The sequence below is a fragment of the Sphingobacterium sp. HMA12 genome (assembly GCF_002933815.1).
Taxonomy (GTDB): domain Bacteria; phylum Bacteroidota; class Bacteroidia; order Sphingobacteriales; family Sphingobacteriaceae; genus Sphingobacterium.
This window is the reverse complement of sequence record NZ_BEYR01000006.1, coordinates 57,672-114,292: the sequence shown is the minus strand read 5'-3', so window position 1 is coordinate 114,292 and position 56,621 is coordinate 57,672. Positions and strand designations below refer to the sequence as shown.

Sequence of the window (56,621 nt, the reverse complement as noted above, 5' to 3'; positions counted from 1 at the left end):
TCCCAGTAATTTTCAAGTGGGATATTATCAGTAACCAATTGACCATTTAACCAAACTGAGACATTCTCGCCCTGCATTTTTATTTTGAACGTATTCCATTCTCCCGTGGCATTGTCAGCCACTTTTAACGGTTTGCTTTCATTTTTTTGATTGTTGTACAATCCTCCTGAACCGACTTGTGCTCCGACTCTGGTGTTGGCAATATCCCAGATCTGAACTTGTGGTGTACCTCTCAAATAGATACCAGCATCACCTTCTATGCCACCATAGTTCTCCAATTTCCAGTCAACTAACATCTCGAAATCTCCGTATTGTTTTATTGTCGCCAGGTTATCTCCTTTACCGCTAAAAACAATTTCGCCATTTGACGCTGACCAGCCCTTACGCATGATGTCGTCGGCTTTAGCTTGTTCTGCTGCTAAAGTTTTCTCGTTCATCTTACTGCGTTTGATCGGATCGGCGACCAATCCTTTCCAGCCACTTAGGTCCTTGCCATTGAACATCGAAACGTAACCCTCTTTTATTGGCATTTCAGCGAGATAGCGAACAACAGCTTCTTTAAGGTATCCACTTTCACTACCCGACAATTTACCGATTACCTGTTCAAGAACCTCTCTAACCTTTTTGCCATAGAACTTGTTGTCCATTGCAATGTTCATCGCTACATTGGCCGCAGTTCCGCCAAGTTGAGCGTCGTTCATCAAATCAGCTGCAAAAACTAAAGACTGGTATGTTCCTGTAGGTTGTAACGCCGATAATGCTGCTTTTTTCTGATCTACTGTTTTGGCAACGCTGAATGCATCTCTTAATAACAAAGTTTTCTGTTCAGGCGTATTCGAAGAAGAGGAAATTGATTTAATTAATCCTCTGTATACCGTATTGAAAAGATTATCGTCTTTTTCTGTTCGGGAAAGAGATACTAATTCTGGCAGTGCGTTGGAGGTAGACCAGCCAGCCAAAGACTCAATTGCTGCGGACCGTAGACTTGTATTATTGTTGTTAAGGTATGCAGTTACAGCTTTCAATGACTGGGCGTCACCAAGCCCAGCAAAAATAGGAAAATATTTAGCTGTATTAGGCGCTGCAGACTTCGATATATTTGCTGCTAGTTTTTCTGTTAATCCTTTTGAATTTGTGCTTGACTGAACCACATTGACAATGGCACGTTGCAATAGTACGGCAGATTTATTATCTGTCGTATTGTTTAACCTACTGAATAGTTCTTCTAAGTCCGATTCCTGAGCTACATTTGGGAGTGCTTTGTTGATCGCTTCTTCGACAGCAGGGTTTGCACTCTTTATGGCTAATACAGCTTTGGATGATGCATTGTTGGAACGTTTACTTAAAATATCCAGCAATTGAATCTTTTTGTCGTCGTCTACAGTGGCAAGTGCATTGTTGACATCAGTAACGACATTTGCATCTTTCGATGAAAGGATCAATGCTTTTACCGAATTGTTGAATTGTTGATCAGCGTTGAAAGCTTGGATTAAGGTATTAGTTTCTTTACCCTGAGATAGTGTATTTAGTGCACTTAATCCAGCTAATTTAGTTACGGGAGACTGTGTTTTATTTACTAATGCCTGGATTAGTTTTAAGCTGCTTGCCGAACCATTGTGGGCTAAGTAGTTCAATACACTTTCTTGCACTTCAGGAGTACCCTTGCTTGCTAAAGCAAGCAAGCTTTTTGCGTCGGCGCCTTTTCCGTATTTTCCGAGTAATTGTAATGCAATGTTACGGTAAGCACCATTATCGCTCTTAACAGCTGCTAACAAGTTCTTTTGTTGTTTCGCTGGGTCGATGGTTGTCAATAATTTAAGCGATGCAATTTGGCCGTTGATCGATTTTACTTTTTGAGATTCCTGGAAAAACTTGTTCAGGAACTTAACCGCATCTTGGTCGTGTTTATTGTCGATCAATGCTTGAGCATAGTCAATACCAAGTCCTACTGCATCCAATTTGTCGTAGCTATAGCCGGCAGCATTTAGTTTTTCCTGGAATAGCGATTCTGAAGCTTTGCCCCCGATTTTGCTCAGCGCAATTAATGCTGTCCTTTGGAAGCCATCCGAATTATATTTTTGCGTTAATCCTAAAATGGCACTTTCACCATTTTTATCTTTTAGATCTCCGAGTGCTGTAACCAGGGCAATGGCAGTTTTCTCTGTTGTGGATGCTGCTAAAGCTTTTTCTAAGGCTGCTGTCGATTCAGAGGTACTAATAGATACTAGGGTTCTCGCTGCTGCATCGGCAAGATAATCGTTTGTCAAACAATTAGCGACAGCTGGTATAGCTGCATTATCGGCGCATTGACGTAACAAGCGTAGGGCAAAGACCTGATTTGTTGGTTCATTTAATTGCGATATGGATTTTGCCAATCCTTCAACAAACACTCTTTTCTGCTGATCTTTGCCTGGTTGGTTTACGTAAAACGAATAGCTGTTTGCTGCGAATTCTATCGAAGCATTGTTGCTACCTGGTGCTTTAAGTCCTTTGAGGAACGTAACGAAGTCATCAGAAGAAAAACCTTCCAGCTCATGCATGGCAAGTAAAAACTTTTCGTTTTCTTCGGCAGGCTGTTGTGCCAATACGTCTGCTATTTTAGTTGCAGTCGTTCTATTTTGTGGTTGCTGAGCGTAGGTTGCACTAGATATAAGAAGCAATACGGTCAGCGAATTGAATATTCTTTTCATTAGGATATCTTTTTAAATAGACCAAGGGCCTCTCATTGGTTGGTGAATTAATCTATTTGCGGCGTCGTCATTAATAAATAGCTCATTTTGGGAGTCATATTTTAGTGATCTGTTCAGTCGCAATGCTGCTAATCCCATGTTGACCAAGGTACAAGAACGGTGTCCATTGATTTCATTCAGTGCAAACTTTTCTCTTGTGCGAACGGATTCCAAGAAGTCAGTAATCTGTGGTGCAGGTTCAGGGTACTGTGCAAGTTTTCTTTCCAAATCTGGTATATCCGATTGAAACCCTCTATATAATTTACCTTTTGGACCTTCAATATAGGCTGCCTTTTCATCTTTCGCTTCACCGTCTAAAATGATCTGACAACCATCGGCATAGGTAAATGTAATTCGTCTCCATGTGCCCACGGCATCCGGATGTTGCTGCGGAGCATCAACGTCGACGGTAATCGGGCTTTCGTTGTCTTTACCTAAGAAGTATTGAACAGGATCCATATAATGTTGCCCCATATCTCCTAGACCGCCACCATCATAATCCCAATATCCTCTAAAAGTGGTATGCACGCGGTGTTTATTGTAAGGCTTGTATGGTGCCGGACCTAACCAAAAATCGTAGTCAAGTTCAGCCGGTACTTTCTCCTCTGGTAAATTTTCTTTTCCTACCCAATAGAACTTCCAGTCAAAGCCGGTATGTTTGCTTATCGTAACTTTCAAAGGCCAACCTAACATGCCAGTATCAACTAATTTTTTGATTTTGCTTACTGGAACATTCATTCCATAAAAGTCATCCTTGAAACGAAACCAGGTATTTAATCGGAAGATATTGCCATGTTGTGCAATGGCTTCTTTCACTTTTTTACCTTCACCGATAGTACGCGTCATTGGTTTTTCACACCAGATATCTTTTCCTGCTTTTGCCGCTTCAATGGACATCAGTCCATGCCAATGTGGCGGAGTAGCAATATGCACAATATCTACTTCTGGAGATTTAATCAACTCCCTAAAGTCATGGTATTCCTTCACACCACCGCCTAAGTCCGCTTGAGCTGCCGCTAGATGGGTTTTGTCCACATCACAAATGGCTACTGTTTTAGTTCCGGCGTAGCCAAAGTGTCCACGGCCCATATTGCCGACACCAATTACACCTTTGGTTAGATGGTCGCTCGGAGCAAGATAGCCCTGTCCTCCGAGTACAAAGCGTGGTACAATAGAAAATGCCGCAGCACCGACCACGGATTTTTTTATGAAATCACGCCTTGATGAATTCTGTTCTTTCATGTTGGTTGGATTAGTTGTTTTATAATTGATCCACTATTAGGCTGTTAAAAATAACGGCATTGGATATTTAATCTTAAAAATAGATAAAAAACTGATAAATGTAAACTGATAACTAAAATTTTACGTATTGTTTATTTGTGTTTTGTTAAAAAATAACAAAAGAAGCCTATGGAATTCATTTCTTTCATATATAGTGACTAGTTTGTAGCCTAAGGATCTCTATTTTATCAGCTAAATTGTTACATTTTGGTTTGATGTCTAGGCTATTGGATAGATAAGGGATGGACTGTGGATTGATTCTTCTCAATCGTTTTCGTAAAAGGTGCTTGATTTCAGCCGAATAATCCAGCATCTTTATGGTCGCTCTGATAGCATTAAATCCTAATGATGAATCTAAGAATACTGTTTTTTTTCATTTGCGCGACATTCCAGCCATTTTGGGGATCAGCACAATTCAGAATTCCCGCACTGGGTCATTCCATTTATGAAGGTGTATTTACCGGGAATGGTCTACTGGGGACTATGACTTATTTAGCTGGTAAGAATTCAATGCGCGTTGATATTGGAAGAACTGATGTTTATGATCATCGAGCGAATTCGGAAGATAAATTGTTTGATCAAGCGCGTATGTCGTTAGGTCATTTTGAAATGGAATTTGAAAGCCCGATTGTGCAGGCAAAAGGAGACATCTATCTCAAAGAGGCTTTTGCCGAGGCGAAAGTCAGCACTGGCAAAGGGATAATGAGAATCCGGACGACTACCTTATCGAATGACAACGTTATTCTGCTGGAGGTCTTTAAAAAAGATTTTAACGGTAATTACCATCTGACATGGAAACCCGACGAGGCCATCAGCCCAAGGATGGGATTTAGTTATACACAAAAGCCGAAAAATTATCCAGCAAACCCAAAAGGGCATTTTGGTGAACAGGGCGAAATAAAATATTTTGACCAACCTCTTTTAGCCGGGGGAGGATATGTGACGGCTTATTATGGCAAACCCGGCAAAGAAGTGGATACCTATTTAATTACTGTAGATTATAGCCAGCAGGGGACCGCTTATGTCAAAACGGCCATCAATTATGTTCAGAACTTTAGTAAGCAAAAGTTAACGAAAGGATTGGCATCCCATCGCAAGTGGTGGACCAACTATTTTAAGGCATCGACCCTGGAATTGCCAGATACGGTTTACCAGCAGTTTTATGATATGCAGTTGTATAAGCTTGCCAGTGCAACGAGGTCAGATAAACCCGCCATGGATTTACAGGGACCTTGGACCAGCCCAACTCCCTGGCCAGCGTATTGGCTTAACCTTAATATGCAGCTTGCTTATTCTCCGGTTTTCAAAGCGAATCAGCTCGGTATTGCAAATTCTCTAATCCAGATGATTGACCGGAATAAAGATCAGCTGAGACAAAATGTTCCGGAGCCTTATCGTTACAATAGTTTGGCCGTTGGCCGCTCCTCAGGGCCAACGCTGTGGAGTCCTGTTCTTCTAGCAAAAGATGTATCACCTGAAGGGGCCTCCGATGGTGAAAAAGAATTGGGAAATCTAGTCTGGCTCTTGCATAGTTATTATCAGTATTATCGAGCTACGATGTCGCAAGATGTATATGATCGTTTGTTCCCGCTGCTAAAGGAAGCGATAAATTATCATTTGCATCTATTGGAAAAGGATCAAGCAGGGAAATACCATATTGGCGTGAAAACCTATTCACCTGAATATCCCAAGGGCTATACTTATGATACAAATTATGACCTTTCCATTTTCAGATGGGGGCTCAAGACACTTATTGAGCTGGATCAGGAAAGAGGAGCTAAGGATAAACTTCATGCTGTCTGGAAAGGCGTATTGGCCAACTTGACCGATTATCCGCAGGATACGGATGGTTTTATGATCGCTAAAGACCTGCCTTATGGAGAATCTCATCGTCATTATTCACATTTAATGATGATTTATCCTTTTTACGATATAAACTGGGATCAAGAAGGAAATCAAGCGCTTATAGAACGTTCTATTGCGCATTGGCAAAGCAAAAAGCAATGGTTGCAGGGGTATTCTTTTACGGGAGCTGCCTCTATGTATGCCATGATGGGGAGAGGAGATTCGGCTTTGGCTTCGCTGGATGTTTTATTACAGAAATATATTAAAGCCAATACACTATATGCTGAAAGCGGTCCAGTGATAGAAACCCCGCTCGCAGCGATGGCAAGTATTCAGGAATTGTGTATGCAATATTGGAATGGCGTATTACGCGTGTTTCCAGCTATTCCGCATAAATGGGAGGATGTGTCCTTTGCCAATTTTTTGGCAGATGGAGGGAATCTTGTATCGGCACAGCGGAAAAATGGAAAAACGATTGGCATCCAGATCAAAAGTCAATATGGCGGTCGCATACGTTTAAAAGCTGGTATCAGAGCACCAGAGATAAAGATACAGGGAAAAGGTACATTTGATATAACGCAGGACGGAATGATTGATCTGAATCTCGATAAAGGCGCAGTTGCTTTGATCAATGCGCATCGATAACGCGAGATGAAAGAAAGTGGGACGGACAATTAAAATGAAGAAAAAGAGCTGAATATTTAGGTATAAGATTGAAGCGCTAATGCGCTGAACAAATAAAAATAAAAGAATAAAAAACAATGAAATTAAAACAACTTTCTGTGTTATTATTAGCCGTTTTGGGTACTTCGACTGTCGTTCAGGCCCAAACAGCAAAACCGAGTCTATCCAAAGCGTTTATTCAGCAGCAGCTAGATGCAGCCGCGAAGCAAATAAAAGTACTGGCGGATGAAACTCCGACCGAAAATTTTCCAAAAACTTTCGAAAATGGCAAAGAAGTATTTTCTTCGTCGAGCTGGTGGTGTTCGGGATTCTATCCGGGGACATTGTTGTATTTATATGAAGGCACCAAAGATGAAGGATTATTAAAGAAAGCAACCGAGAAATTGACATATCTGGAGAAAGAAAAGAACAACAAGGGTACGCATGATTTGGGGTTTATGTTATTCTGTAGTTTTGGCAACGCACTTCGTCTCACAGGCGATACGCAAAAGTATGAGCCAGTACTCAGTACAGGTGCCAATTCCCTAGCCTCTCGCTATAGTCCCGTGACCAAAACGATCCGTTCCTGGGATCACGGATCCTGGCAGTATCCCGTTATAATCGATAATATGATGAACTTGGAGTTTTTGACACAGGTGTCTAAAATGACTGGTGATAAAAAATTCTATGATATAGCGGTATCTCATGCTGAAACAACCCTAAAAAACCACTTCAGAAAAGATTATAGTTCCTACCACGTGATCGATTATGATAAGAATACAGGTAAGGCCATTGGAAAAAAGACACATCAGGGTGCATTTGATGAATCAGCATGGTCAAGAGGGCAGGGATGGGCATTATATGGTTATACCATGATGTATCGTGAAACCAAGAAAAAAGAATTTTTGAAGCAGGCACAGCAAATCGCAAAGTATATCTTAAGTAATCCAAATCTGCCAGCTGATCTGGTTCCTTACTGGGATTTTGATAAAGATAAAATTGCGAAGTCAGATAAAATGTATCCGAATAAGGATCTGCGGGATGTATCTGCAGCGGCATTATATGCCTCGGCATTATTGGAGCTCTCTCAATATACAAAGGGAAGTGAGTCTGTGAAGTACTTTGATAAAGCAGAAACACTTCTTAAAAATCTGTCGAAGGCACCTTACCTTGCTCCTTATGGGCAAAATGGAGGCTATATTTTACAACATAGTGTTGGAGCGTTGCCATTGAATTCCGAAATCGATGTACCGTTGACTTATGCAGATTATTACTATGTGGAAGCCTTGGTTCGTTATCAACGCCTATTGTCCGGAGAACCTATGATCAAAGAGATTGCTAAATAAGGCTGTCAGCAGTTAAAAGCTTATTTTAGTGGGATCAGATCGTTAAAAAAATGATTTGTTTTAAGTAAGACTCGAACTTGATTAAAAACGTAGTTAAAGCTAAAAAACAGAAGTGGCTATGCCACCTCTGTTTTTTTATTGGGTCTTACAGAGTTTATTGGGTATTGTAGAGACCACAATTCGATATAACAGGGTTTAACTATTCTGGTTAGGCGTCGCGGTCTGTTCCGATGGATTGTGTCCAAACTGTTTTTTGAATTCCTTACTAAAGTATTTTCTGTCGGAAAATCCTACAGCATAGGCGACTTCACTGATGTTCATGGCAGATGTCAGTAGTTCTTTCGCTTTGTTCAGCCGGTAAGTTTTGACATAGTTATTGAGCGATAAATTAGAGATGGCCTTCAGTTTACGATAGAGGATAGGCGCGCTCATACCCATTGTTCGAGAAATAAAATTGACGTCAAAGCCGTCCGATTGAAGATTATCTTCGATTAATTGATTTAGGGATGAGATGAATTGTGCATCAAGCTCATTATCAAATGAAGCTGTTTTAACCTGAAATTCTTTGCTTCTTTTCTGACTGATTGCTATGAGATTATGAGCAGAAAGGAAAAGCTGTTTATTGTCGAAAGGTTTTGTCAGGTAGATGTTTGCACCATGTTCCAAGGCTAAAGTTTGGGAATTGCTATCGGTTACGGCAGTCAGCAAGATGAATGGTATATGACTGGTCATCATATTTGTTTTAATGGCTTGGCATAGTTGAGCACCATCCATGTAAGGCATCATCAGATCCGAAATAATCAGATCAGGGATATATTCCAATGCTTTAGAAAGTGCCTCCTCACCATTGACAGCAGTAATAATACTGAAGCTCTCTTCAAATAGACTGACAACGGCTGCTAATAATTCGCTATTGTCCTCTACAATCAAGATGGTTTGCTTTAAGGAAATATCCAGCGTGTTTAAGTTCGTTATATTTGCTTCCTCTGTTTCTTTTGTTAATATTTCTACCGGTACAACGTCAGTTTTTTGGTTTGCTTGCTTCGGGAGACTGACAGTAAATACAGTCCATTCTCCTTTTTCATCCTTCATCGTAGAGCAGCGAATATCTCCTTCGTGCTGCTGCACAATTTGTTTGGTAAGTGCCAAACCAATACCTGTTCCGATTACGTCATTAGCTTGTTCTTCACGATAGTATTCTTCAAATATTTTAAATTGATTGTCCGTAGCGATACCGATACCATTATCGACGATGTGAATAGCTATTGTATAATCATTTTCGATAAGATCTAGATAAACGGTGCCATGTTCCCGTGTATACTTGATCGCATTTGACAAGAGGTTAAACATGACCTTATCAAATTGTACGGTATCTATGGATTGTAGCCCTACGGCATCCAGCTGCCGGATATAGTAATTGAGATGTTTTGCTTTGGCAAGGTCATTTAATAGGTAGAAGGTGTCTTCTATATATTCCCTGAAAGAGATGTCCGTTTTTTTCAGGACAAAGTGCTTGTCGTCGAACTTTTTAAAGTCGAGCAATTCGTTTATGACACCTAGGAGTTTGCTGGCATTCTTTTTTATCCGTTTTACTTTGTTCTGGGTAGAAGTCAGATTGGCTGTTTCGGAAATAATTTCATCCAATGGGGACGTTATCAAGGTCAGCGGCGTACGGATTTCGTGTGATATCTGTGTGAAAAATCTGATTTTCCTTTCCTGTTCTCGCTCTGAATTGATCAGCATCTCACGTTCGACAACAAATTTAATGACCAGATGTACACCCAAGGTAAACAAGCCGGCATACAACAGGTAGGCCCACCAGGTTCTCCAAAAGGGAGGTTTAATATCGATATTGATCCGTAGGGGTATACTGCTCCAGATGCCATCGTTGTTACTGGCAAATATAGTCAAGGTATGCATACCTGTGGGAATATTGGTATATCGTATTGATGGGGTGCTTGTTTCAACCCAGTCCTTGTCAAAACCTTCGAGCTTATAGCGGTATCTGTTCTTTTGCGGTTTGATGAAATTGGAACTGGAGAAATTGATCGTGACAAAGTTTTCATCGTGCCGGAGTTTGAGCTGGTAGCTGTTGGGGTCTGTCGTTTTCTGTATACGTCCGTAGTTTAATGGAGCGTCTTCGAGAAAGATATTTCGGAAAAGTACATTAGGGATGTGCTGATTGAAGGTTATTTTCCGGGTATCTACAGAAAAGACTCCGTTGAGTGTGGTGACAAACAGGGTTTCTGTTTTGCTCGCAAAAACTTTTGCACCAAGTAAATTTTTGACCGGTAAACCGTCATATTGATTCAGGAGGTAGCTATGTTTTGTTTTGGGATTATAGCATATGAGCCCATTTTTACTGGTAAACCATACCTGATTGTTCACAAAGATGGGCCAGCCTAGCGAATTGTTTGGAAAGCGAGAGACCTTGGTTAAGTGATCATGCTGATCAAAATGATATAAATTTTCTTTCGATGTCAGCCAGATGTCGCCATTCGGATGCACATAAAATCCACCGAGGACTAATGTGTCGAGCTGTTTTATTGGGCGTATGTTCGATTCATTGTTTTTTTTGCGAAAAAGCTCGCCTCCTCTCAGGAAATAAATGTACTGTCTATTATCGGCTTGTATATCATCGATTGTAGCTGTTTTCATAGCGGCACTATATTGGGGCTGTTTTCCTTGCTCCACCGTATAGAGCCCCTTATTGGTTCCGAGGTAAATGTGATGTGCAGGGTCGACGTAAATGCTGTAGATGTTATTTTTGAGATTTAAGAGATCTTTTTCGAGATAAAAATGTTGAGCATTTCCAGTTTGTGCATCGATAATGGAATAGCCACCACCATATTGTGCTGCGTAGACTTTGTTGTCTCGAACATATAAGTCCTTAATCAGATTTGACTGGGTTAGTTTAGATAAAGGGGAAGTTGCTCCCGTTGCCTTATCAATCCTGTTGATTCCCTCTTCCTCCGTTCCTATCCAATAGGCATTGTCTGATTCGGCGAAACTACCGGTGATATCACTATTTAGGCGAAGATTAGAAGGCGAACGGGTTGAATAGTGTTGTATGGGGATGAGATCGGGGTAAATAGCGTTTATTCCTCCAAAATAGGTGCCTATCCAGGTGATTTGTTGTCGATCAATAAAAATATCATAGATCGAATTTTGGCTCAATGAATTTTTAACGGAAGTATTGTGTTTATAGTTTAAGAACTGTGTCGATCCATTAAAGATCGAGAGCCCCTTTAATGTGCCAATCAGGAGTTCACCGTTTTTAGCCGGGACAATTTTCCGGATATTATTGCTCAGTAGATTACTATTGGTTTCGTTTAAATTATTCCATCTTTTGTCCCTGAGGTTATATTGGAATATTCCGTGCAATTTTGTTCCAACCCAGAGCACATCTTTATGGAGATATAGAGCGCTGAAAATGCGTTCTTTTAATGGCAGCGGAGGTAACATCAGATTCTGGATATTGAAAATCTTACTATTTTGCAATGAAAAAGATTCTATGCCATTGTAACTTGCTATGATATAGGTATTGGGATTTGTTTGAATGATGGATTGCGCCCCGGGGCGGTCAAGGATTTTCTTGAGATTGTAGGTGCCAGCTGTGGGGACAGCCTGATAGAGCCCTTTATCAGTGCAAAGAAATATCTGGTCTGAAAGAAACTGAATGTCGGTAACAACAATTTTTTCCTGAAAGGGTTTTCCCTGTTTAAATACAGCTTTACGTTTGTCGATGTCGAAAATAAATAATTGAGTTGCGGTAGCGATGAAAAGATGATTCTTTGCATTGACGGCAATCTTATTGATGTAATCAACCTTTTTAAAGACGGTATCCTGTACAAGAATATTGGTGATATTCTGAGAGTCGTAGACAAATAAGTTGGCACCACCACCAAACCAAAGCTTACCCTGTTTATCTTGGGCAATGGTTAACACGGCCTGCTTATCTAGTACATTCTCTTGGCTAAGTGACTCAAACTTTAGATCCTGGGCATGACAGAGCGAAATGATGGAGACCAACAGTAGAAAATGTCGCGATAAAATAGGTAGTATACTCATGGTTATGGGGTATTTGCATCAAATTTAAGATTTTACCCCCAAATATTTATGAATTTCACCCCCCTTAATTTGCTTATAGACCCATCTTTGGCTTATTAAACAACCAATTTTTATTATAAAACTAATTTCCTAAAGTATGGCAAAGTTTTACAAAGTTGGACTGTCTGCTATGATGATGTTTACTGTGGGTGCGACTATGGCACAGCAGAAAATTTCGATTACGGGGCGGATTACAGACAGTCAAGGAGCACCTTTAGCGGGTGTAACGATTCGAGAAAAGGGTGGAAGTATTTCTACTTCTACAAACGCTACTGGTACCTATTCATTGTCAGTGAGCTCCAATGCAACAATTGTCGTTTCCTATATCGGTTATCAAAACCAGGAAGTAGCTGTTAATGGGCGCAATGTCATTAATGTTACTCTGGATGGAATGAGTGCGGCCATTGATGAAGTTGTAGTCGTGGGGTATGGAACGCAAAAAAAGGAGAAATTGTTAGGATCTGTAAGTACGATTGATGCAAAGCAAATAGAGAATCGACCGGTGACGAATGTTTCTACTGCACTAAGTGGTGTTGCAGCTGGTGTACAGGTTAAACAAAGTACAGGTAGACCTGGCAGTGATGGTGCCACTATTCGCGTACGTGGGGTTGGTTCATTGAACAATTCGGAGGCACTTGTTGTGATTGACGGGATTGTGGGATCAATGGATGCTGTAAATCCTAACGATATTGAGACGATCTCAGTTTTAAAAGATGCATCATCGGCTTCAATCTATGGTACCCGTGCTGGTAATGGTGTTATTTTGATCACGACTAAGAAAGGAAAAGCAAACCAGAAAACACAATTAAACTATTCTGGTATCCTCTCTCGAACCAAACCTATGGGTACGCCGGAGTTTGTGTCTGATTATGTGCGTCACATGGAGTTAATGAACGAAGGAACGTTCAATTTAGGTAAACCGGCCAAATATGCCGAATCTACAATTGACCTTTGGCGAAAGGCCAATGCAGATCCAAATGGTGTATTGGCGGCGTCTGGATTACCAAATTATATTGCCTACCCAAATACCGATTGGACGGATTGGATTTATAATTCTGCCTGGATCCAAAGTCATAATGTTTCTGCAACTGGAGGTTCCGAATCGACAAATTACATGCTCTCGGGAAGGATGTTTGATAATCCCGGGATTATGAAAAATACAGGGGCAAAGAAATATGAATTGAGAACGAATATAAGTACCAAGATTGGAGATAGATTGACTGTTGGTACGAATATGTTTGCCTCAACAGAAGACCGGAAAAAAGCCAACGTCGATAATTTATATAATTTTTTAAGACAGTCTACACCGGGGGTATATCCAATGTATGACGGCCGATTTGGCGGAGCTGTGGCAGCGGAAGAATCGGTGCAATTGAACAATCTCATGCAATATTTGTATGAACCTCAAGGGATGGATAGAGTCTCAAATTTTAACTCAACGATTTTTGCGAATCTCAAAATCATCAAGGGACTGACTTTTGAAACCAAGTTTAACTATCAAATGCGCTCGCGCGAACAGACAGGTAGTTCAATCCCGGTCGATAAGTACAGTTTTGAGACCAATAAAATCGTTTATCCTGCGGGTGTAGCTAGTACATTAACATTATCTCAAGGATATGAGAATCTCCGTACACTCACATTTGATAATGTACTTCGCTATGAAACAAGTATTGGCAAGCATAATATTGGTGCATTGCTAGGGCATAATGAGTTCCAAACAAAATGGTACACATTTTCTGCCTCGAAAAGAGGTGTTATCGATCCAACAATTTCCAATATCGGTACTGCAAATGAGATGAACAGCATTGACGGTAATGAATATCAGACTGGCATGCGTTCTTTCTTTGGCCGCGTAAACTATGATTTTGATGGAAAATATCTGGTTGAATTGAATTTACGCCGAGATGCTTCCTCTAAATTCGGAAAGGATAAGCAAGTCGGTTATTTCCCATCCGTTGGTTTGGGCTGGTTGCTCTCCAAAGAGTCATTTATGAAAGGACTTGAACCTTATGTACAAAATGTCAAACTACGTGGATCTTGGGGTAAATTAGGGAATGATCGAAACAATGGTGATCCGAACAATGAAAACTATTTTCCGGCACTTGCTTTCTTTGGTAACGCGGGTTATTCTTTTGGTGGGTCACAGGTTGGAGGCCTAGAGCTTAGCAGATTTGGAAATAGGTTATTAGCCTGGGAGGAAAGTGAGAATAAGGAAGCAGGCCTGGAATTTTCGACATTCCAAAAAAAGGCCTATGTGGAGTTGAATTACTACAACAAATTGACTTCAGGAATCCTGGTTCCGGATCAGTTGCCGCTAGCCGCTGGTACAACGGCTCCTCCGATTGTCAACTCGGCCTCGATGCGCAATAGTGGTATAGAACTCAATTTGACATGGAAAGATAAAATTGGGGAAGTCAGCTATAATATCGGCGGTAATTTTGCCTACAATAAAAATAGAATAACGAAGCTTAAAGGTCAACTAAACAGGGGATGGAATGATATCAATGGTACAAGTGTCTATAGTACAAATATTGGACAGGTTTCCAATGCAGTGGGTACAAACCAGCGAAATTTGGAAGGGCATATGTATCAAGAATATTATGTCAGACAACGTTATAAAGGAGATGGTAGCTATTATTCAGGCGGGGGCGCAGTAAATCCGAATGGAGGACCTCGTGATGGTATGATTCGTACTGAAGCTGATTATAAATGGGTGCAAGATATGAAGGCTGCAGGTTATAGTTTTTCACCTGTAAATACATTGGGTAAAGAACAATTGTATTACGGAGATTTCCTATATGCAGATTTAAATGGTGACAAGATATATGGCAACGAGAATGATCTAGATTTTACTGGAACATCCAATATTCCCAAATATATTTATGGTCTTAATCTAGGGTTTGCATATAAAGGTTTTGACCTAAATATGTTATGGTCCGGTGAAGGGAATTTACAATATTATTGGAACGATGAGGGGTATAGCAACAATATTGTTCGTGATGGAAATGGTATTTCGAAACGTGTGGCAGATGATCATTATTTTTATGATCCAGCAAATCCAAGTGATCCTCGTACGAATATCAATGGATCTTATGCACGGCTGAAATATAACGGTGAATCCGTCAATAATGCGGCTAACGATTACTACCTCTACAAAGCAGATTTTATCAAATTGAGAAATCTACAAATAGGCTACACATTCAATAGTAAGCTGACGGAACGACTGCATGTACGTAATCTACGTGTTTACTTCTCCGGCGAGAACCTGTTGATGTTTACCAAATTCCCTGGTGCTGATCCAGAAATCGGGGCAGGAGCTAAGTATCCAACGATGAAACAATATGCATTTGGGTTGAATGTTGGATTTTAATACTAAAAAGACATGAAGAAAATATTAGAAAAAGAAATACAAAATCTATTTGCGTCTTGTAAAAGATATACTTGGCGTGTATCTGCGCTAGCGATTCTCCTGGGCACACTAGGATCTTGTAAAAAGGATTTATTGGATATCACATCTAATACACAGGTTCCAGAAGATAAGATGTGGACGACAGACAATTATACCGACCTGGGGGTAAATGGCGTGTATCAGGCGTTACGCTTTGGATATACTACGGGTGGTACAAATAATAGAGAGCTCTATCAATATGACCGTTTGTCCAATACGCTGATCCCTAGAGGAGGTGACGTATTATTAAATGCGACAGCCAATACTTCGACATCACTTTTTGCAGATGTCTGGAAAGAGCTCTATGAAAGTGTGCATCGCGCCAACGATGCTATTTACGGAATCAACAATATTTCACCTTCGGCCCCAGAGAAAAAAGCGCGTTTGCTTGCGGAAGTAAAGTTTTTACGTGCTTTTTACTATTATAGGCTGAACCAACTTTATCGTGGCGTACCTATCTATGATGCACCGATCAAATATAATGAGGCTACTAAGCCCAGAAATACGGAAAAGGAAGTTTGGGATTTTATTATTAAGGATCTGACAGATTGTATTGCTGAGGCCAATCTACCAACGAAATTCCCCGCGGGAGATAAAAATTTTGGTCGGATTTCGAAGTCTGCGGCCTATGCGCTCCGTGGAAAAGTTTATATGTATCTTCAAGATTGGGATAAAGCCATTTCGGATTTTCAGGCGGTAAAGGATGCAGGCCATCAACTGTTTCCTAATTACAAAGCCTTGTTTACGGCAGCGAATGAGAAGTCTGATGAAATGATTTTTTCTATTCAAAATATTGCTTTGGATAATTATGGTTCAACCATGCAGTTTTACTTCGGTAGCCGTTCGGCATTTGGTTCCAATTGGGATACCTACATGGTAAGCCCTGATTTTGTAGATCTGTATGAAAATAAGGATGGCAGTAAATTTAACTGGGATGATGTAATCCCTGGTTATAGCGCTATGGCACCCGAAAAGAGAGAAATCTATTTTGTAAGAAATAATGTAGAGAAAGTTGCAAATGATAATAAGAAGCCAGCTAAATACAATGATTTGGTTTCTAAGGGGCTCGATTTTGGATTGTATTTAAATAATGGTAATGAAGAACGCTTAAAAAAGGCTTATGATAATCGGGATCCGCGTTTAAACGCAAATGTTATTCTACCCTATTCAACTTTTGTGGGGATGAATGGTTCGGCAGATCAGACTTTCACCTCCAGATGGCCACATGTCGAACAGTTGGGCAATGTCTTTGATTTGAGAACAGATATGGAGAGCCAGTTCTTTTACATTCCACGTAAGTTTGTCTATGAAGGTGGAAAGCCACCTATTCCGAGTCGGGTAGCTGGTGATATAGATTATCCGGTGATACGGTATGCAGATGTTCTTTTATTGTGGGCTGAGGCACTAAATGAAAAGGGACAAACGGCTCCGGCTGTAGATAAGGTGAATGAAGTCCGTAGCAGAGCAGGAGTTGGATTATTGAACAGTTCGGTTGCTACGACTGTGAAGGATAAAGCTGATTTAACGAGCCGTATCCGTAATGAACGTAGAAGGGAGCTTTTCGGTGAGGGGGTTATCTATTTTGATGAATTGCGTTGGAAATCTTGGAAAGATCAAGTTTTTAATGGAAATGCAGGAAATAAGCAACCTTGGGGAGCAATTGTTGATAAATACACCTATTTGGGTGATCAATTGTTGACCTGGCCAATTCCTGAAGTAGAAAGACAACGAAATACAAGCTTGACACAAAATACGGGCTGGTAGGAGAGTTGGCATAACGCTTTCACGTAAAAAAGTTGTTATCAATCGCTTATGCAATCGTTTGCTAGAGCGATTGATTTCTTTTTGCTTGCTTTTTTAACGTAAAATAAAGATTTTTAATGTTTTGTGTAGTGTTATCATGCTCACATTAATTTATAAACCATTATCGATGAAGAGAAGATTCCTATTAAAATTGTTGGGCGGAGCTGGAGTTGGCGCGTTAACTGCGTCTTTACCAGTGGAAGCAAAGGCAAACAGTTTAGACGATAAAAGAAATTTTATCGAAAATGACCGGGCTTATTGGGTATCTATTTTACATAAGATGGCAGCTCCAATATTAAGCAATATTAGTAAACAACAATGGCGTAAAAATATGCCGATGGAGGTGAGCCCGACTTTTGATAGCAGAGACCCTGGAGTTGGATACCTGGAAGCCTTTGGGCGGTTGTTGGCTGGAATGGCACCTTGGCTGGCATTACCGGATGATGCAACTGAGGAAGGTAAATTACGTAAGCAATTACGGGATCAAGCGCTATTGGGGATAAAGTATGGGGTAGATCCAAAATCTCCTGATTATTTTACTTGGCGAGGACCTTCTTCTCAGACCCTTGTGGATGCAGCGCATCTTGCACTGGCTTTTTTGAGGGCTCCCCAAGCTTTATGGCAGCCTTTGGACCAAGCCACTAAGCAAAGAGTCGTCGAAGAGTTTAAACTGCTGCGGAAGATCAAGCCAAATGAAAGTAATTGGCTGCTGTTTGCGGCAATGACAGAAACATTTCTTTACAGCATAGGAGAGGAATGTGCAAGGGAAAAAATCGATTATGCGGTCAATAAATTTGATCAGGAATGGTATGTGGGAGATGGCTGGTATAGTGATGGTGCCCATTTTAGTTTTGATCACTACAACGGGTATGTAATCCATTGCATGCAGGTTGAGTCGCTGCGTCATAATATCCCAGCAGGAGGAAAATACAAAGAGATGTATGAGCGAGCCTACAAACGAATGCAGCGCTATGCGCATCATCTGGAACGCATGATCTCGCCGGAAGGTCATTATGTCGTTGTTGGCCGTTCATCAACTTATAAGAATGCTGCATTCCAACCGCTAGCAACAGTTGCTTTAGAAAATAGGCTGCCCGAAGATATCTCGAAAGGACAGGTTAGGGCTGCATTGACCACTATACTTCGGCATATTTATATTGACAAAACTTTTGCGCCGTCAGGATGGCTACGTATGGGCGTAGTGGGGGATAAACAATCCAATCTCGCAGATTACTATACAAATGCAGGTTCAATGTATGTGGCCTCCCTGTCATTCTTGCCTTTGGGATTACCAGCAGACGATGAGTTCTGGACCTGTGCCCCGCAACCATGGACTTCCCAAAAATGCTGGAATGCGGAGCAATTTCCCAAGGACTATTATGTAAGTTATTAAACGAAAAAAGAATAAAAAGCAAAAGATTAAGGATTGGATAAAATGAAGATACAACACTATATTACGGGAGCTTTAATGATCGGGCTAGGAATGCAGGGAATTTCCTGTTCCAGTCAGCGAAATCTAGGGACAGTGAAATTGGGGCTTGACAAGGAATTTGTCCGTACCAATTTAGAAGATGCACATAAACAAATTGCCTACCTCGCAGCATCGATCGGTGAATCGGATATGCCTACAACCTATAAAGATGGTAAATATGTGAATTGGGGTTCAAGTTGGTGGTGCTCTGGGTTTTATCCCGGTACAGTGTTATACTTATACGAGTATACTAAGGATGAAAAGCTTTTGACGGAAGCAAAAAGCAAATTAAAAGAACTCGAGAAGGAGAAGAACAACAAGGGAACACATGATTTGGGCTTTATGTTGTACTGCAGCTTTGGTAATGCATTGCGCTTGACGGGTGATTCGGCGTCCTATAAAGGAATTTTAAGTATTGGAGCAGCGTCGTTGGCGACACGTTTCCACGAAGCACCCAAAACTATCCGTTCATGGGACGGTGGCAAAAATTGGGATGGGCAGCCTTGGACCTATCCAGTGATCATCGACAATATGATGAACTTGGAGTTTTTGACGGAAGTTTCCAAGATGACAGGTGATAAGCGTTATCGTGATATTGCAGTGCAGCATGCCAATACAACGATGCTCAATCACTATCGAAAAGATTATAGTTCCTACCATGTCGTGGATTACAATCCGCAAGATGGAAGCATTATTTCGAGAAAGACGGCGCAAGGTGCTTTTGATGAATCCGCTTGGGCTAGGGGACAGTCTTGGGGATTGTATGGTTATACGATGATGTACCGCGAGACTGGTGACAAGAAATATTTGGAACAAGCTAGGCATATTGCACAGTTTTATCTGAATCATCCCAATCTTCCAAAGGATCTGATCCCTTATTGGGATATGGACCAGAACAAGCTTACTCCGGATAGTAAATATTATAGTCAGAAGGATCTCCGTGATGTATCAACAGCTTCGGTGACAGCTTCGGCTTTGCTGGAACTGGCACAATACACAACAGGTAGTGAAAGCCAGCTCTATATCTCAAAAGCTGAGCAGATGTTGCGGTCACTGTCTTCTAAACCTTATAAAGCAGATTTCAAAGAAGCGGGGGGATATATCTTAAAACATAGTGTCGGTTCGATCCCACATAAAACAGAGGTTGACGTGCCTTTAACGTATGCCGATTACTATTATGTAGAGGCCTTGGTGCGGTATGACCGATTGCTCCGTGGAGAAAAGGTAATCAAACCATAACGAGAGGATTCTGGAGTTTTCAACAAAGTTGTTAACATCCTGTGGAAAAAGTGAAGTATAGCGTGCTTCACTTTTTTTGTTTATCAGACTTATCCCGTACCTACATCTCCTTCGCTTAAAACGAGATTGGTTGTGTTGTATTTGATCGTTCACTGTTAAAAAATACCCTTCCTCGTCTAGTAAACAAATAAACACCTATTTAATACCAATTCCTATATTAACATGGTGATTACAGGGGAATAACTAGGGGTTAGCAGGGGGTTAACAGGGGTATTACCCCTGTTAACCCCCTGCTATATCCTTGTAATAATAGTGTTACTCCTCTGTTAATAGGGAATTTGATATTAACTTGGTAATAAGTTATATACCATCAATTATAAACAGAAGGAGAGAAACTTTATGGCAATTTTACAAAATGGTCCGAACGGCCCTATTGTTGGGAAATTTGGTTCGGTGAGTGCTTATCTATTGAATGGCCAAAATATCATACGTGGTGGCAAAAGAAAACGAACGTCTCCACCCAGTGAGGCCGAACTTTTAAATAGAGAAAAACAGAAAGTTGCAGGTAAGTTTGCCGCATGGAATAAAAGAATTCTTGAGTTTGGTTATCAATCGCTAGCGAAAAAAGGAAGTCGTGTAGGAGCTTTCCAATTGGCGCAGCGCCACATTTTTAAAGAGACTCTTGAACTGGATGCACAGAATAAACCTTTCGTTAACCCTGAAAAGCTATTGCTGTTTTCAGGTCCGCTTACCCCATTAGCCAACTGTCAAGTAAGCTTGGATGGCGATCGGATTGATCTTAGCTGGACTGTGGATGATCAATATAAAAGCAGTATATATAAAATCAATCTGGGACTCATAGGCTTGGATACCGAGTCGCATTTGAGAACCTCCATTGCAAAAGTAAATCAGGGCTCCTGTTCATTACAAGTTGAGGAGATAAGCAGAAAAACAGGTGATCTCCATGTTTATGTCAGCGTATGGGATACACTCGAAGGCGACTTTTCGAATTCTATTTATTGTGGGGTGATATAGGTGTAGATGCTGGATTCGTAATTGATTTAGGCTTTTTGTACCTTTATCCCGATGACGGATATCCAGAAAAGATTTGATCGTATACTCGCTATTTATATGCATTTACAGGCCAAGCCTGTTGTGACAGCGGCGGCATTGGCAGAACGCTATGAAGTGAGTCAACGTACAATTTACCGTGATATCCGTTCTTTGATGCAGGCCGGAATACCAATTTATGGTGAAGCTGGAAGTGGATACTCTTTAGTGGAGGGCTATAAAATGCCGCCCCTGCAATTTACAAGGGAAGAGGCGTTGAGTTTTGTCGCAGCAGAGAAATTGGTCGAGAAATATACGGATCGGAACCTAGCCCATCATTTTGCCACCGCACTGTTGAAAATGAAAGCCATATTAAGGGGGAATGAAAAGGAGCAAGTTGCACTGGTTGGAGACAATTTTCTCGTTCGGGGCGGACGTCATCAGTTCAATGAAAAGTTGACCCATGGTACCAATATTCTGATTGAAAGCATCGCTGCCAAAAAATGTGTTGAAATCTATTATTCCAAACCCTCCGATAAAAGTCCAGAAAGGCGTGAGATCGAAGCTGTTGGTATCTTCGTGGAGAGTAAGTTCTGGTATATTCTTGCTTTTTGTAAGTTAAGGAATGATTATAGGCAATTCCGTCTAGACAGAATAAACAACATCAGAATACTCGAAGATGATTTTGCAAAAGAGCACCCCGAACTCTCCTATTTTCTGAATAAACGCCATGAAGTGCCTACAACAAAAGTCATTGTGCAGGTGGACAAGGATATGGCCCGCTATATGGAATGGGACCGTCACTATTTTGGCTTCCAAAAAGAAATCGTTGCGGACAACTATGTGGAGATGCATTTTGAAAGTATAAATATGGAGAATGGTTTTGCGCGCTGGTATCTAATGTTTGCCGATAAAGGGAGGATTATTGAGCCTGAATCACTAAAAGAAACCGTGAAGCGTTTGCTTTCGGCTGCTTTGGAGCAAGTTTAGTCGTAAACGAAGGAGTTAGGGGCCTTGCTATGGCAAATGAAAAACTTGTTCGGCTGAAAGGGAGGATGCCGAACAAGTTAGACTGTAATTATATTAAAAAGTTTTGATCCACGTTAGGTGAAAACTTCCGTTGTAGGTATCAGGTATTAGCCCCTTTCCCAGAAAAATGGTGGTTGGATACCCAGTAAGCGTAAGTAGACAAATGCCTGTCCGCGATGATGGATCTCATTGTCGATAAAATATAAAATGCTGTGAATGACTGGCGATTTGTATTGTCCAAATAAGTTGAATTCTTCTGCAAATCGTTCTTCCGAAATCTTATTGAATAGTTCGGTAATCTGTGGGGTTGCCTCATCCCATGCCTGAAGTAATTGTGCTTTGGTTGAGTAGCCTAAATTTTCATTGAGTTCACCACTTTTGTTGTTCACAATTTCCTGGAGTCCCGGAACAGCGATCCCTAATAATTCCTTGATCATGTCTGCGAAAGTTCGCATGCCTTCAACTTTATAATTGAACAATTCTCCTTCGGGAAATTTTTCAATGGTTTGTCTCGTCAAAGTTCGGTGGCCCAACCAATGTGCAAGTAGTTCGTTTTTGGAAATGATGTCTGTTTTCATAATCATTGTATGATAAGTTTTTAAAGATTTACATCGCATCTCGCGTTGTATGACAGTTCAAAATTACGGCAGTCTGTGACAGCTGTATGGCAGCAGAAATAAGCGGATATCATTTTATTTTTTTGAAGACGATTTAACCGGAGCGGAGAGCTGGATAGGTATTATTCGAAAATTTGGGGTGGATGAAGAGAACATCTAGAAAATAAAAAAAATAATTCACTAATTATTTGACAGTTATAAAAATGTTTGTAACTTTGCAGTCCCTTAATGGGAATAGTGTGTCTTGAGCGAAGCCCTACTGCTTCGAAGGACTTTTAATTAATTAATTTACAACATGTCAGGTATTATTGGAAAAAAAGTAGGAATGACGAGCCTGTTTAACGCTGATGGGAAAAATATTCCTTGTACAGTGATTCAGGCCGGGCCGTGCGTGGTTACGCAGATACGTACGGAAGAAAAGGACGGCTACTCGGCAATTCAACTTGGCTTCGACGAAGCTAAGGAGAAAAACACGACAGCTCCTTTGAAAGGGCACTTTGCGAAAGCAAACACAACGCCTAAGCGTAAGTTGGTAGAGTTTAAAACTTTCCCAGATGCAAAACAACTTGGTGACGTAGTTGACGTTACACTTTTCGAGGAAGGCGAATTCGTAGATGTAGTCGGTACTTCAAAAGGTAAAGGTTTCCAAGGTGTAATGAAACGTCATGGATTTGGTGGTGTAGGTGGTGCGACTCACGGTCAGCACAACAGATTACGTGCTCCAGGTTCATTAGGTGCTTCATCATGGCCTTCACGCGTATTTAAAGGTATGCGCATGGCTGGTCGTACAGGTGGTGACAGAGTTAAAGTTCAAAACTTACAGGTGTTGAAAGTTTACGCTGAGCAAAACCTTATCGTTGTTAGTGGTTCCATTCCAGGAGCTAAAGGTTCTTATGTAATCGTAGACAAATAGTAGAGATGGAAGTTAAAGTTTTAAATTTATCAGGTAAAGAAACAGGTGCCAAGGTGCAACTTCCTGAGTCGGTATTTGGGTTAGAGCCTAACGATCATGCGATCTATTTGGATGTGAAACAATACTTAGCGAACCAACGCCAAGGAACTCACAAATCTAAACAACGTAATGAAATCGCGGGTTCAACTCGTAAATTACACAAACAAAAAGGTACTGGTGGTGCTCGTGCGGGTTCTATCAAATCTCCATTGTTTAATGGTGGTGGTCGTGTATTCGGTCCTCAACCTCGTGATTACTCGTTCAAATTGAATAAAAAATTGAAACAAGTAGCACGTAAATCAGCGTTGTCTTACAAAGCTCAAGATAATAATGTAGTTGTTTTGGATGCAGTTCAATTCGATTCTTGCAAAACAAAAAACTATGTTGCTTTAGTAAACGCGTTGAACATTGCTGACGAGAAAACTTTATTGGTTTTGCCAGCATATGATAAAAATGTTTATTTATCAAGCAGAAACTTGAAGAAAGCAAAAGTTATTGTTGCTTCTGATTTAAATACATACGATGTATTAAATGCAACAAAATTATTGTTAACAACAGATTCTGTTAAAACTTTGGAGGAAGCATTAGCTAAGTAATATGGAAATTATCAAAAAACCTATCTTGACTGAGAAAGCTTCTATCTTAACGGAAAAATTAAACCGTTACGCTTTCAAAGTAGATCACAGAGCAAACAAAATCCAGATTAAATCAGCTGTTGAAGCTATGTTCGGTGTGACAGTTCTTGCTGTAAACACTGCAGTTGTAGCAGGTAAAGCAAAAAGCCGTTACACAAAAGCAGGTTTCGTATCTGGTAGAGCTCCTAAGTATAAAAAAGCTATCATTACTATTAAAGATGGCGAAACTATTGACTTTTACAGTACTATATAATTTAAGATGGCAGTTAAAAGATTCAAACCGGTAACCCCTGGTACTCGTTTCAGAATAGGCGCAGATTATTCTGATGTTACTACAAACGTTCCTGAAAAATCGTTAGTAGTAAAAATCAACAAGAAATCAGGTGGTCGTAATAACTCCGGTAAAATGACTATGCGTTATCTCGGTGGGGGACATAAAAAAGTATACCGATTAATTGATTTCAAACGCGATAAAAAAGATATCCCTGCAAAAGTAGCTACTATTGAGTACGATCCAAACCGTACTGCTCGTATTGCATTGTTGCATTACGCTGATGGTGAAAAACGCTACATCATTGCTCCAGCTGGTTTACAAGTTGGTCAAACTGTAGTTGCAGGTGATAAAGTTGCCCCAGAAGTTGGTAATACATTACCATTAGCAAACATTCCATTGGGTTCTATCATCCACAACATTGAATTAAATCCTGGTCAAGGTGGTTCAATTGCTCGTTCGGCTGGTACTTATGCTCAATTGTCTGCTCGTGATGGTAAATATGCCATCATCAAATTGCCTTCAGGCGAAACACGTATGATCTTATTGACTTGTGTTGCTACAATTGGTTCCGTATCGAACCATGAAAGATCTAACCAAGTGTTAGGTAAAGCAGGTCGCAAACGTTGGTTAGGTCGTCGTCCAAGAGTTCGTGGTGTTGCGATGAACCCAGTAGATCACCCAATGGGTGGTGGTGAAGGCCGTACTTCAGGAGGTCACCCACGCTCACGTACAGGTGTATTAGCTAAAGGCTTCAAAACACGTTACAAGAAGAAAACATCGAATCGTTACATCATTGAGAGAAGGAAAAAATAATGGCTCGTTCAATTAAAAAAGGTCCTTATATCGATCACAACTTAGAAAGAAAAGTTCTTTCTATGAATGAAACTAACAAAAAGTCAGTTATCAAAACATGGTCTCGTAGATCAATGATTTCACCTGATTTTGTTGGCCATACCTTCGCAGTGCACAACGGGAATAAATTTATCCCTGTTTATGTAACAGAAAATATGGTAGGTCACAAGCTTGGTGAATTCGCGCCTACGCGTACATTCAGAGGCCACGCAGAAAAGAAAAAATAATAGGTAATGGAAGCAACAAAAAAACTTAAAAAGTCTGTCTTAATTAGACAACGCAAAGAGCAAGAGAAAGCTCAACAAGGTGGAGCTTCGGATGCCAAATTATTGAACTGCCCTACTTCGCCTCGTAAGATGCGTTTAGTGGTAGACTTAATTCGTGGCCAGCGTGTTGAAAATGCATTATACATTTTGAAACACTCTAGTAAAGAAGCTGCTGCTCGTGTAGAAAAATTATTATTATCTGCAATCAAAAACTGGGAAGCCAAGAACGAAGGTAAATCAGTGGAAGAAAGCGAACTAATTGTAAAAGAAGTATCAGTAGGTGGCGGTCGTCAATTGAAAAGATTGCGCCCAGCTCCTCAAGGTCGCGGATACAGAGTTCGTAAACGTTCAAATCACGTTACGTTGGTAGTTGATAGCAAATTAAACGTTGAACAAAACTAATTTATTGAGAAATGGGACAAAAAGCAAATCCAATAGGTAGCAGATTAGGAATCATCAAAGGTTGGGATTCTAACTGGTTCGGAGGTAAAAACTATTCCGATAAATTAGTTGAAGACGAAAAAATCAGAAAATATCTTTCTGTTCGTATTGCAAAAGGTGGTGTAGCTAAAGTTGTTATCGAAAGAACTTTAAAACGTATCACTGTTACAATTCACACTGCTCGTCCAGGTATCGTTATCGGAAAAGGTGGTCAAGAAGTTGACAAGATCAAAGAAGAGTTGAAAAAACTGACTAAAAAGGATGTTCAAATCAACATTTTCGAGATCAAACGCCCTGAGTTAGATGCTAAGTTAGTAGCTGAAGGTGTCGCTAAACAATTAGAGGCGCGTATTTCATTCCGTCGTGCAATGAAAACTTCAATCGCTTCTACCATGCGTATGGGTGCAGAAGGTATCAAAATCATGTGTTCTGGTCGTTTAGGTGGTGCTGAGATGGCACGTACTGAACAATACAAAGAAGGAAGAACTCCTTTACACACATTGCGTGCTGATATCGACTACGCTTTAGCTGAAGCATTGACTACATACGGTAAAATCGGTATCAAAGTTTGGATCTGTAAAGGTGAGGTCTACGGTAAACGTGACTTATCTCCAAACATTGGTCAAGCATCCGGTGTAAAATCACGTGGCAACCACGAAGGTGGTGGTGAACGTCGTGACAACCGTAACAAAGGTGGTCGCGGTGGAAACAACCGTGGTGGAAACAACCGTGGTGGAAATAACCGTGGTCCGAAAAAAGATTAATACAGTTTATTTAGATTACAACAAAAACCTGCTGAAGAAGCAGATTTAAAAAGTATACGAACATGTTACAGCCAAAAAGAACGAAGTTCAGAAAGATGCAGAAAGGCCGCATGAAAGGTAACGCTTCTCGTGGAGCGGAGTTAGCTTTCGGTTCTTTCGGTATCAAAACAATGGAGCAAGCATGGATCACTAGCCGTCAAATCGAGGCAGCTCGTATTGCGGTTACACGTTATATGAAACGTGAAGGTCAAGTTTGGATTCGTATTTTCCCTGACAAACCTGTTACGAAAAAACCTGCAGAGGTACGTATGGGTAAAGGTAAGGGTGCTCCAGAATACTGGGTAGCAGTAGTACGCCCAGGCCGTATGTTATTTGAAGCAGAAGGTGTGCCTTTGGAAATTGCCAAAGAAGCTTTACGCCTTGCAGCTCAAAAACTTCCGGTTCAAACTAAGTTTGTGATTCGTAGAGACTACGTTGAAGCATAAAAATCTTGGTAATGTCATCATTTAAGCGTTAGGGCCGTTACCCCTAACGCTATATATAAACAGATGATAACCCAAATAACAACTGAAAAAACATGAAAAATTCAGAAATTTTAGAATTATCTAATGAGGACTTAGCAGCTCGTCTTGTAGAGGAGAAAGCAGCCCTTACGAAATTGAAATTTGCACATGCTGTTTCAGCTATTGAGAACCCTAACGTGATCAAAGCAGCACGCAGAGCTATCGCTCGTATCAGTACAGAGATCAGTGCACGCAAAGCTGCAGCTAAAAACGAAACAGCCTCTGAGGCGTAAAATTTAAAGTCGAAATGGAAAGAAATTTAAGAAAAACAAGAATCGGCTTAGTAGTTAGCAACAAAATGGACAAGTCTATTGTAGTGGCTGTTGAACGTAAAGTAAAACACCCTATCTATGGTAAGTTCGTTAAAAAAACTACTAAATTTAAAGCTCATGACGAAACTAATACCTGCGGTATCGGCGATACGGTATTAATCATGGAAACTCGTCCGCTGAGTAAAACAAAAAACTGGAGATTAGTAGAAATTATAGAAAGAGCTAAATAACATGGTACAACAAGAATCAAGACTTAATGTAGCTGACAATAGCGGTGCTAAAGAAGTTTTAGTAATCCGTGTATTGGGCGGTACGCGTAAGCGTTATGCATCAATCGGAGATAAGATTGTTGTATCGGTGAAAAGCGCTATGCCTTCAGGAAACGTGAAAAAAGGTTCCGTTTCTAAAGCAGTAGTAGTTAGAACGAAAAAAGAAATCCGTCGTAAAGATGGTTCTTATATCCGTTTTGATGACAACGCCGCTGTATTATTAAATAATAATGATGAGCCACGTGGCTCACGTATCTTTGGCCCTGTTGCCAGAGAATTGCGTGAGAAACAGTTCATGAAAATTGTATCACTAGCACCGGAGGTTTTATAATTATGGCAATCAAGAAAACAAAAACGACTACGCACAAAATCAAAATTAAAAAAGGTGATTTAGTGAAAGTTATCGCTGGTAACTCTAAAGGTGTTCAAGGAAAAGTATTAACTGTTTTAGTGGATAAAAATAGAGCTATCGTTGAAGGCGCTAACATCGTAAAAAAACACACTAAACCAAGTGCAGCTAATCCTAATGGTGGTATCATTGAGAAAGAAGCTGGTATTCACATCTCTAATTTAGCTGTTATCGATCCTAAAACAGGTGAAACTACCCGTGTAGGTCGTAAGTTAAATGCAGATGGTAAATTAGTTCGTTACGCTAAAAAATCAGGGGAGGAAATTAAATAATGACTTACGTACCAAGATTAAAAGTGAAATATGCGGAGGAAATCCGTAAAGCACTTCAAGAAAAATTTCAGTATAAAAGTATTATGCAGGTTCCTAAACTTGAGAAAATCGTTGTTTCACAAGGCGTAGGAGCTGCAACAGCTGACAAGAAATTAATCGATAATGCTATCGCTGAATTGACTTTAATTACAGGTCAACAAGCCGTTGCTACAAAATCGAAAAAAGATATTTCAAACTTTAAATTACGTAAAGGTATGCCTGTAGGGGCACGTGTTACTTTACGTGACAACAATATGTTTGAATTCTTGGACCGTTTGGTAGCAGTATCGCTTCCACGTATTCGTGACTTCCGCGGTATCAACGATAAAGGTTTTGACGGACGTGGTAACTATAACTTAGGTATCACTGAACAAATCATTTTCCCTGAGATCAACATTGATAAAATCAACAAGATCCAAGGTATGGATATCACTTTTGTGACTTCTGCTCAAAATGATGTTGAAGCTTTAGAATTGTTGAAACAATTCGGTTTACCATTTAAAAATCAAAATACTAATAACAATGGCTAAAGAAGGATTAAAAGCACGCGAAGTAAAACGCGCTAAATTGGTAGCTAAATATGCGGCAAAACGTGCAGAATTAAAAGCTGCTGGCGATTATGTTGCATTAGATAAATTACCTAAAAATGCTTCTCCAGTACGTTTACACAACCGTTGTAAATTGACTGGCCGTCCTAAAGGATATATGCGTCAATTCGGTATCTCCCGTGTAACTTTCCGTGAGATGGCTTTAGATGGCAAGATCCCAGGGGTGAAAAAAGCTTCTTGGTAATTAAAAAAAAATACTTAATTTTGCCCGGGCAATTCTACTGAGGATTGCCGGGGTTTTTGCATTTTAAAATTGTTTAACAGATAGAAGGTCCCATACCAATGGTTGGGAGGGAAACCGCTGTCACAAATTTTCATATATAATGACTACAGATCCAATTGCGGATTACCTTACACGAGTAAGGAATGCCATCAAGGCCAACCACAGGGTTGTTGAAATTCCTGCATCGAACCTTAAAAAAGAAATCACTAAAGTTCTTTTTGACAAAGGTTACATTGCTAATTACAAATTCGATGAGAATGGCGTACAGGGTACGATCAAAATCGCATTGAAATATAATCCAATTAGCAAAATTCCGGCTATTCGTACGTTGACACGTGTGAGTAAACCTGGTTTAAGAAAGTATGCAAGCGTTGATACTATGCCTCGTGTTTTGAATGGTTTAGGTATTGCTATCTTGTCAACATCTAAAGGTGTTATGACAGATAAAGAAGCTAGACTTCAAAATGTTGGTGGTGAAGTTTTATGTTACGTTTATTAATCTAGGTAAAAACACAAAGAAATGTCAAGAATTGGAAAAGCGCCTATCGCTATCCCTGCTGGGGTAACTGTTACTATTTCGGACAAAAACTTAGTTTCAGTAAAAGGTCCTAAAGGCGAATTAACACAACAGGTTGACCGTGACATCACTATTGCTCAAGAAGATGGCAATATCGTGGTAACACGTCCAACTGATCAAAAGAAACACAAAGCATTACACGGTCTATACCGTTCCCTGTTGGCTAACATGGTTCAAGGTGTGACTGAAGGTTACAAAACTACTCAAGAGTTAGTCGGTGTAGGTTACCGTGCCACAAGTACAGGTAATGTATTAGAGTTAACTTTAGGTTTCTCTCACCAGATTGTTTTTGTATTGCCAAAAGAGGTTAAAGTATCAACTACTGCTGAAAAAGGTAAAAACCCTACAATCACTTTAGAATGTGCTGACAAACAATTGATCGGTCAGGTAGCGGCAAAAATCCGTGGCTTCCGTAAACCAGAACCTTACAAAGGAAAAGGTATCAAGTTTGAAGGCGAAGTATTGAGAAGAAAAGCAGGTAAATCAGCTAAAAAATAATAATCATGGCAGGACAAAAAGCATCTCGTAGAGAGAGAATCAAAAAAGGAATCAGAAAAAACCTTGCTGGAACGTCTGAACGTCCACGTTTATCGGTTTTTAGAAGTAACAAAGGTATCTATGCGCAAATCATTGATGACAATGCAGGTAAAACATTAGTTGCTGCATCTAGCTTGTCAAAAGAATTTGTTGCATCTGGTAACAAAGTTGATCAATCTAAAGCTGTAGGTAAATTGGTTGCTGAAAAAGCAGTAGCAGCAGGTATTAATAAAGTAGTTTTTGACCGTAATGGGTACTTATACCATGGCCGTATCAAATCTTTGGCTGAAGGTGCTCGCGAAGGCGGTTTAGACTTTTAATCATAGAAAGAAATGGCATTAAGCAATATAAAAAGAGTAAAATCAAGCGAAATTGAATTAAAAGATCGCTTAGTAAGTATCCAACGTGTAGCTAAAGTTACTAAAGGTGGTCGTACTTTCAGCTTCTCTGCAATTGTTGTAGTAGGTGATGAAAACGGTATTGTTGGTTACGGTTTAGGTAAAGCTAAAGAGGTAACAGAAGCAATCACGAAAGGTATCGACGACGCAAAGAAAAATTTGGTAAAAGTTCCTGTAATCAAAGGTACTGTTCCTCACGCACAATATGGTAAATATTCTGGTGGTTCAGTTTTGATTAAACCAGCTGTTGGTGGTACAGGAGTTTTGGCAGGTGGAGCAATGCGTGCAGTATTGGAGTCTGCTGGTATCAAAGACGTATTGGCTAAATCATTAGGTTCTTCTAACCCACACAACGTGGTAAAAGCAACTGTAACTGCCTTAGCAAACATGCGTGATGCATATACAGTGGCACAACACCGCGGTGTCGATTTGAATAAAGTATTTAACGGTTAATTATCATGGCAAAAATCAAAATCACCCAGATAAAGAGCGTTATCGACAGAAGCGAGCGCCAAAAGAAAACTATTGAGGCATTGGGTTTGAAAAGAATCAACCACTCAGTAGAAGTTGAAGCTACTCCATCAATCATTGGAATGGTACGTAAAGTAAACCATTTAGTAGCTATCGAAACTATTTAATATTAGCATATGGAAAGGGTCTTTGGGCTCTTTCCATTACTTGTTATTAATAATAATTATTTTTTAATCGCTAGTACCTGTTTAGTGAGAGCGAAGGGCTAGCACAATTTAGTTTAAAAATGAACTTAAGTAATTTAAAACCTGCAAAAGGTGCAGTAAAAGGAAGCAAACGTATTGGCCGTGGTACTGGTTCTGGTCGTGGTGGTACTTCTACACGTGGTCACAAAGGTGCTGGTTCTCGTTCAGGTCACTCTACGAAAATCGGTTTCGAAGGTGGTCAAATGCCTTTGCAACGTCGTGTACCTAAATTTGGTTTCAAAAACATCAACCGTGTTGAGTACAATGGTGTCAACTTGGATACTTTGCAAGCGTTGATCGAGAAATTCAATTTGACAACTGTAGATTTCGATGCATTGAAAGCTCATGGTTTAGTGTCTAAAAATGACAAAGTAAAAATCTTGGGTCGCGGTGAATTGAAAGCTAAAGTTGAAGTAACAGCGCACGCGTTTACTGCTTCTGCTCAAAAAGCTATTGAAGCTGCAGGCGGTTCTATCGTTAAAATTTAATAAATGAAGAAACTAATCACAACCTTAACCAATATTTGGAAAATCGATGATTTACGTACGCGTATTCTAAATACCTTACTTTTTCTTTTGATTTACCGTATTGGATGTCACGTGGTATTACCAGGTGTAAATCCTCATGCTTTGGCTTCTGGTCAGAAAGAGGGTTTATTGGGCTTACTGGATATGTTTGCGGGGGGATCATTCTCTCGTTCAGCTATCTTTGCTTTAGGGGTAATGCCATATATCTCGGCATCCATTGTTGTTCAATTGCTGGGCATCGCGGTTCCTTACTTCCAAAAGATGCAGAAAGAAGGGGAAAGTGGTCGTCAAAAAATGAATCAGATTACTCGCTATTTAACATTAGGGATTACTTTGCTTCAGGCTTTTGCTTATGTACGTACTCAGATCGAGCCAAGTGCTAAGACAATCGCGGACCCATTGTTCACTATTCTGACTGCCATAGTTTTGACAGGCGGTACTTTATTTGTGATGTGGTTAGGAGAGAAAATTACTGATAAAGGTATCGGTAATGGTATTTCTTTGATCATCATGACAGGTATTATCGCTCAATTGCCAAGTGGTATCACTGCGGAATGGGTTTCTAGAATGGCGAAAGGTGGTGGTGGTCCAATTCCATTGTTGCTTGAATTTGTGGCTTTGTTCTTCGTTGTGATCTTTACGATCTTGATCGTACAGGGGGTTCGTAAGATTCCTGTACAATACGCGAAGAAAATTGTCGGAAACAAGCAAGTCGGTGGAGTACGTCAGTATATACCGTTAAAGGTAAATGCTGCAGGTGTAATGCCGATCATTTTTGCACAGGCGATCATGTTTGTGCCAATGAGTTTAGGACAGTTCTTCCCGAATCTTCAGTCTGAATTTTTGACTTCGTTGAGTAACTACACTTCTGTAGCGTATAACGTGACTTTTGCGGTGTTAATTATCGCATTTACGTTTTTCTATACAGCGATCATGGTTAATCCGCAACAGATGTCAGATGACATGAAGAAAAACGGAGGTTTTGTTCCAGGTATTAAGCCGGGATTGGAAACTAGTAATTTTATAGACCGCGTAATATCAAATATTACATTTCCAGGTGCAATTTTCTTAGCGATTATTGCTATTCTACCTGCTATTGCAAGTTTGTTTGGTATTAATAATCAATTTGCGCACTTCTACGGAGGTACGTCATTATTGATTTTAGTAGGTGTGGTGTTGGATACTTTGCAACAGATCGAATCTCATTTGTTGATGCGTCATTACGATGGATTGATGAAAACAGGTCGTATTAAAGGTCGTTCGGCCGCGTCTGTTGAGGGAATGGATCATTCGGCAATTTAATTTCTTTAGATGTCTAAAGTATTTTATAAGTCAGCAGATGATATAGAGCAATTGCGGAAGTCAGCAGATGTGCTTTCGCAATTGCTTGGTGAAATCGCAAAAGTGATTAAGCCTGGGGTAAAAACTATATCTCTTGATAAATTAGCTTATGAGTATATTCATGATAATGGCGGTACGCCGGCGTTCTTAAATTATCATGGATTTCCATACTCTTTGTGTATCTCTGTCAACGATCAGATTGTACACGGTTTTCCTAGCGATTATGAAATTAAAGATGGTGATCTTGTTTCGGTCGATGGAGGTGTCAATTTGAATGGTTTTATCAGTGATTCAGCTTACACTTTCGGTGTCGGTGAGATTTCTGAGGAAGCGCAATTGTTGTTGGATGTCACAAAGGAATCATTGTACAAAGGTGTTGAACAGGCTGTGGCCGGTAAACGTGTCGGGGATATTTCCTCTGCGGTCCAGGAGTACGTGAGCAAATTCGGTTTCGGAATTGTGCGCGAACTGGTCGGACATGGCGTTGGATATCATTTACATGAAAAACCAGAAGTTCCGAATTATGGAAAACGTGGTGCAGGGCCAAAGTTGGAAGAAGGTTTGGTCATTTGTATCGAGCCAATGATCAATGCGGGGCGCGCAGGTGTTCGTTTTTGGGACGATGGTTGGACAGTAAGTACAGTAGATGGGAAGTTATCGGCGCACTTTGAACAGATGGTTGCTATCCGAAAAGGAGAACCAGATGTGTTGCTGACATTCGAACATGTAGAGAAAGTTTTGAACAAAAAGTAGTTGGTTTTCAATTATTTTTATTTATCTTTGCACTCCTGTTCGCAGGCTTTTAAATTAAATTTAATCGAGAATATATGGCTAAACAAGCCTCAATAGAACAAGACGGTATAATTAGAGAGGCACTTTCTAATGCTATGTTTAGGGTAGAATTGGAAAATGGACATGAAATCATTGCCCATATTTCTGGTAAAATGCGTATGCACTATATCAAAATTTTACCTGGGGATAAAGTTAAATTGGAAATGTCTCCGTATGATTTGACTAAGGGAAGGATTACTTACCGCTATAAATAGTCGTAAGCCTTTTAATTAGCGCAAGCTTTTGAAAAAATAAATATCATGAAAGTAAGAGCATCAATAAAAAAACGTAGCGCGGACTGTAAGATCATCCGTCGTAAAGGTAAAGTTTTTGTAATCAACAAAAAGAACCCTAAGTTCAAACAACGTCAGGGTTAATTCATTAAAAAAATAATAGCTTAATATTATATGGCAAGGATAGCAGGTATTGATTTACCTAAAAACAAAAGAGGGGTGATCGGCCTTACCTATATTTTTGGTATCGGTCGTACAAGAGCTCAATATATCTTGGAAAAAGCTGGTATCAGCGAAGATGTGAAGGTACAAGAGTGGAATGATGATCAATTGGCAGCAATTCGTAGCATCATCAACGATGAATTGAAAGTAGAAGGTGCATTACGTTCAGAGATCCAATTGAACATTAAACGTTTAATGGATATCGGTTGTTACCGTGGATTGCGTCACCGTAAACACTTACCAGTTCGTGGTCAACGTACTAAAAACAACTCACGTACTCGTAAAGGTAAACGTAAGACAGTTGCAAACAAGAAAAAAGCTACTAAATAATAAATAAGAAATGGCTAAAACTAAAAAAGCTGCAAAAAAGCGTATCGTTGTTATCGAACCTGTAGGTCAGGCTCACATTAACGCAACGTTTAACAATATCATTGTAACTTTGACTAACAATCAAGGACAAACTATTTCTTGGTCTAGTGCTGGTAAAATGGGTTTCCGTGGTTCTAAAAAGAACACGCCATACGCTGCTGGTCAGGCTGCACAAGATTGTGGAAAAGTTGCTCATGATTTGGGTTTACGCAAAGTTGAAGTGTTTGTTAAAGGACCTGGTGCTGGTCGCGAATCTGCAATCAGAACTTTACAAACTGTAGGAATCGATGTGACTACTATCAAAGATATCACTCCACTTCCTCACAACGGTTGTCGTCCTCCAAAACGCAGAAGAGTTTAATTAATTTAAAGATAAGATTCATTGGCTATAGGCTGATAGATACTTTAATTGTAAAAGAAAATGGCTAGATATACAGGACCTAAGTCCAAAATTGCCCGTAAATTTAGAGAGCCGATCTTCGGCCCAGATAAAGCGTTAGAAAAGAAAAATTACCCTCCTGGACAACATGGAGCTTCTAAACGCAGAGGTAAACAATCTGAATATGCTATTCAGTTGTTAGAAAAACAAAAAGCAAAATACACTTATGGTGTATTGGAGCGCCAGTTCGCAAACTTATTTGTTAAGGCTGCCTCTAAACAAGGTATTACAGGTGAGATCTTCTTGAAATTATTAGAAGCTCGCTTGGATAATGTAGTTTACCGTCTTGGTATCGCTACTTCTCGTGCCGCTGCTCGTCAGTTGGTATCTCACAAACACATTACTGTTAACGGAAGTGTTGTTAACATTCCATCATATAGCTTGCGTCCAGGTGACGTTATAGCAGTTCGTGAACGTTCTCAAACACTTGAAGCCATCACAAATTCAGTTGCAGGTCGTACTGTAAATAAATTTTCTTGGTTAGAGTGGAATGCGAAAGAATTGACAGGTACTTTCTTAAGCTATCCAGAAAGATCTGATATTCCTGAAAACATTAAAGAGAACTTAATCGTTGAGTTATACTCTAAATAATAAATAAAATAGAAGTATGCATAGTCCAGTTTTGGGGTATGCATCTTTCTGTTGTATTACAATTATTATTACAAATAAAACATTAAAAGAAAATAAATGGCAATTTTAGCATTTCAAAGACCGGATAAAGTTATCATGCAAAAATCTACGGATTTTGATGGTACGTTTGAATTTCGTCCATTGGAGCCTGGTTTTGGTGTAACCATTGGTAATGCTTTGCGCCGTATTCTATTGTCCTCGTTAGAAGGATATGCAATTACGTCGATAAGGTTTTCTGGCGTTTCGCACGAATTTTCAACGATCAAAGGTGTTGTTGAAGACGTAACTGAAATTATCTTGAACTTGAAACAGATCCGTTTCAAAAAAACAGGTGAGATTGGCGACAACGAAAAGGTATTTGTAGTAATCAATGGTCAAGAACAATTCTTAGCTGGTGATATCACAAAATTCTCTAATAACTTTACTGTCTTAAATCCAGACTTAGTAATCTGTAACATGGATAACGCAGTGACAATTGAATTGGAATTGAGTATTGCTAAAGGTCGTGGATATGTAAATGCAGATGAGAATAAAGTGACTGATGCGCCGGTAGGTGTTATCGCTATCGATTCGATCTTTACTCCGATCAAGAATGTTAAATATACCATTGAGAATTACCGTGTAGAGCAAAAAACTGACTACGAGAAATTGTTGTTGGATATCTCTACAGATGGCTCAATTCACCCCGAAGAAGCTTTAAAAGAGGCTGCTAAGATCTTAATTCAACACTTTATCTTATTCTCTGATGAGAATATGCTGCTTGAGTCGCAAACAAAAGAGGAAACTAAAGTCGTAGATGAGGAAATCTTGCACATGCGTAAGATTTTGAAAACAGAATTAGTAGATCTTGACCTTTCAGTGCGTGCATTGAATTGTTTGAAAGCTGCTGATATTCGCACATTAGCTGAGTTGGTAACTTACGACGTAGCTGATATGTTGAAATTCAGAAACTTCGGTAAAAAATCGTTAAGCGAAATCCAGGAATTGGTTAAATCGAAAGGTTTATCATTCGGAATGAACTTGGCAAAATATAAATTAGACGAAGAATAATAATTTATTAAGCGACCACTATATGTAATTCCTCTTGAAGCTGATTGCTGAGCAAGATGGGCAGTTGCCTATGAAATGTCTGGCAGTTTAAGTAAAGCAAGAACGGTATATATAGTATAATAAAATCAAAATGAGACACGGAAAAAAAGTCAATCACTTAGGCCGTACAGATAGCCATAGAAAAGCAATGTTGGCTAACATGGCAACATCTTTAATCCTACACAAACGTATCACAACTACTTTGGCTAAAGCTAAAGCATTGCGTACGTATGTAGAGCCTTTGATTACTAAATCTAAAAACGACACAACACACTCTCGTCGTACAGTATTCGCTTATTTGAAAGATAAAGACGCAGTTTCTATCTTATTCCGCGAAATTTCTGAAAAAGTAGCTAACCGTCCAGGTGGTTATACTCGTATCATCAAAATGGAAAACCGTTTAGGTGATAACGCAGAAATGGCTTTCATCGAGTTGGTTGATTACAACGAAATCTACGGTAAAAAAGCTGCTGCTGCTGAGAAGAAAACTACTCGTCGTCGTGGTGGTGCTAAAAAAGCTGCTGCTCCTGCTGAAACTGAAGCTCCTGCGGAAGTAAAAGCTGAAGTAGAAGGTGAAGAAAAAGTTGACGGAGAATAATATTGTTCCCGTTATAATAGAAAAAGTCCTCTTTTTAAGAGGACTTTTTTTATTTTATGACCATTCCTACCGTTATAACTGATATATTTGTAATGCTAAAAATCTGATAGCTTTTTCTATTTCAAGCTATTTCGTTTATCAATCTATAATTCATTAAGATGAAACCATTTGATGTTTATCCCATTAATCCCATTAACATAGTTAAAGCTAATGGATCTACGGTGTGGGATGCCGAAGGAAATGCTTATTTGGACTTGTATGGTGGCCATGCCGTGATATCGATCGGACACACGCATCCACACTATGTACAACGTATTACAGAGCAGTTGAATCGTATCGGATTCTATTCTAATTCTGTTGAAATTCCAATTCAGCGTGAACTCGCGCGATTGCTTGGCGAAGTATCTGGTAAGGGTGATTACGATTTATTCCTTTGCAATTCGGGCGCAGAAGCGAATGAAAATGCATTGAAGCTTGCTTCTTTTTATAATAAGCGAAAGAAAGTAATCGCATTCTCTAAATCTTTCCACGGTAGAACGTCATTGGCTGTAGCTGCGACGGACAACCCTAGCATTGTTGCACCTATTAACGAAACAGAGAATGTAGTTTTTCTTCCTTTCAATGATGAAGATGCACTAAAGGAGGCGTTTTCAGCTTGTGGTACTGAAATTTCTTCTGTTATTATCGAAAGTATCCAAGGTGTCGGTGGAATTAGGGAAGCATCCGTTAGCTTTCTTCAATTGATCCGCTCACTTTGTGACCAATATAATGCAGTATTTATTGCTGATGAGGTACAATGTGGCTATGGTCGGACAGGTTCGTTCTATGCACAGGATTATTCAGGAGTAGACGCGGATATTTATACTATGGCCAAAGGGATGGGTAATGGTTTTCCTATCGGGGCAATAAGTATCTCTCCTAAGTTTAAAGCTTCCCATGGTAGTCTGGGAACAACCTTTGGTGGTAACCATCTGGCCTGTGCGGCTGCTTTGGCTGTTCTGGAGGTCATTCAACAGGATCGTTTGATGGAGAATGCAAATGCTGTAGGACAGTATCTCATTGACGAACTAAAGAAAATTGAAGAGATCGTAGAAGTAAGAGGCAGAGGATTGATGATCGGAATCGAACTTCCAGCATCTTTGGCACATGTAAAGAAAGATCTTTTGCTAAAGAATCGTATTTTTACGGGGGAGGCTAAACCTTATGTTATTCGATTACTTCCAGCATTGAACATTACCAAAGAGCATGCTGATCAATTTTTATTGGCATTAAAAGAACATATAAAAGCGGTTGTAGTCGCTTAACGATAATAGGTGAAATAATAAGGGCGACTTCTCTGTGTAAGGGTGGAGCGATCTGAATTGTTTCTTCAGCATAAACAAACAAAGCGGGTAGCACAATACGTTGTGTCCTAGAAAAGGCTCGCATAAATGATTTATATAGATGAAAAAGTTTTTCTCTGTAAAAGACGTATCCAGTGTAGCAGACGTTGTTCAAGAGGCGTTAGCGCTAAAAGCAGCACCTTATGACAACCAAGATCTTGGTAAGCATAAAACCTTGGGTCTTGTGTTTTTAAATCCTAGTTTACGTACACGTTTGAGTACTCAAAAAGCAGCAATGAACTTGGGTATGAATGTAATGGTCATGAACATGGACAAGGATGGCTGGGCGTTGGAGACACAGGACGGTGTCGTGATGAACGGCAGTACTGTTGAACATATCCGTGAGGCAGCAGCCGTCATGGGAGAATATTGTGATATCCTTGGCCTACGGTCGTTTCCGAAGTTAAAAGATCGAGAAGAAGATTACAGCGAGGATCTATTCAACAAATTTATTAAATATTGTGGCGTACCTGTTGTTTCGCTTGAAAGCGCAACACGCCATCCATTGCAAAGTTTAACAGATATCATTACGATCACTGAATATAAGAAGACGGCGAAACCAAAGGTTGTGTTGGCGTGGGCTCCGCATGTAAAAGCTTTACCACAGGCCGTACCGAATTCTTTTGCGGAATGGATGTGTAAAGCGCAAGAGGAAGGACTTGTCGAGTTTACCATTGCACAGCCCATGGGCTACGAGCTCAGCAAGGATTTTACGACGGGGGCGACAATATCAACGAATTTAAATGAAAGTCTGAAAGATGCTGATTTTGTTTATGTGAAAAATTGGTCATCTTATCAGGAATATGGGGAGGTGTATACCGTTGATGAGGATTGGATGATGGATAACGAGAAACTGTCTTTGACGAATGATGCGAAGGTCATGCATTGCTTACCGGTAAGGCGGGATTTGGAATTGTCATCTGAGATCTTGGATGGACCAAACTCGTTGGTGATTAAGGAAGCAAGTAATCGTGTCTGGGCGGCACAGGTTGTTTTAAAACGAATGCTGAAAGATCTAGTCTAAGAGCGGTCTTTTGATTATTGAGAAACTATTTTTATTTGGGAAAAGTTGCGTAATGGCTAATAGTGTATTAAATATTATAAAAATTGGCGGAAATATTATCGATGATGAGGGTCTGTTAGATTCTTTTTTAGAGAAATTTTCTGCACTGTCCGGGAAGAAAATCCTCGTGCATGGCGGTGGCAAAATTGCGACTCGCCTGGCAAGTGAGCTTGGTTTACAAGCACAAATGGTTGATGGCCGCAGGGTGACCGACGAAGGTATGTTGCGTATTGTGACAATGGTGTATGCTGGATTGACAAATAAAACCATCGTTGCCAAATTACAAAAATTAAAATGTGATGCTGTTGGCTTGACAGGAGCTGATGGTGATGTAATTAAGGCTATAAAAAGACCTGTCAAAGATATTGACTATGGTTTTGTTGGAGATTTATTGCATGATTCTGTGAATACATTGGCAATAAAAAAATTCCTGGAAGCAGGCTTTGTTCCGGTATTCTCCGCTATTACACATAATGGTTTAGGGCAGCTGCTCAATACCAATGCGGATACCATTGCATCTTCTTTGGCGGTTTCTTTGTCGTCCCTATACGAGACTTCGTTGGTTTATTGCTTTGAGAAAAATGGAGTGTTACGCGACGTGACCGATGAAAATTCGGTAATACCAACGATTAAATCCGAGGAATTTGAATATCTTAAAGAATCGGGCATTGTCAATGATGGTATGATCCCAAAATTGCAAAATGCATTTAATGCAATAAATAAAGGTGTTCAGGAGGTATATATTGGTCATGCCAATAATTTGCACTTGTTTCAACAGGGGCAGTTCGGTACCTGTTTGACATTAAAATAATCATGTAATCTAATCTAAACCCAACTATGAAAAAGGTCACTATTATCGGAAGTGGCAATATCGGTCTCTCCTTGGCGAAAGGGCTTGTAAAAAGCGAGTTCGCCAGTGCTGCCGATATTACATTGACCCGCAGAAATCTGAATGCTTTGGCTGAAGAGGCAAGCCAGGGATTCTCGGTAAGTAATGATAATAAAGCTGCTGTTAAAGACGCTGATATTATTGTCTTCGCTATATTACCACAACAGTTAAAAAAGGTATTGGTTGAAGTCGCTCCCGAAATAGATAAGAAAAATCAGATCTTTGTCTCCATTGTATCTGGTGTTTCCTGTGCTGACCTGAGAGCGGTATTGGGTGATGATGCGACGGTAATACGTGCAATGCCAAATACGGCCATTGCTATCGCTCAGTCGATGACTTGTATTGCGAGCGATAATGCTTCGAAAGGTAGCCTAGCTGAGGTGGAAAAGATGTTTGAGACTGTTGGTTCAGTAGTCATTATAAATGAAGATCTGATGACTTCAGCAACAGCCTTGTGTGCTTGTGGAATAGCTTTTTTCTTGCGGGCAATACGAGCGGCATCACAGGGTGGAGTTGAGATTGGTTTCCATGCACATGACGCGCTAAAAATGGCTGTTCAAACGGCTAAGGGTGCCGCAGATTTATTGTTGCATACGAATGCGCATCCTGAGGGCGAGATCGATAAAGTAACTTCACCGAAGGGATGTACCATAGCTGGATTGAATGAAATGGAACATCATGGTTTTAGTTCCGCGTTTATTAAAGGAATAAAATTGTCTGCGGATAAAGCAGGGGGACTATATCATGAAGGATAAGGAAAGCTTATTCCTAGATAGCTTAGTTTTATTGAAACAGTTGATAGCTCTTTCTTCTCTAAGTCGGGAAGAAATGTTGACGGCTGAACTGATTGAGAAATTTTTCAAAGAACGGTTCATTAAAACCTTTAGAAAGGGGAATAATGTTTGGGTATACAATGCGCATTACGTGCTAGATAAACCAACTATCTTACTTAATTCGCACCATGATACGGTAAAAGCCAATCCGGGTTATACCCGTGATCCATTAGCACCTTCTGAGGAGGATGGAAAACTCTACGGTTTAGGAAGTAATGATGCTGGCGGATGTCTGGTGTCTTTGATCGCCACTTTCTTGTATTTTTATGATGAGAAGGATTTAGAATATAATTTTTGTCTGGTTGCCAGTGCCGAGGAGGAAATATCGGGCAGAAACGGCATTGAATCGGTCTTGGAGGATATCGGACCGATTGATTTTGCAATTGTTGGCGAACCAACACTGATGGATTTAGCTATCGCAGAAAAAGGTTTGATGGTATTGGACTGCAATGCAATAGGGGGGGCGGGGCATGCTGCTCGCAACGAGGGTGATAATGCTATTTATAAAGCAATTAAAGATATTCAGTGGTTTAAGGACTATGCTTTTGAAAAAACATCAACTACGTTAGGCCCGATAAAAATGTCCGTGACAATGATTCAAGCAGGATCGCAGCATAATGTAGTGCCAGCCAATTGTAGTTTTGTAGTTGATGTACGGACAACTGATGCTTATACGAATGAAGAAACACTCGCGATCATCAAATCTCACGTTACTTCAGAAGTTTCGGCCCGATCTACTCGTTTAAAATCTTCTGCTATTTCAGAGGAACATCCTATCGTCCAGGCCGGAATAAAACTTGGTCGTAAACTATATGGATCTCCGACGATGAGTGATCAGGCACTTATTCCGGTACCTTCCTTGAAACTGGGGCCCGGAGACAGTGCAAGATCGCACATGGCTGATGAATTTATTTATATTGATGAAATTCGAGAAGGAATAGGTTTGTATATAGCTATGTTACAAGAGATCGTATAAAAAAAGCTTCCAACAGTTGGAAGCTTTTTTTATACTAGACTAAGCTGATCTGACGCTTAATACTTTCTTCAAGGGAGATAATCGTTTCTGTACGCTGAATTCCGGGCACAGATTGGATATCTTCGTTCAATACTTTTCTGAGGTGGACAGTGTCCCTACAGATAATTTTTGCAAAAATACTGTATTGGCCCGTACAATAATGTAACTCAACCACTTCTTTGATTTCTTTCAACTTATCTACCGCATCTGCATATTGTGAACCTTTTTCTAGATAAATACCGAGAAAGGCAGTGATGTCAAATCCAACTTTTTGGGGATTGATAATAAGATTTGAACCTCTGATGATACCTAACTCTTCCATCTTCTTCATTCTAACGTGGATGGTACCACCTGATACGATTAGCTTTTTTGCAATTTCGGTATAAGGAATAGAAGCATCGTTCATTAGAATAGACAGGATTTGGATATCCAAATTGTCTAGATCATAGTTTGCATATTGATTTTCCATTAACAATGGGTTTTGTGTTTCATTCATTGGTCATACATTAAAATCTGACCAATAGCTAAAATAATTAAATTTATTTCAAAATTACTAAGAATTTTCGGTTTATAGATGTAAATTTAATAAAAAATACTTATTGATATTGATAATGTTATATGTTTTTGATTGAAAGTGCTTATAATTGTTTTAGAGGTGATTTTATTGTAAGGTTATCAGATTGTTTCGTTATCTTATTATCAAAGTTGGGAGGAAATACGAGGATATTGGTGTGATTAAGGATCTCTTAAGGTGTCACAATGATCAAAGACAAATAAGTAAACTGCAGGGCATGTCAGAGCAAGGTCTCAATACTAAAATAAAGATGGAAGAAGTTCAAGATGTAAAGATTTCGAGGAAGAAGCCGATCTTTGAGGTAGGGGAAGGGCTTCATAAATATCTTAAACTATATCAACGGGATGAAAAACTGCCCATTGGTTATAAGGATTTATTGAATTTTACAGAGAAGGTACCGGTCATGGATAAATTTGGTAATGATACTTTTTGGGAAACTCCACTTTATCCCCAATATCTCATTGATCAGCTATACGACGGGTTAAAAGTAATTTATGCTAAGCTCAAAGCTTCGGGTAATACACGGATTGTACAACACAAATATATCGACCGTGTGGAGTATTGTGGTTTTGGTAATACGAGACCTTTTCGGATTCGTATTGTAAACCGGCTGAATGACGTCTACGATTATTTTTATATCAAGCAGGCGGATGCATCCCGGATATATGGTTTAGAGCTGGAGGAAATATTATCTCCAAATCAGGTCAATTATATGGTGGATCAGGACACACTGGTTGAAGAACATATTGTTGGTATTCCCGGTGATATATTTTCGCAAACGAGGATGTTTACGCCGGATTACAATTTGACACGTATTTCAAAGGAATTCGTTAAGTTTAACGAACGTTGTATTATCACGCTGCTGGGAGATATGCGTGCCTATAATTTTGTTATGCAGATTACACCTGATTTTGATGACTTTCAGTTTAGGATCAGGGCCATTGATTTTGACCAGCAATTTTATGAGGGAAACCCTAAAGTGTATATGCCGCAGTTTTTTAAAGAGAATTATCCCTACGTCAAGCTCGCCATGGAGCATTTGACAGAAAAAACGGTGCTACAATACCAACAGGAGGAACGTTCTTCGATCGTGCACAGGGTGCGGAGTGAACGGCACCGAATTGCTGATCTTCGGGATGCTTCGCAGACTCAAATCCTTTCAACACCCGAAAACATAAAACAACTGCGCGAAGGTTATGCAGAGTTTTACCAAAATAATTCGTATTTGAAATGTAAGACAATGACTGATATTGTCGAATTAAATGTGAAAAATGTGATTCGACAGGTGCAGATGTAATTATTTGATTCGGTCTTTATTGTCTTTGATAAAAGAGGACCAGCCTGAATAGGATTTTCCGCTGCCAGCGGTGCTGTTTTTTTGAAATGAATGGCAAACAGCAATTGCCAGCCCATCTGTTGCATCTAGAAATTGGGGCGTTTCTTCAAACTTTAATAGGTTTTTGAGCATGGCAGAAACCTGTTCTTTCGTTGCATTTCCATTTCCGGTGACGGATTGCTTTATTTTTCTGGGTGAATATTCAAAGATCGGAATATCCTGTGCCAGTGCTGCCGCCATAGCAACGCCCTGCGCCCTTCCTAGTTTCAGCATGACCTGAATATTTTTGCCATAGAAGGGCGACTCTAGGGCAACGCAATCCGGATTGTATTCTTGCATTAATGCAGAGGTCTTTTTGAAGATGCGTTGCAGTTTCAATGCATGGTCATCGAGATGCCCCATTTTGATCACACCCATTGAAATCAGGGATATTGTATTACCGACTTCTCTGATAATTCCATACCCAAGCACTACTGTACCGGGGTCGATCCCTAGAATAATTCTTTCTTTCGCCTTTTCCTTCTGCATGTACAATATTACAAATTTTGCTCTTTATAAGTGGATTGATGTGTACAAAACTTAATCATTTGGCTAAAATTTAGTAACATTGCTCTCTAATTATCAAAAGTTGACTGGGAGACAAAAAAAATACATCAGTCTTTTATTGAAGATACTGGTTTTTGTACTTGCGACATGGTACATTATCGTTAAGGTATCTGATAAGAGCAATATCGGTAAGTTTAAGACGCTAATCACTGGATTGGAGCAACATTCAGTTGTATGGACACTGGTTTTGATTGTTGTTTTGATGCTCGTAAACTGGCTTCTGGAGGTTGTTAAATGGCGCTATCTAGCATCCAAACTGGAGCATATCTCCTTTTGGAAAGCATTTCAATCCGTTTTTTGTGGACTTACATGGGCGATTTTTACCCCGAATAGGATTGGCGAATATGGGGGACGGGTATTGTTTCTGAAGCCCCAAAATAGAGCTAAGGGAGCTGTTGCCATGGGGGTCGGTTTATTTGCCCAATTGGTATTGACAAGTGTCGCTGGATCACTGAGCATAGCTTGGTTTATCTGTAATTTCTTATCTACGCCATTATCTGTTCAATTTGGTGTTTGGTTGCTGGCTATTATTTATGCTACCGGATTTGTGATATTGTATTTTAATGTGAGATGGGTGGATATGCTTGTGGGCCGAATTAAGTTTTTGACTAAAATCAAGCCTTTTTTTGAAGTCCTTGAACATTATTCGGCACGTGAGCTCTGTATTGTTTTGCTAAATTCATTGGCTAGATTCATCATTTTTACTTCACAATATATTATTTTGATGAAATTGACATTACCTGAGTTGCCTCTTCTATCTATGATCTTGATGATTTTTATCCTCTTTTTCGTTCAGGCTGCATTGCCTACTTTGGATATTTTTGATTTTAGTGTGCGGAGTTTTGTAGCAAGTAATCTTTATAGCTATATTACAACGCAGGAGATTGCAGTGATGGCTATTGTATCATGTATTTGGTTTGTCAATTTAATTCTCCCGGCAATATTTGGTTCTATTTTTGTTTTTAAGATAAATTTTTTCGGTGATACAAATTCTTAGCTATTTATTGATCAGTTTTGCCTGTGTGTACGCTATTCTCGTATTATGGATGCGGAAAGGTTGGGCTACCATCCAGCCACCTCCTGGTAAATTAGTTTCTACCAAAACCGTATCTGTAATTATTGCTGCCCGTAATGAAGAATTAAATATCCGGAGAACGATTGAATCTATATTAAATCAAAATTTTCCAAAAGAGCTTCTTGAACTTATTATTATTGATGACCATTCGGATGACAATACCTCCGCGATTGTTAAAGAATATATAGAAAGTGGAGTCAAGTTGATTCAGTTAAATGAGAATGGCCGAATGAATTCCTATAAGAAGCTGGCAATTTCGAGGGCGATTGACTGCTGTAAGGGGGAAATTGTTATAACGACTGACGCGGACTGCCGGATGGGACCAAATTGGCTAACTACCGTGATCGGGACCTTTGAAAAGGAAGATGTTTATTTGCTTTCTTCTCCAGTGCTGTATTCAGAGGAAAAAAGCTTTTTCGAACGCTTGCAGACACTGGAATTTCTATATCTCATAGGTCTTGGAGCAGCGGGAATTGGCAATAGAAAACCAACAACCTGTAATGGAGCGAACTTAGCTTACCGAAAAGATATATTTAAACAAATGGGTGGGTTTAAAGGTATCGATGAACTTGCCTCGGGGGACGATGAGTTATTTTTGCATAAGGTGGCTGAGAAGTATCCCGAACGAATTGCTTTTTGTAAATCACAAGATGCTATTGTGTATACGGACGCCAAGCCTGATCTTGGATCATTTATCAGCCAAAGAAGACGTTGGGCATCCAAGAGTACCAAGTATAAGAATAAAGGCGTCATTGCCTTAGGAATTGCTATTTGGCTGTTTAATGTGTTTTTATTGGTCGCAGCTGTACTATCAATTGCTGGTGTCAAAACGCTAGGCTGGGTTGTCCTCTTTGCATTGCTCCTTAAAATAACAGTTGAATTTTTGTTTATTCAGCCTTTAACGAATTTTGCGAAACGCACTACCTTACTTTGGTATCTCCCGATATTGAGTCTAGCCCATATTTTATACTTAGCTTATATTGGAATATTGGGAAACATTGGAAAATACGATTGGAAGGGTAGGCAAGTCAAATAAAACTATGTTAATTTTCCACTTTTCGCTTAATCGTTTCTTCTGCTAATTTTACGATTTCCTCGATATTTTTATCTGTTGTATCCAAAGGTTCCAGTACCTCCCATGTCATATGTAAAAAAGGAGTCAGTGGATACATCCCATATTGTACCATTTCGTAGGATCCTTTGATTGCAATCGGGACGACTAACGCATTTGGATTTTTCTTCAACAATGTTGCAATACCGCCAATGTGAAAAGCTTTCATTTTACCTGTTTTTGATCGAGTCCCCTCTGGAAAGATAAAGGCTGACCAATTCTTTGTTTTCATATTGTTGGCAAGTTTGAGAATCTCAGCTATGGATTGTTTGGGGTCATTACGATCAATATTGGCTGCCCCGCCATGTTTTAGGTTGAATGAAATACTGGGTATGCCACTGGCTAATTCAATTTTTGAGATAAATTTTCCATGAAACCTTCGCAGAAAATAGATCAGTGGCGGGATATCAAAGGTACTTTGATGATTAGCAACGAAAATAATCGGTTGTCCCAAAGGGATTGATTTGTTATCGATAAAAGTAACCCTATTAAATAATGTATAATAAGATGCTACCAAGCATGCATTTAATAGGTCAACACTTTTTTTATGCGCTTTATAACCACCTAATTGTAGGCATAGCCATTGGATGGGATGAAATATAATCAGGGATAAGCCAAAACAGAACCAAAATATAATAGATAGGATATAGCCTAAAAACTTTTTCATACGCTTTATTTATTGTTTACAAATATATCATTAAGCAACGATTTTTGGAAAATATTGATAATATTGTGTTTTATTTTAATAAAATTAATATTATATTTAATAATGTTAATTTTTGTTTTTTAAAATGAAAAAGATACCAGTAAATTGCCCGTGTTGTGATGCGAAATTGAAGGTCGCTAAGTTGATCTGCGATTCCTGTGACACAGAAGTTGTCGGTAAGTTTACCTTACCCTTGCTGATGCAATTGACAATTGAAGAGCAGGAGTTTGTCCTCAATTTTCTTAAGTATTCGGGTAGCTTAAAAGAGATGGCCAACCAGATGGGAAAGTCGTACCCAACTGTTCGCAATATTTTGGATGATTTGATTCATAAATTAAATTCACTCGCCAATGAAAATTAGAAATCTATTTCTAAATCCATTTTTGGATTTTAAGGAACGGTCATTGTTTTTGGTAGGTATCGTTGGTTTCCTGTTATCAAGCTATCTGGTCTACCTGTCGGGGGAGCAGTTTAACGGCTTTATGCATTTCTATCATCCCGAGGAAGCCGTATCTTTACTTGCTGTGTTGAAAGTCCATCTTTATATGGTTTTAGCTCCTTTCATTCTATTCTATGTAATGGGTATCATCCTAAACAATAAGACCAGAATTATCGACGTATTGAATGTGATGCTGATTGCACCATTTCCGCTTTATCTAATGTTGCTCTTGAGCAAGTTAATCAATCAAGACAAGTTTACCAATGAGATAGATAAAGCTTTAAAAAATGGTGACCATACCTTATCTAGTATAGATAAAGGTCAGATGATATTATTTGGAGTATTTGGGATATTGGCGCTATTTCTCCTATTTTATCAGTTTTATTTATTGGTCAAAGGAATGAATGTTGCTGTAAACAATAAAAAGATTTGGATAAGCATATTGTTTGTGGCATTATATTTTATGCTTGATTTAGGTATACAGTTTTATTTTTGATAGCAAGGAAATGATGAAGAAAATTCTCTATTTATTTTTGATCTGTTTGCAGTACTCATGTGCAAATGCACAGACCTTTGATGGTTCATGGAAAGGTGAGGTGAGCGTGTCTGGGCAGAAATTACTTTTGGTATTTAATCTAAAACAGGATAGTAACGATAATTGGATAGGAACTTTTGAAAGTCCGATGCAGACCTCGCTGAAGTTTCCGATTAATACTATAAAAGTGAACAAGGACTCGATAACTATGGATGTCAAAGCGATAGGTCTGTTTTATGCAGGTTATCTGGATCGGGATAAAGATGTGATGAAGGGAGTGATGAAGCAGGGGAGTTTTGAGTCAGCGATGATATTGGTGCGGAGTGAAAGTGACCAAAGTGGACTTTCCCGTAAACAGGACGTCTTTCCTCCCTACGATTACGTTGAACAGGAGGTTACGTTTCAAAATGTGAAAGGAAATGCTACTTTAGCGGGAACGCTTACTTACCCTAAAGGGGGAGGGGCTTTTCCGGCTGTCATCCTGGTTAATGGAAGTGGGCAACAAAATAGAGATTCAGAAGTTTTCGGGCATCGGCCATTTAAAATATTGGCGGATCACCTCAGTAAAAATGGTTTTGCGGTGCTGCGTTATGATGATCGCGGTATCGGTGGCTCTAAAGGAGAGGTCAACTTGGCTACGACAGTTGATTTTGCTTCGGATGCCAATGCGGCCGTGGATTTTCTGAGCAGGCAACAGATGGTCAAAGCAGAAAAAATAGGTATTATCGGTCATAGTGAAGGAGCCTTGATCGCTGAAATGGTCGCTGCGGAAAACAATAAAGTCGATTATATCGCCCTGTTGTCCGGACCCGTCCTCAAAGGTGATTCCTTATTGATTCTGCAGAGCTATGCTCTGGGGAAAGTGGCTGGATTATCTGAACCGGCACTGGAAATAAATAAGGGCAATAACAGAAAGCTATATGACATTCTGCTACAGGAGGAGCCACCAAAGGTTTTGGCAGAATCATTGGAAAAAGAACTTATCCGTCAAAACAATGGAAATGCATTAACATCAGATATGAAAGTCAAATTGAGCCCGATGTTGATCCCATGGTTCAAGACTTTTCTCCGTATCGATCCTGGCTACTACCTGAAGCAAGTGACAGTGCCTATTTTCGCTTCATTTGGAGGAAAGGATATTCAGGTTCCTGCAAATGAAAATATCTATGCGCTTCAACGCCTGCATTTAAATACTACGGATGTCACGATTAAAGACTACCCAAATTTAAATCACCTCTTTCAAAACGCGCAGACAGGAAAAATTGAGGAATATTTTGAAAATCCAGAAAGTTTCAATGAACAGCTGATGGATGATCTTACAAAGTGGCTTAAATTGAAAACAAAATAATCGAATCTTAAATTTGGTCGTTACGGTATTCGCTTTTGGCACCCTAACATAAGTTTCTGAAATCAGCGAAAAAATTAAATTCCGGCTATACATGTTCAAGGCTGTATAACCGGAATTTATAAATGTATATTTCGATGATAATGATCAGCAACAACCTGTTGCCTTTAAGCTCTCTATTATGGTGTAGTATTAGCGACAGGTAGAATTTTTCCATTGAAATACTGGTGTCCATTCTGCGCAAACTCCGCAATATATCGACCCATTTCGAAGGCTAATGTACCCGCTTCCATTCCCGGAAAAGCTGCCTCAAACATTTCGGTTTGTGACGATCCCAGGGCTAAACAGTTGACCTTAATGCCTTTATCCTTAAATTCTTCAGCGAGACATTCTGTTAAAATAGCCAACGCGCCTTTACTAGTGGAATAGGCTGAAAGCCCAGGAAATTTCATTGAGCCTTGAAAGCCGCCCATGCTGCTGATGTTCACAATGTGGGAACCTTCACGCATGAATGGAACAACATGCTGAATCATATTGACATGCCCCATAATATTTGTCTGAAGCATTTCCGCAAAATCCTGCCCACTGGTCTCCATGAATGGTTTATTAATTAATGCCCCGGCATTGTTGATCAAGATGTCAACCCTGTCAAATTTCGATTGGATAAAAGGAATTAGCGTTGCATAGTCATCATAGACGATATCAAACTGTGCGGGGAAGAGTGTGCCCCCATCATAATTGAGCTGATTTGCGATTTCATGAAGTTTTCTCAATTTGTCTGCAGATCGGGCCAATGCGATAACCTTGTTGTCCTTTTTTGAGGTCAAATCAAGTACAGCTTCAAACCCAACACCGCTGCTCGCTCCGGTAATAATAATATTAGCCATGTTTATTCTTCTAATTTTTGACTTTGTTCAACTTCTTCAACAGAAGGCAGCTTATCTTCTCCGATTGCTTTGGGATTGAAGATAAAATAAATTCCGGAGAGTGCGACCATCGCCGAGATAATATAAAACAACAATGTGATCAATACCGCATTGTGTGAGTCAACCTGAAATATGCCTGCTCCCCACATGATCACAAGTTCACGCATACCCAATCCTCCCACAGAGAAAGGAATAATAGAGACTAACGAAGAGGCCAAAAATAGAAATAGGTAAGGGGAGAATTTTCCGTTAAATCCTAACGCATAAAGAATTAAAATCGCTGCGATCACTTGCATGGACTGTACACCTATCGCTTTTAGGTGTGCTTTTAGAAACGTGGACTTGTATTCCTTGAAAAATTTTGTGACGATAAAATAGTAAAGTACACTGCCTAATATAAACAAAATGATCGTCAGGTAATTTGGAATTCCCAGTTGTGGCATGTAGGTAATTAAAGCGGAAATAATTAAGCACAAGGCCCATAAGCCACTTAGCCTGTCTAAGAATAATGCCGTAAATAATTTCCGGCCTTTAATACTGAATCTTTTTCGAAGAAAGAAGATCTTGTACCCATCCCCACCTACTCCACCCGGTAGAATGAGGTTGTAGAATAGCCCCAGCTGGTAGAGCTTCAAATTATATTTTTCGGAAACATCCAAACCAATTGCCCTTAAAAAGGTTAATAAGCGTGAAGAAGATATAAAAATCGAGGCACTATAAGCTAATAATGCTAAAAATAAAAAGATTGGATTTGAATTAATTACCGCTTCCTTGAGATCTTTTAGTGAAACTTTGCTGAAAACCCAGTATAAGGCTCCAACAGTAACGACAATCTTTAGTATGTTTTTTAGGATCTTAAAACCTTTTTTTTTGTCCATAGAAGTTTATTTTTCCAATCTTAATCAACTATATTGGCGATTTTGGAAAATTCAAAGTTAGGAACTTTGTCGAATTGTGCAATTGCACCTAAGCGATAGTTGGGTAAATTCTTGAATACAATAATATCAAATATAAAATGCCGAATATTGTCGCAAGAGAAAATAGCCAATTTAGGTCAATTCTATTATATTTGTGTTTTAGCACAGCAATCATTAATCCGACGATAAAGCAAAATAGTAAGATAGGGGCGATGAAAGAAACCTTATTTGTGAAAGCGAGGCTGATTTGACTTAATTTTGCCTTAGCTTCCTGCCCCAGAAAAAGAGGATAGGTGGCGAAGGCCAGGAGAATAATGAATAACCTCAAAAGAGTTTTTGCAATTATTTTGCTTATGGTATGATTTTTGGCTGTAATCTTCATGATTTGTGGATTAATTTACTCCAAAAATACAATTTGAAATTAAAATTTAGACATATGAATCGATTCGTTTTATCATTAGCAACTATTTTTGCTACGGTGTCCTTATTCTCTTGTGGTGCACAAAAGCAAGGTACATCATCTGGAAATCCTGGTAATGGTTCTTCCAATACAAGTGCGGCTTCGGGACCTAGTGCCTCAGATTGGAAATCTGCTGTGAAAGGAACTTGGACACTGAATTCAATCGATAGAGAAAATTTACCTTCTACGTTTACCATTAAAAGCGTCTTTGAAGAAGCTCCAGCGGAGTGTTTTGTTGGTAGTTCATGGAATTTTATTGGAAATGGAAAGGGATCAATCACGTTCAACGCGCAAGGGACTTTATGTGCTCCGGGTGCGTCACGCGAGATCTTTTGGTCTATCTATAATCCTGGAAAAGGTTTAGGTGAGCCACAATTCCAATTTAAAAAGATCTATGCAGGGGACAAAGCCAAAAACGTAACTACAGGTTACCGCTTGGATCTGTCTTATTCTGATGGCAATAAATTAGTCATGAAAATGCCGTTGACAGTTGCCAATGGTGAAGCATATTTGGTGTTTAATTTTTCCCGCGCAAACTAACATAAACGAGAAAAATAGAATAACGAAAAGCTATAGGAAATCCTATGGCTTTTTTTGTTGAAAATTTAATACTTTTACACTCCGAAACCATCATGATTTATTCATATTGGGAGCGGAGTTGAACAGATTTATCGGATGAAAAATAGCATGATTCCCAGCGACAAAGTTAGGAATTGCTCAATATAGATAGAAATATGGCTGAACAAAACACGAAAACTGCATTGATAACAGGTATTACAGGTCAAGATGGTGCCTATTTAGCAGAATTCCTATTGAAAAAAGGTTATAGGGTACATGGCCTTAAACGCCGGAGTTCCCTTTTCAATACAGATCGTATTGATCACCTTTATCAAGATCCCCATCTTGACAATAGAAATTTTACATTGCATTTTGGTGATTTGACTGATTCGACCAATTTGATCCGCGTTATTCAGGAGACACAACCGGATGAGATTTATAATCTAGCGGCACAATCCCACGTTAAAGTAAGTTTTGATACCCCCGAATATACTGCCAATGCCGACGGTATTGGTACACTTCGTATATTGGAAGCAGTCAGATTACTGGGAATGATTGAGAAGACACGTATTTATCAGGCCTCAACTTCTGAGCTATATGGTCTGGTGCAAGCGGTACCGCAAAGTGAAACCACTCCTTTTTATCCACGAAGCCCTTATGCTGTAGCAAAAATGTATGGCTACTGGATTACTGTTAATTACCGCGAAGCTTATAACATGTATGCATGTAACGGTATTTTGTTCAATCATGAAAGTCCTGTTCGGGGCGAGACATTTGTAACGCGTAAAATAACCCGCGCTGTTGCAAAAATTGCGTTAGGATTGCAGGACAAGCTCTATCTGGGAAATCTTTCGGCTCAACGGGATTGGGGACATGCGAAAGATTATGTTGAAGCGATGTGGTTGATTCTCCAGCAGGAACAACCTGAAGATTTTGTTATTGCGACCGGAGTTACCACAACGGTCAGAGATTTCGTCCGTTTAGCTTTTGCCGAACTTGGGATTGAAATTGAATTCAGCGGGAAAGGGGAGCAAGAAAAAGGGGTGATTATTGATGTTGATGAGGAGCGTTTGGCTGAATTGAATATTGATAAATCGCAGATTAAGTTTGGGCAAACAGTCGTTAAAGTAGACCCGGCTTATTACCGGCCAACAGAAGTTGATTTACTTATTGGAGATCCTACCAAAGCGAATACCAAACTAGGCTGGAAACCTAAATATAACCTCCAGATGCTCGTAACAGATATGGTACAATCAGATCTGCATCTGATGCGAAAGGAGGAATATTTGAAACAAGGTGGTTTTCAGACACTGAACTATTTTGAATAATTCATAATTGATAAGGGAAAAATAAAACTGGAATAATTTTTGTTTAAACATTTATTGGTATGAATCAATGAATTCATACGATGAATATGACAGTGTATTATGATGAATTCAGAGGTTGTTTCGAATAAGAAGGAAGACGAAAAGAAGAGAGATTCTTCTAAAGTATATTTCTTCATCATTGCGATAGCAGCGTTACTAGCAACGAATATATATTTTTATGTTAAGTTTAAGACGAACGGAGAGAAAGTCTATGCCTTAACCGTAGAAAAAGAAAACCTTCAGGTACAGATCGATCGGATAGAAGCCGAGTTGGATAAGATTGACGTTGAAAATGTTCAATTGACTCCTGAGATGACGGTGCAAAAGGATGATTCACGAACAGAAATTGCTGAGCTACGAAAAAAGCTTGAGAATAAGAGCATTACTCCTAAAGATATTGACGACGCACAACGTAAAATCAATCTGTTAAAGAAGCAAGTTGACAACTATCGTGTTGATGTTCAACGATTGATTCAGGAAAATCAAATTTTATCAAAGCAGAATTCAAATTTGAATGAATCTGTTGTCGAGAAAAATAAACAAATCACTTCTTTGACAACGACTAATTCTGAATTGAAAGAAAAAGTGACAACAGCATCTGCTTTAAAGGTTTCAAGTATCAGCATTAATGGACTTGAGGTCAAAAAAAATGGTAAGGAGTCTGTTGAAGAACGGGCAAAGCGTGTGGATAAGCTGAAAATCAATTTTACTGTTGCCGATAACGCGCTGGCAAAGAATGGCGAGCGTGACATCTATGTAAGAATCATCGATCCGCAAGGTAATCTAGTTGTTCAGGGAGATAATATTTTCTTTGTTCATGGTGAAAAATTGCAATATACCTTTAAGCATAATATTTTGTTTACGAATAAAGGGGAGGATTATATTGTGTATTGGGCTGCTGAGAATGGTTTTACCAAAGGAGCATATACGGTATTACTTTACGAAGATAATGCCATCATGGGCAGATCCACGGTGGTATTGCGTTAATAAAGCAGTATTATAATAAAAAAGATAGAACGGGCGTCCCATAGGGATGCCCGTTCTATCTTTTGCAGGCTGTTTAATTTATCCCTTTTGGTTTTAAGATCTTTTTGCCATTTACTTTTACGGCACAAATGAAATTCTTTAAGATTAGACTTACATGAAGATATTATTTAGCCTAAAAGGGGCAAGGAAGTTGCGAAATGGTATTATGTGATGATCCTGTTTGCCTATGCCCTAAGATGGAGAACAATTGCACATCAGCCAATTCAATATCTACTTTACTAAGCTTCCGCATACAAAAGCCATTGAAATTGGTATAGCTTTCTATATGTTCACAGACAGCTTTCTTTTGTTTAAAAAATAAGGAGCTCTTGATGAGATAAGTTCATTCCCACACCATTTTAATTAAGATTCTATTTGCTGTAGGGGAAGTAGGATATGAAAAGTGGTTCCCTCTCCCTCCGTGGTTTCAAAATAGATCTGTCCGTTACTAGCTTCTATGGTTTTCTTCACAAGTACTAAA

Annotated in this window: 62 protein-coding genes (2 of these 62 cut by a window edge); 51 read left to right on the top strand and 11 right to left on the bottom strand. The window is 39.5% G+C overall.

All coding sequences use genetic code 11. From position 1 onward, the window contains the following. A protein-coding gene (locus HMAT_RS23235) for a DUF1080 domain-containing protein (protein WP_104385225.1) crosses the window boundary here: on the bottom strand, positions 1-2,690 show its 5' portion. It extends 712 nt beyond the left edge of the window; only the first 2,690 of its 3,402 coding nucleotides appear in the window; it begins with the start codon at positions 2,688-2,690; its stop codon lies beyond the left edge, outside the window. Positions 2,691-2,702: 12 nt separating this feature from the next. Continuing rightward, entirely contained in the window at positions 2,703-3,971 is a 1,269-nt protein-coding gene (locus HMAT_RS23230) for a Gfo/Idh/MocA family oxidoreductase (protein WP_088160080.1), read from the bottom strand. A 384-nt stretch (positions 3,972-4,355) separates the two neighbouring features. On the opposite strand from HMAT_RS23230, the gene HMAT_RS23225 reads away from it, so the two are divergent. Together HMAT_RS23225 and HMAT_RS23220 are read left to right on the top strand one after the other, a co-directional pair. Further along, positions 4,356-6,500 carry a glycoside hydrolase family 95-like protein gene (locus HMAT_RS23225; RefSeq protein WP_104385224.1) on the top strand — a complete coding sequence of 715 codons (2,145 nt, stop codon included), beginning with the start codon at positions 4,356-4,358 and terminating at the stop codon, positions 6,498-6,500. Between the two features lie 116 nt (positions 6,501-6,616). Continuing rightward, entirely contained in the window at positions 6,617-7,864 is a 1,248-nt protein-coding gene (locus HMAT_RS23220; protein ID WP_104385223.1) for a glycoside hydrolase family 88 protein, read from the top strand. Between the two features lie 195 nt (positions 7,865-8,059). Here the strand turns inward: HMAT_RS23220 and HMAT_RS23215 are convergent, their stop codons facing one another. Further along, entirely contained in the window at positions 8,060-11,935 is a 3,876-nt protein-coding gene (locus HMAT_RS23215) for a hybrid sensor histidine kinase/response regulator transcription factor (protein WP_104385222.1), read from the bottom strand. Between the two features lie 136 nt (positions 11,936-12,071). Between HMAT_RS23215 and HMAT_RS23210 the strand changes: the two genes are divergently transcribed. The 6 genes from HMAT_RS23210 (at position 12,072) to HMAT_RS23185 (ending at position 21,975) form a co-directional block, all read left to right on the top strand. After that, a complete protein-coding gene (locus HMAT_RS23210) occupies positions 12,072-15,344 on the top strand; it encodes a TonB-dependent receptor (protein ID WP_104385221.1) in 3,273 nt (1,090 codons plus the stop codon). Positions 15,345-15,356: 12 nt separating this feature from the next. Further along, entirely contained in the window at positions 15,357-17,186 is a 1,830-nt protein-coding gene (locus HMAT_RS23205; protein WP_104385220.1) for a RagB/SusD family nutrient uptake outer membrane protein, read from the top strand. Between the two features lie 166 nt (positions 17,187-17,352). Next, on the top strand, positions 17,353-18,618 hold the full coding sequence (locus HMAT_RS23200; RefSeq protein ID WP_104385400.1) for a DUF2264 domain-containing protein: 1,266 nt from the start codon (positions 17,353-17,355) through the stop codon (positions 18,616-18,618). 42 nt (positions 18,619-18,660) lie between these two features. Further along, positions 18,661-19,935: a glycoside hydrolase family 88 protein gene (locus HMAT_RS23195; protein WP_104385219.1), complete on the top strand. Its 1,275-nt coding sequence runs from the start codon at positions 18,661-18,663 to the stop codon at positions 19,933-19,935. A gap of 399 nt (positions 19,936-20,334) precedes the next feature. Then, positions 20,335-20,970 (top strand): hypothetical protein, encoded by a 636-nt coding sequence (locus tag HMAT_RS23190; protein ID WP_104385218.1) that lies wholly within the window; start codon positions 20,335-20,337, stop codon positions 20,968-20,970. 51 nt (positions 20,971-21,021) lie between these two features. After that, positions 21,022-21,975: a YafY family protein gene (locus HMAT_RS23185; RefSeq protein ID WP_104385217.1), complete on the top strand. Its 954-nt coding sequence runs from the start codon at positions 21,022-21,024 to the stop codon at positions 21,973-21,975. A 146-nt stretch (positions 21,976-22,121) separates the two neighbouring features. Here HMAT_RS23185 and HMAT_RS23180 read toward each other — a convergent pair whose 3' ends face one another. Further along, a complete protein-coding gene (locus HMAT_RS23180) occupies positions 22,122-22,592 on the bottom strand; it encodes a DinB family protein (protein ID WP_104385216.1) in 471 nt (156 codons plus the stop codon). 334 nt (positions 22,593-22,926) lie between these two features. Between HMAT_RS23180 and rplC the strand changes: the two genes are divergently transcribed. The 34 genes from rplC to HMAT_RS23010 all read left to right on the top strand — a co-directional run bounded on the left by rplC (position 22,927) and on the right by HMAT_RS23010 (position 43,120). After that, complete coding sequence (gene rplC / locus HMAT_RS23175) at positions 22,927-23,544, top strand: 50S ribosomal protein L3 (RefSeq protein WP_104385215.1); 618 nt, start codon at positions 22,927-22,929, stop codon at positions 23,542-23,544. A 5-nt stretch (positions 23,545-23,549) separates the two neighbouring features. Beyond that, positions 23,550-24,179 (top strand): 50S ribosomal protein L4, encoded by a 630-nt coding sequence (rplD, locus tag HMAT_RS23170; RefSeq protein ID WP_104385214.1) that lies wholly within the window; start codon positions 23,550-23,552, stop codon positions 24,177-24,179. Position 24,180: 1 nt separating this feature from the next. Further along, positions 24,181-24,471 (top strand): 50S ribosomal protein L23, encoded by a 291-nt coding sequence (rplW, locus tag HMAT_RS23165; RefSeq protein ID WP_077438123.1) that lies wholly within the window; start codon positions 24,181-24,183, stop codon positions 24,469-24,471. 6 nt (positions 24,472-24,477) lie between these two features. Further along, positions 24,478-25,305, top strand: coding sequence for a 50S ribosomal protein L2 (gene rplB / locus HMAT_RS23160; RefSeq protein WP_077438122.1), 828 nt, complete (start codon positions 24,478-24,480; stop codon positions 25,303-25,305). Further along, positions 25,305-25,571: a 30S ribosomal protein S19 gene (gene rpsS, locus HMAT_RS23155; protein WP_002997495.1), complete on the top strand. Its 267-nt coding sequence runs from the start codon at positions 25,305-25,307 to the stop codon at positions 25,569-25,571. Before rplB ends, rpsS begins: the two co-directional genes overlap by 1 nt. A gap of 6 nt (positions 25,572-25,577) precedes the next feature. Continuing rightward, positions 25,578-26,012 carry a 50S ribosomal protein L22 gene (gene rplV, locus HMAT_RS23150; RefSeq protein ID WP_077438121.1) on the top strand — a complete coding sequence of 145 codons (435 nt, stop codon included), beginning with the start codon at positions 25,578-25,580 and terminating at the stop codon, positions 26,010-26,012. An 11-nt stretch (positions 26,013-26,023) separates the two neighbouring features. Further along, positions 26,024-26,815 (top strand): 30S ribosomal protein S3, encoded by a 792-nt coding sequence (rpsC, locus tag HMAT_RS23145; RefSeq protein WP_077438120.1) that lies wholly within the window; start codon positions 26,024-26,026, stop codon positions 26,813-26,815. A gap of 62 nt (positions 26,816-26,877) precedes the next feature. Further along, positions 26,878-27,300, top strand: a complete 423-nt coding sequence (gene rplP / locus HMAT_RS23140) for a 50S ribosomal protein L16 (RefSeq protein ID WP_046674870.1) — start codon at positions 26,878-26,880, stop codon at positions 27,298-27,300. A 92-nt stretch (positions 27,301-27,392) separates the two neighbouring features. After that, complete coding sequence (rpmC, locus tag HMAT_RS23135) at positions 27,393-27,611, top strand: 50S ribosomal protein L29 (protein WP_104385213.1); 219 nt, start codon at positions 27,393-27,395, stop codon at positions 27,609-27,611. 14 nt (positions 27,612-27,625) lie between these two features. Continuing rightward, positions 27,626-27,880: a 30S ribosomal protein S17 gene (gene rpsQ, locus HMAT_RS23130; protein WP_028071573.1), complete on the top strand. Its 255-nt coding sequence runs from the start codon at positions 27,626-27,628 to the stop codon at positions 27,878-27,880. 1 nt (position 27,881) lies between these two features. After that, on the top strand, positions 27,882-28,250 hold the full coding sequence (gene rplN, locus HMAT_RS23125) for a 50S ribosomal protein L14 (RefSeq protein ID WP_104385212.1): 369 nt from the start codon (positions 27,882-27,884) through the stop codon (positions 28,248-28,250). 2 nt (positions 28,251-28,252) lie between these two features. Then, positions 28,253-28,600, top strand: coding sequence for a 50S ribosomal protein L24 (gene rplX, locus HMAT_RS23120; protein WP_104385211.1), 348 nt, complete (start codon positions 28,253-28,255; stop codon positions 28,598-28,600). Then, complete coding sequence (gene rplE / locus HMAT_RS23115) at positions 28,600-29,169, top strand: 50S ribosomal protein L5 (protein ID WP_046674875.1); 570 nt, start codon at positions 28,600-28,602, stop codon at positions 29,167-29,169. Before rplX ends, rplE begins: the two co-directional genes overlap by 1 nt. Continuing rightward, positions 29,162-29,431 (top strand): 30S ribosomal protein S14, encoded by a 270-nt coding sequence (gene rpsN, locus HMAT_RS23110; RefSeq protein ID WP_028071569.1) that lies wholly within the window; start codon positions 29,162-29,164, stop codon positions 29,429-29,431. Before rplE ends, rpsN begins: the two co-directional genes overlap by 8 nt. 136 nt (positions 29,432-29,567) lie before the next feature. Further along, positions 29,568-29,969, top strand: coding sequence for a 30S ribosomal protein S8 (gene rpsH, locus HMAT_RS23105; RefSeq protein WP_223584601.1), 402 nt, complete (start codon positions 29,568-29,570; stop codon positions 29,967-29,969). A gap of 21 nt (positions 29,970-29,990) precedes the next feature. After that, positions 29,991-30,545 carry a 50S ribosomal protein L6 gene (gene rplF, locus HMAT_RS23100; RefSeq protein WP_104385210.1) on the top strand — a complete coding sequence of 185 codons (555 nt, stop codon included), beginning with the start codon at positions 29,991-29,993 and terminating at the stop codon, positions 30,543-30,545. Positions 30,546-30,550: 5 nt separating this feature from the next. Continuing rightward, positions 30,551-30,904 (top strand): 50S ribosomal protein L18, encoded by a 354-nt coding sequence (rplR, locus tag HMAT_RS23095; RefSeq protein ID WP_088160091.1) that lies wholly within the window; start codon positions 30,551-30,553, stop codon positions 30,902-30,904. A 12-nt stretch (positions 30,905-30,916) separates the two neighbouring features. Beyond that, positions 30,917-31,435 carry a 30S ribosomal protein S5 gene (rpsE, locus tag HMAT_RS23090; RefSeq protein ID WP_104385209.1) on the top strand — a complete coding sequence of 173 codons (519 nt, stop codon included), beginning with the start codon at positions 30,917-30,919 and terminating at the stop codon, positions 31,433-31,435. A gap of 5 nt (positions 31,436-31,440) precedes the next feature. Then, entirely contained in the window at positions 31,441-31,620 is a 180-nt protein-coding gene (gene rpmD / locus HMAT_RS23085) for a 50S ribosomal protein L30 (protein ID WP_046674880.1), read from the top strand. Positions 31,621-31,739: 119 nt separating this feature from the next. Then, positions 31,740-32,186, top strand: coding sequence for a 50S ribosomal protein L15 (rplO, locus tag HMAT_RS23080; protein ID WP_104385208.1), 447 nt, complete (start codon positions 31,740-31,742; stop codon positions 32,184-32,186). A gap of 3 nt (positions 32,187-32,189) precedes the next feature. Continuing rightward, positions 32,190-33,527: a preprotein translocase subunit SecY gene (gene secY, locus HMAT_RS23075; RefSeq protein ID WP_046674882.1), complete on the top strand. Its 1,338-nt coding sequence runs from the start codon at positions 32,190-32,192 to the stop codon at positions 33,525-33,527. 9 nt (positions 33,528-33,536) lie between these two features. Further along, the gene (gene map / locus HMAT_RS23070) at positions 33,537-34,319 is read left to right on the top strand and encodes a type I methionyl aminopeptidase (protein WP_104385207.1); all 783 of its coding nucleotides are present in this window, start codon (positions 33,537-33,539) and stop codon (positions 34,317-34,319) included. 74 nt (positions 34,320-34,393) lie between these two features. Further along, complete coding sequence (gene infA, locus HMAT_RS23065) at positions 34,394-34,612, top strand: translation initiation factor IF-1 (RefSeq protein ID WP_002997456.1); 219 nt, start codon at positions 34,394-34,396, stop codon at positions 34,610-34,612. A 45-nt stretch (positions 34,613-34,657) separates the two neighbouring features. Next, entirely contained in the window at positions 34,658-34,774 is a 117-nt protein-coding gene (ykgO, locus tag HMAT_RS23060; protein ID WP_013665024.1) for a type B 50S ribosomal protein L36, read from the top strand. Positions 34,775-34,804: 30 nt separating this feature from the next. Beyond that, the gene (rpsM, locus tag HMAT_RS23055; RefSeq protein WP_104385206.1) at positions 34,805-35,182 is read left to right on the top strand and encodes a 30S ribosomal protein S13; all 378 of its coding nucleotides are present in this window, start codon (positions 34,805-34,807) and stop codon (positions 35,180-35,182) included. Positions 35,183-35,192: 10 nt separating this feature from the next. Continuing rightward, positions 35,193-35,582, top strand: coding sequence for a 30S ribosomal protein S11 (rpsK, locus tag HMAT_RS23050; RefSeq protein WP_046674885.1), 390 nt, complete (start codon positions 35,193-35,195; stop codon positions 35,580-35,582). Positions 35,583-35,642: 60 nt separating this feature from the next. After that, on the top strand, positions 35,643-36,251 hold the full coding sequence (rpsD, locus tag HMAT_RS23045) for a 30S ribosomal protein S4 (RefSeq protein WP_104385205.1): 609 nt from the start codon (positions 35,643-35,645) through the stop codon (positions 36,249-36,251). Between the two features lie 96 nt (positions 36,252-36,347). Continuing rightward, positions 36,348-37,340 (top strand): DNA-directed RNA polymerase subunit alpha, encoded by a 993-nt coding sequence (locus HMAT_RS23040; protein ID WP_077438111.1) that lies wholly within the window; start codon positions 36,348-36,350, stop codon positions 37,338-37,340. Between the two features lie 130 nt (positions 37,341-37,470). Then, complete coding sequence (rplQ, locus tag HMAT_RS23035) at positions 37,471-37,977, top strand: 50S ribosomal protein L17 (protein ID WP_104385204.1); 507 nt, start codon at positions 37,471-37,473, stop codon at positions 37,975-37,977. A 158-nt stretch (positions 37,978-38,135) separates the two neighbouring features. Next, positions 38,136-39,281, top strand: a complete 1,146-nt coding sequence (locus HMAT_RS23030) for an aspartate aminotransferase family protein (protein ID WP_104385203.1) — start codon at positions 38,136-38,138, stop codon at positions 39,279-39,281. Positions 39,282-39,420: 139 nt separating this feature from the next. Beyond that, positions 39,421-40,383 carry an acetylornithine carbamoyltransferase gene (locus HMAT_RS23025; protein ID WP_104385202.1) on the top strand — a complete coding sequence of 321 codons (963 nt, stop codon included), beginning with the start codon at positions 39,421-39,423 and terminating at the stop codon, positions 40,381-40,383. A 52-nt stretch (positions 40,384-40,435) separates the two neighbouring features. Continuing rightward, positions 40,436-41,233, top strand: coding sequence for an acetylglutamate kinase (argB, locus tag HMAT_RS23020; protein WP_104385201.1), 798 nt, complete (start codon positions 40,436-40,438; stop codon positions 41,231-41,233). A 26-nt stretch (positions 41,234-41,259) separates the two neighbouring features. Beyond that, complete coding sequence (gene proC, locus HMAT_RS23015) at positions 41,260-42,066, top strand: pyrroline-5-carboxylate reductase (protein WP_104385200.1); 807 nt, start codon at positions 41,260-41,262, stop codon at positions 42,064-42,066. Next, positions 42,056-43,120, top strand: coding sequence for a M20 family metallo-hydrolase (locus HMAT_RS23010; protein WP_104385199.1), 1,065 nt, complete (start codon positions 42,056-42,058; stop codon positions 43,118-43,120). Before proC ends, HMAT_RS23010 begins: the two co-directional genes overlap by 11 nt. A 34-nt stretch (positions 43,121-43,154) precedes the next feature. On the opposite strand, the gene HMAT_RS23005 is transcribed toward HMAT_RS23010, so the two are convergent. After that, entirely contained in the window at positions 43,155-43,628 is a 474-nt protein-coding gene (locus HMAT_RS23005) for an Lrp/AsnC ligand binding domain-containing protein (RefSeq protein WP_046674894.1), read from the bottom strand. A gap of 322 nt (positions 43,629-43,950) precedes the next feature. Between HMAT_RS23005 and HMAT_RS23000 the strand changes: the two genes are divergently transcribed. Beyond that, positions 43,951-45,030: a hypothetical protein gene (locus HMAT_RS23000; RefSeq protein ID WP_233789537.1), complete on the top strand. Its 1,080-nt coding sequence runs from the start codon at positions 43,951-43,953 to the stop codon at positions 45,028-45,030. Here HMAT_RS23000 and ruvC read toward each other — a convergent pair whose 3' ends face one another. Further along, positions 45,031-45,597: a crossover junction endodeoxyribonuclease RuvC gene (gene ruvC, locus HMAT_RS22995; protein WP_104385198.1), complete on the bottom strand. Its 567-nt coding sequence runs from the start codon at positions 45,595-45,597 to the stop codon at positions 45,031-45,033. A 136-nt stretch (positions 45,598-45,733) separates the two neighbouring features. On the opposite strand from ruvC, the gene HMAT_RS22990 reads away from it, so the two are divergent. Then, positions 45,734-46,672, top strand: a complete 939-nt coding sequence (locus tag HMAT_RS22990; protein WP_233789536.1) for a lysylphosphatidylglycerol synthase domain-containing protein — start codon at positions 45,734-45,736, stop codon at positions 46,670-46,672. After that, on the top strand, positions 46,656-47,786 hold the full coding sequence (locus tag HMAT_RS22985) for a glycosyltransferase (RefSeq protein ID WP_233789534.1): 1,131 nt from the start codon (positions 46,656-46,658) through the stop codon (positions 47,784-47,786). The genes HMAT_RS22990 and HMAT_RS22985 overlap by 17 nt, the downstream gene beginning before the upstream one ends. Positions 47,787-47,793: 7 nt before the next feature. On the opposite strand, the gene HMAT_RS22980 is transcribed toward HMAT_RS22985, so the two are convergent. Next, positions 47,794-48,528, bottom strand: coding sequence for a lysophospholipid acyltransferase family protein (locus HMAT_RS22980; RefSeq protein ID WP_104385195.1), 735 nt, complete (start codon positions 48,526-48,528; stop codon positions 47,794-47,796). Positions 48,529-48,652: 124 nt separating this feature from the next. Between HMAT_RS22980 and HMAT_RS22975 the strand changes: the two genes are divergently transcribed. The 3 genes from HMAT_RS22975 to HMAT_RS22965 are packed head-to-tail and all read left to right on the top strand — an operon-like array spanning position 48,653 to position 50,889. Continuing rightward, entirely contained in the window at positions 48,653-48,928 is a 276-nt protein-coding gene (locus HMAT_RS22975) for a DUF2089 family protein (protein ID WP_104385194.1), read from the top strand. Beyond that, positions 48,918-49,502, top strand: coding sequence for a YIP1 family protein (locus HMAT_RS22970; protein ID WP_104385193.1), 585 nt, complete (start codon positions 48,918-48,920; stop codon positions 49,500-49,502). The genes HMAT_RS22975 and HMAT_RS22970 overlap by 11 nt, the downstream gene beginning before the upstream one ends. A 10-nt stretch (positions 49,503-49,512) precedes the next feature. Then, positions 49,513-50,889, top strand: a complete 1,377-nt coding sequence (locus HMAT_RS22965) for a S9 family peptidase (protein ID WP_104385192.1) — start codon at positions 49,513-49,515, stop codon at positions 50,887-50,889. A gap of 176 nt (positions 50,890-51,065) precedes the next feature. Here HMAT_RS22965 and HMAT_RS22960 read toward each other — a convergent pair whose 3' ends face one another. The 3 genes from HMAT_RS22960 to HMAT_RS22950 form a co-directional block, all read right to left on the bottom strand. Further along, entirely contained in the window at positions 51,066-51,773 is a 708-nt protein-coding gene (locus HMAT_RS22960) for an SDR family oxidoreductase (protein ID WP_104385191.1), read from the bottom strand. Positions 51,774-51,775: 2 nt separating this feature from the next. Beyond that, positions 51,776-52,690 carry a lysylphosphatidylglycerol synthase transmembrane domain-containing protein gene (locus HMAT_RS22955; protein ID WP_104385190.1) on the bottom strand — a complete coding sequence of 305 codons (915 nt, stop codon included), beginning with the start codon at positions 52,688-52,690 and terminating at the stop codon, positions 51,776-51,778. A gap of 88 nt (positions 52,691-52,778) precedes the next feature. Continuing rightward, complete coding sequence (locus tag HMAT_RS22950; protein WP_104385189.1) at positions 52,779-53,111, bottom strand: hypothetical protein; 333 nt, start codon at positions 53,109-53,111, stop codon at positions 52,779-52,781. A gap of 54 nt (positions 53,112-53,165) precedes the next feature. Here HMAT_RS22950 and HMAT_RS22945 point away from each other — a divergent pair, with 54 nt between their 5' ends. The 3 genes from HMAT_RS22945 (at position 53,166) to HMAT_RS22935 (ending at position 56,101) form a co-directional block, all read left to right on the top strand. After that, positions 53,166-53,729, top strand: a complete 564-nt coding sequence (locus HMAT_RS22945) for a lipocalin family protein (RefSeq protein WP_104385398.1) — start codon at positions 53,166-53,168, stop codon at positions 53,727-53,729. A 194-nt stretch (positions 53,730-53,923) separates the two neighbouring features. Continuing rightward, the gene (gene gmd / locus HMAT_RS22940; RefSeq protein ID WP_104385188.1) at positions 53,924-55,075 is read left to right on the top strand and encodes a GDP-mannose 4,6-dehydratase; all 1,152 of its coding nucleotides are present in this window, start codon (positions 53,924-53,926) and stop codon (positions 55,073-55,075) included. A gap of 99 nt (positions 55,076-55,174) precedes the next feature. Then, a complete protein-coding gene (locus HMAT_RS22935; protein ID WP_104385187.1) occupies positions 55,175-56,101 on the top strand; it encodes a hypothetical protein in 927 nt (308 codons plus the stop codon). Between the two features lie 402 nt (positions 56,102-56,503). Here HMAT_RS22935 and HMAT_RS22930 read toward each other — a convergent pair whose 3' ends face one another. After that, positions 56,504-56,621: the final stretch of a HAMP domain-containing sensor histidine kinase gene (locus HMAT_RS22930; RefSeq protein ID WP_104385186.1), read on the bottom strand. It continues 3,629 nt past the right edge of the window; the window shows 118 of its 3,747 coding nt (coding positions 3,630-3,747); its start codon lies beyond the right edge, outside the window; its stop codon occupies positions 56,504-56,506.

Excerpts from the sequence above, each read along its gene's own strand:
- HMAT_RS23230 (WP_088160080.1), bottom strand. The coding sequence starts at position 3,971 with ATGAAAGAACAGAATTCATCAAGGCGTGATTTCATAAAAAAATCCGTG.
- HMAT_RS23225 (WP_104385224.1), top strand. The coding sequence starts at position 4,356 with ATGATGAATCTAAGAATACTGTTTTTTTTCATTTGCGCGACATTCCAG.
- HMAT_RS23220 (WP_104385223.1), top strand. The coding sequence starts at position 6,617 with ATGAAATTAAAACAACTTTCTGTGTTATTATTAGCCGTTTTGGGTACT.
- HMAT_RS23215 (WP_104385222.1), bottom strand. The coding sequence starts at position 11,935 with ATGAGTATACTACCTATTTTATCGCGACATTTTCTACTGTTGGTCTCC.
- HMAT_RS23210 (WP_104385221.1), top strand. The coding sequence starts at position 12,072 with ATGGCAAAGTTTTACAAAGTTGGACTGTCTGCTATGATGATGTTTACT.
- HMAT_RS23205 (WP_104385220.1), top strand. The coding sequence starts at position 15,357 with ATGAAGAAAATATTAGAAAAAGAAATACAAAATCTATTTGCGTCTTGT.
- HMAT_RS23200 (WP_104385400.1), top strand. The coding sequence starts at position 17,353 with ATGAAGAGAAGATTCCTATTAAAATTGTTGGGCGGAGCTGGAGTTGGC.
- HMAT_RS23195 (WP_104385219.1), top strand. The coding sequence starts at position 18,661 with ATGAAGATACAACACTATATTACGGGAGCTTTAATGATCGGGCTAGGA.
- HMAT_RS23190 (WP_104385218.1), top strand. The coding sequence starts at position 20,335 with ATGGCAATTTTACAAAATGGTCCGAACGGCCCTATTGTTGGGAAATTT.
- HMAT_RS23185 (WP_104385217.1), top strand. The coding sequence starts at position 21,022 with ATGACGGATATCCAGAAAAGATTTGATCGTATACTCGCTATTTATATG.
- HMAT_RS23180 (WP_104385216.1), bottom strand. The coding sequence starts at position 22,592 with ATGAAAACAGACATCATTTCCAAAAACGAACTACTTGCACATTGGTTG.
- rplC (WP_104385215.1), top strand. The coding sequence starts at position 22,927 with ATGTCAGGTATTATTGGAAAAAAAGTAGGAATGACGAGCCTGTTTAAC.
- rplD (WP_104385214.1), top strand. The coding sequence starts at position 23,550 with ATGGAAGTTAAAGTTTTAAATTTATCAGGTAAAGAAACAGGTGCCAAG.
- rplW (WP_077438123.1), top strand. The coding sequence starts at position 24,181 with ATGGAAATTATCAAAAAACCTATCTTGACTGAGAAAGCTTCTATCTTA.
- rplB (WP_077438122.1), top strand. The coding sequence starts at position 24,478 with ATGGCAGTTAAAAGATTCAAACCGGTAACCCCTGGTACTCGTTTCAGA.
- rpsS (WP_002997495.1), top strand. The coding sequence starts at position 25,305 with ATGGCTCGTTCAATTAAAAAAGGTCCTTATATCGATCACAACTTAGAA.
- rplV (WP_077438121.1), top strand. The coding sequence starts at position 25,578 with ATGGAAGCAACAAAAAAACTTAAAAAGTCTGTCTTAATTAGACAACGC.
- rpsC (WP_077438120.1), top strand. The coding sequence starts at position 26,024 with ATGGGACAAAAAGCAAATCCAATAGGTAGCAGATTAGGAATCATCAAA.
- rplP (WP_046674870.1), top strand. The coding sequence starts at position 26,878 with ATGTTACAGCCAAAAAGAACGAAGTTCAGAAAGATGCAGAAAGGCCGC.
- rpmC (WP_104385213.1), top strand. The coding sequence starts at position 27,393 with ATGAAAAATTCAGAAATTTTAGAATTATCTAATGAGGACTTAGCAGCT.
- rpsQ (WP_028071573.1), top strand. The coding sequence starts at position 27,626 with ATGGAAAGAAATTTAAGAAAAACAAGAATCGGCTTAGTAGTTAGCAAC.
- rplN (WP_104385212.1), top strand. The coding sequence starts at position 27,882 with ATGGTACAACAAGAATCAAGACTTAATGTAGCTGACAATAGCGGTGCT.
- rplX (WP_104385211.1), top strand. The coding sequence starts at position 28,253 with ATGGCAATCAAGAAAACAAAAACGACTACGCACAAAATCAAAATTAAA.
- rplE (WP_046674875.1), top strand. The coding sequence starts at position 28,600 with ATGACTTACGTACCAAGATTAAAAGTGAAATATGCGGAGGAAATCCGT.
- rpsN (WP_028071569.1), top strand. The coding sequence starts at position 29,162 with ATGGCTAAAGAAGGATTAAAAGCACGCGAAGTAAAACGCGCTAAATTG.
- rplF (WP_104385210.1), top strand. The coding sequence starts at position 29,991 with ATGTCAAGAATTGGAAAAGCGCCTATCGCTATCCCTGCTGGGGTAACT.
- rplR (WP_088160091.1), top strand. The coding sequence starts at position 30,551 with ATGGCAGGACAAAAAGCATCTCGTAGAGAGAGAATCAAAAAAGGAATC.
- rpsE (WP_104385209.1), top strand. The coding sequence starts at position 30,917 with ATGGCATTAAGCAATATAAAAAGAGTAAAATCAAGCGAAATTGAATTA.
- rpmD (WP_046674880.1), top strand. The coding sequence starts at position 31,441 with ATGGCAAAAATCAAAATCACCCAGATAAAGAGCGTTATCGACAGAAGC.
- rplO (WP_104385208.1), top strand. The coding sequence starts at position 31,740 with ATGAACTTAAGTAATTTAAAACCTGCAAAAGGTGCAGTAAAAGGAAGC.
- secY (WP_046674882.1), top strand. The coding sequence starts at position 32,190 with ATGAAGAAACTAATCACAACCTTAACCAATATTTGGAAAATCGATGAT.
- map (WP_104385207.1), top strand. The coding sequence starts at position 33,537 with ATGTCTAAAGTATTTTATAAGTCAGCAGATGATATAGAGCAATTGCGG.
- infA (WP_002997456.1), top strand. The coding sequence starts at position 34,394 with ATGGCTAAACAAGCCTCAATAGAACAAGACGGTATAATTAGAGAGGCA.
- ykgO (WP_013665024.1), top strand. The coding sequence starts at position 34,658 with ATGAAAGTAAGAGCATCAATAAAAAAACGTAGCGCGGACTGTAAGATC.
- rpsM (WP_104385206.1), top strand. The coding sequence starts at position 34,805 with ATGGCAAGGATAGCAGGTATTGATTTACCTAAAAACAAAAGAGGGGTG.
- rpsK (WP_046674885.1), top strand. The coding sequence starts at position 35,193 with ATGGCTAAAACTAAAAAAGCTGCAAAAAAGCGTATCGTTGTTATCGAA.
- rpsD (WP_104385205.1), top strand. The coding sequence starts at position 35,643 with ATGGCTAGATATACAGGACCTAAGTCCAAAATTGCCCGTAAATTTAGA.
- HMAT_RS23040 (WP_077438111.1), top strand. The coding sequence starts at position 36,348 with ATGGCAATTTTAGCATTTCAAAGACCGGATAAAGTTATCATGCAAAAA.
- rplQ (WP_104385204.1), top strand. The coding sequence starts at position 37,471 with ATGAGACACGGAAAAAAAGTCAATCACTTAGGCCGTACAGATAGCCAT.
- HMAT_RS23030 (WP_104385203.1), top strand. The coding sequence starts at position 38,136 with ATGAAACCATTTGATGTTTATCCCATTAATCCCATTAACATAGTTAAA.
- HMAT_RS23025 (WP_104385202.1), top strand. The coding sequence starts at position 39,421 with ATGAAAAAGTTTTTCTCTGTAAAAGACGTATCCAGTGTAGCAGACGTT.
- argB (WP_104385201.1), top strand. The coding sequence starts at position 40,436 with ATGGCTAATAGTGTATTAAATATTATAAAAATTGGCGGAAATATTATC.
- proC (WP_104385200.1), top strand. The coding sequence starts at position 41,260 with ATGAAAAAGGTCACTATTATCGGAAGTGGCAATATCGGTCTCTCCTTG.
- HMAT_RS23010 (WP_104385199.1), top strand. The coding sequence starts at position 42,056 with ATGAAGGATAAGGAAAGCTTATTCCTAGATAGCTTAGTTTTATTGAAA.
- HMAT_RS23005 (WP_046674894.1), bottom strand. The coding sequence starts at position 43,628 with ATGGAAAATCAATATGCAAACTATGATCTAGACAATTTGGATATCCAA.
- HMAT_RS23000 (WP_233789537.1), top strand. The coding sequence starts at position 43,951 with ATGTCAGAGCAAGGTCTCAATACTAAAATAAAGATGGAAGAAGTTCAA.
- ruvC (WP_104385198.1), bottom strand. The coding sequence starts at position 45,597 with ATGCAGAAGGAAAAGGCGAAAGAAAGAATTATTCTAGGGATCGACCCC.
- HMAT_RS22980 (WP_104385195.1), bottom strand. The coding sequence starts at position 48,528 with ATGAAAAAGTTTTTAGGCTATATCCTATCTATTATATTTTGGTTCTGT.
- HMAT_RS22975 (WP_104385194.1), top strand. The coding sequence starts at position 48,653 with ATGAAAAAGATACCAGTAAATTGCCCGTGTTGTGATGCGAAATTGAAG.
- HMAT_RS22970 (WP_104385193.1), top strand. The coding sequence starts at position 48,918 with ATGAAAATTAGAAATCTATTTCTAAATCCATTTTTGGATTTTAAGGAA.
- HMAT_RS22965 (WP_104385192.1), top strand. The coding sequence starts at position 49,513 with ATGATGAAGAAAATTCTCTATTTATTTTTGATCTGTTTGCAGTACTCA.
- HMAT_RS22960 (WP_104385191.1), bottom strand. The coding sequence starts at position 51,773 with ATGGCTAATATTATTATTACCGGAGCGAGCAGCGGTGTTGGGTTTGAA.
- HMAT_RS22955 (WP_104385190.1), bottom strand. The coding sequence starts at position 52,690 with ATGGACAAAAAAAAAGGTTTTAAGATCCTAAAAAACATACTAAAGATT.
- HMAT_RS22950 (WP_104385189.1), bottom strand. The coding sequence starts at position 53,111 with ATGAAGATTACAGCCAAAAATCATACCATAAGCAAAATAATTGCAAAA.
- HMAT_RS22945 (WP_104385398.1), top strand. The coding sequence starts at position 53,166 with ATGAATCGATTCGTTTTATCATTAGCAACTATTTTTGCTACGGTGTCC.
- gmd (WP_104385188.1), top strand. The coding sequence starts at position 53,924 with ATGGCTGAACAAAACACGAAAACTGCATTGATAACAGGTATTACAGGT.
- HMAT_RS22935 (WP_104385187.1), top strand. The coding sequence starts at position 55,175 with ATGATGAATTCAGAGGTTGTTTCGAATAAGAAGGAAGACGAAAAGAAG.